At 70.1% G+C, this 53928-nt stretch carries 66 protein-coding genes (2 of these 66 cut by a window edge); 51 read left to right on the plus strand and 15 right to left on the minus strand.

Annotated elements, in window-relative coordinates; translation table 11 throughout:
• Both HW837_RS20995 and HW837_RS21000 read left to right on the plus strand, forming a co-directional pair.
• Positions 1–690: the 3' portion of an endo-1,4-beta-xylanase gene (locus tag HW837_RS20995; protein ID WP_193380534.1), read on the plus strand. Its footprint begins 396 nt before the window's first position; 690 of the gene's 1086 nt are visible here — the last part of the coding sequence; the start codon falls outside the window, past its left edge; the stop codon is at positions 688–690.
• Between the two features lie 74 nt (positions 691–764).
• The gene (locus tag HW837_RS21000) at positions 765–1592 is read left to right on the plus strand and encodes a hypothetical protein (protein WP_193380535.1); all 828 of its coding nucleotides are present in this window, start codon (positions 765–767) and stop codon (positions 1590–1592) included.
• Between the two features lie 12 nt (positions 1593–1604).
• Here HW837_RS21000 and HW837_RS21005 read toward each other — a convergent pair whose 3' ends face one another.
• The gene (locus tag HW837_RS21005) at positions 1605–4430 is read right to left on the minus strand and encodes a poly(A) polymerase (RefSeq protein WP_193380536.1); all 2826 of its coding nucleotides are present in this window, start codon (positions 4428–4430) and stop codon (positions 1605–1607) included.
• Positions 4431–4449: 19 nt separating this feature from the next.
• Positions 4450–6153 (minus strand): RNA ligase family protein, encoded by a 1704-nt coding sequence (locus tag HW837_RS21010; RefSeq protein WP_193380537.1) that lies wholly within the window; start codon positions 6151–6153, stop codon positions 4450–4452.
• A gap of 96 nt (positions 6154–6249) precedes the next feature.
• Here HW837_RS21010 and HW837_RS21015 point away from each other — a divergent pair, with 96 nt between their 5' ends.
• The 33 genes from HW837_RS21015 (at position 6250) to truA (ending at position 25188) form a co-directional block, all read left to right on the plus strand.
• On the plus strand, positions 6250–6966 hold the full coding sequence (locus tag HW837_RS21015) for a YoaK family protein (protein ID WP_193380538.1): 717 nt from the start codon (positions 6250–6252) through the stop codon (positions 6964–6966).
• 40 nt (positions 6967–7006) lie between these two features.
• The gene (locus HW837_RS21020) at positions 7007–7249 is read left to right on the plus strand and encodes a hypothetical protein (protein ID WP_193380539.1); all 243 of its coding nucleotides are present in this window, start codon (positions 7007–7009) and stop codon (positions 7247–7249) included.
• Between the two features lie 408 nt (positions 7250–7657).
• Complete coding sequence (gene rpsJ / locus HW837_RS21025) at positions 7658–7966, plus strand: 30S ribosomal protein S10 (RefSeq protein WP_003948644.1); 309 nt, start codon at positions 7658–7660, stop codon at positions 7964–7966.
• A 17-nt stretch (positions 7967–7983) separates the two neighbouring features.
• On the plus strand, positions 7984–8628 hold the full coding sequence (rplC, locus tag HW837_RS21030) for a 50S ribosomal protein L3 (protein WP_005481233.1): 645 nt from the start codon (positions 7984–7986) through the stop codon (positions 8626–8628).
• Between the two features lie 7 nt (positions 8629–8635).
• Positions 8636–9295: a 50S ribosomal protein L4 gene (gene rplD, locus HW837_RS21035; protein WP_045559453.1), complete on the plus strand. Its 660-nt coding sequence runs from the start codon at positions 8636–8638 to the stop codon at positions 9293–9295.
• The gene (gene rplW / locus HW837_RS21040; RefSeq protein ID WP_045559454.1) at positions 9295–9714 is read left to right on the plus strand and encodes a 50S ribosomal protein L23; all 420 of its coding nucleotides are present in this window, start codon (positions 9295–9297) and stop codon (positions 9712–9714) included. Before rplD ends, rplW begins: the two co-directional genes overlap by 1 nt.
• Positions 9715–9752: 38 nt before the next feature.
• Positions 9753–10589 carry a 50S ribosomal protein L2 gene (gene rplB / locus HW837_RS21045; protein WP_033528344.1) on the plus strand — a complete coding sequence of 279 codons (837 nt, stop codon included), beginning with the start codon at positions 9753–9755 and terminating at the stop codon, positions 10587–10589.
• Between the two features lie 12 nt (positions 10590–10601).
• On the plus strand, positions 10602–10883 hold the full coding sequence (gene rpsS, locus HW837_RS21050; protein ID WP_005481224.1) for a 30S ribosomal protein S19: 282 nt from the start codon (positions 10602–10604) through the stop codon (positions 10881–10883).
• A 43-nt stretch (positions 10884–10926) separates the two neighbouring features.
• Positions 10927–11274 (plus strand): 50S ribosomal protein L22, encoded by a 348-nt coding sequence (gene rplV / locus HW837_RS21055; protein ID WP_004571827.1) that lies wholly within the window; start codon positions 10927–10929, stop codon positions 11272–11274.
• Positions 11274–12101: a 30S ribosomal protein S3 gene (rpsC, locus tag HW837_RS21060; RefSeq protein WP_045559455.1), complete on the plus strand. Its 828-nt coding sequence runs from the start codon at positions 11274–11276 to the stop codon at positions 12099–12101. The genes rplV and rpsC overlap by 1 nt, the downstream gene beginning before the upstream one ends.
• 5 nt (positions 12102–12106) lie before the next feature.
• A complete protein-coding gene (rplP, locus tag HW837_RS21065; RefSeq protein WP_004927269.1) occupies positions 12107–12526 on the plus strand; it encodes a 50S ribosomal protein L16 in 420 nt (139 codons plus the stop codon).
• Positions 12526–12750, plus strand: a complete 225-nt coding sequence (gene rpmC, locus HW837_RS21070) for a 50S ribosomal protein L29 (RefSeq protein WP_030671810.1) — start codon at positions 12526–12528, stop codon at positions 12748–12750. Before rplP ends, rpmC begins: the two co-directional genes overlap by 1 nt.
• Entirely contained in the window at positions 12750–13037 is a 288-nt protein-coding gene (gene rpsQ, locus HW837_RS21075) for a 30S ribosomal protein S17 (RefSeq protein WP_037694127.1), read from the plus strand. Before rpmC ends, rpsQ begins: the two co-directional genes overlap by 1 nt.
• 103 nt (positions 13038–13140) lie before the next feature.
• Entirely contained in the window at positions 13141–13509 is a 369-nt protein-coding gene (gene rplN / locus HW837_RS21080; RefSeq protein WP_003992364.1) for a 50S ribosomal protein L14, read from the plus strand.
• Positions 13510–13511: 2 nt separating this feature from the next.
• On the plus strand, positions 13512–13835 hold the full coding sequence (rplX, locus tag HW837_RS21085) for a 50S ribosomal protein L24 (protein WP_045559456.1): 324 nt from the start codon (positions 13512–13514) through the stop codon (positions 13833–13835).
• Positions 13835–14392: a 50S ribosomal protein L5 gene (gene rplE / locus HW837_RS21090; RefSeq protein ID WP_005481216.1), complete on the plus strand. Its 558-nt coding sequence runs from the start codon at positions 13835–13837 to the stop codon at positions 14390–14392. Before rplX ends, rplE begins: the two co-directional genes overlap by 1 nt.
• Before the next feature lie 5 nt (positions 14393–14397).
• Positions 14398–14583: a type Z 30S ribosomal protein S14 gene (locus tag HW837_RS21095; protein ID WP_003948630.1), complete on the plus strand. Its 186-nt coding sequence runs from the start codon at positions 14398–14400 to the stop codon at positions 14581–14583.
• Positions 14584–14796: 213 nt separating this feature from the next.
• On the plus strand, positions 14797–15195 hold the full coding sequence (gene rpsH, locus HW837_RS21100) for a 30S ribosomal protein S8 (protein ID WP_013001411.1): 399 nt from the start codon (positions 14797–14799) through the stop codon (positions 15193–15195).
• Between the two features lie 25 nt (positions 15196–15220).
• Positions 15221–15760, plus strand: a complete 540-nt coding sequence (rplF, locus tag HW837_RS21105; RefSeq protein WP_045559457.1) for a 50S ribosomal protein L6 — start codon at positions 15221–15223, stop codon at positions 15758–15760.
• Positions 15761–15763: 3 nt separating this feature from the next.
• Positions 15764–16147, plus strand: a complete 384-nt coding sequence (gene rplR, locus HW837_RS21110) for a 50S ribosomal protein L18 (RefSeq protein ID WP_005481210.1) — start codon at positions 15764–15766, stop codon at positions 16145–16147.
• A 39-nt stretch (positions 16148–16186) separates the two neighbouring features.
• Positions 16187–16795, plus strand: coding sequence for a 30S ribosomal protein S5 (gene rpsE, locus HW837_RS21115; protein ID WP_013001409.1), 609 nt, complete (start codon positions 16187–16189; stop codon positions 16793–16795).
• Entirely contained in the window at positions 16795–16977 is a 183-nt protein-coding gene (rpmD, locus tag HW837_RS21120) for a 50S ribosomal protein L30 (protein WP_045559458.1), read from the plus strand. The genes rpsE and rpmD overlap by 1 nt, the downstream gene beginning before the upstream one ends.
• Positions 16978–16979: 2 nt before the next feature.
• Positions 16980–17435: a 50S ribosomal protein L15 gene (gene rplO / locus HW837_RS21125; RefSeq protein WP_005481206.1), complete on the plus strand. Its 456-nt coding sequence runs from the start codon at positions 16980–16982 to the stop codon at positions 17433–17435.
• A gap of 242 nt (positions 17436–17677) precedes the next feature.
• On the plus strand, positions 17678–18991 hold the full coding sequence (gene secY / locus HW837_RS21130) for a preprotein translocase subunit SecY (protein ID WP_193380540.1): 1314 nt from the start codon (positions 17678–17680) through the stop codon (positions 18989–18991).
• Complete coding sequence (locus tag HW837_RS21135; protein ID WP_045559460.1) at positions 18991–19653, plus strand: adenylate kinase; 663 nt, start codon at positions 18991–18993, stop codon at positions 19651–19653. The genes secY and HW837_RS21135 overlap by 1 nt, the downstream gene beginning before the upstream one ends.
• 129 nt (positions 19654–19782) lie before the next feature.
• Positions 19783–20619, plus strand: coding sequence for a type I methionyl aminopeptidase (map, locus tag HW837_RS21140; RefSeq protein ID WP_060883624.1), 837 nt, complete (start codon positions 19783–19785; stop codon positions 20617–20619).
• A 227-nt stretch (positions 20620–20846) separates the two neighbouring features.
• Positions 20847–21068, plus strand: a complete 222-nt coding sequence (gene infA / locus HW837_RS21145) for a translation initiation factor IF-1 (protein ID WP_003948620.1) — start codon at positions 20847–20849, stop codon at positions 21066–21068.
• Between the two features lie 29 nt (positions 21069–21097).
• Positions 21098–21211, plus strand: coding sequence for a 50S ribosomal protein L36 (gene rpmJ, locus HW837_RS21150; protein WP_003998809.1), 114 nt, complete (start codon positions 21098–21100; stop codon positions 21209–21211).
• Between the two features lie 220 nt (positions 21212–21431).
• Positions 21432–21812 (plus strand): 30S ribosomal protein S13, encoded by a 381-nt coding sequence (gene rpsM, locus HW837_RS21155; protein WP_005481202.1) that lies wholly within the window; start codon positions 21432–21434, stop codon positions 21810–21812.
• A gap of 70 nt (positions 21813–21882) precedes the next feature.
• The gene (gene rpsK / locus HW837_RS21160; protein WP_003956432.1) at positions 21883–22287 is read left to right on the plus strand and encodes a 30S ribosomal protein S11; all 405 of its coding nucleotides are present in this window, start codon (positions 21883–21885) and stop codon (positions 22285–22287) included.
• Positions 22288–22448: 161 nt separating this feature from the next.
• Positions 22449–23471, plus strand: coding sequence for a DNA-directed RNA polymerase subunit alpha (locus HW837_RS21165; protein WP_003966937.1), 1023 nt, complete (start codon positions 22449–22451; stop codon positions 23469–23471).
• A gap of 194 nt (positions 23472–23665) precedes the next feature.
• Positions 23666–24172: a 50S ribosomal protein L17 gene (rplQ, locus tag HW837_RS21170; RefSeq protein WP_045559462.1), complete on the plus strand. Its 507-nt coding sequence runs from the start codon at positions 23666–23668 to the stop codon at positions 24170–24172.
• Positions 24173–24324: 152 nt separating this feature from the next.
• Positions 24325–25188, plus strand: coding sequence for a tRNA pseudouridine(38-40) synthase TruA (truA, locus tag HW837_RS21175; protein WP_045559463.1), 864 nt, complete (start codon positions 24325–24327; stop codon positions 25186–25188).
• A 40-nt stretch (positions 25189–25228) separates the two neighbouring features.
• Here the strand turns inward: truA and HW837_RS21180 are convergent, their stop codons facing one another.
• Positions 25229–26113, minus strand: a complete 885-nt coding sequence (locus tag HW837_RS21180; protein WP_193380541.1) for a hypothetical protein — start codon at positions 26111–26113, stop codon at positions 25229–25231.
• Between the two features lie 82 nt (positions 26114–26195).
• Positions 26196–26570 carry a hypothetical protein gene (locus HW837_RS21185; RefSeq protein WP_045559464.1) on the minus strand — a complete coding sequence of 125 codons (375 nt, stop codon included), beginning with the start codon at positions 26568–26570 and terminating at the stop codon, positions 26196–26198.
• A 340-nt stretch (positions 26571–26910) separates the two neighbouring features.
• On the opposite strand from HW837_RS21185, the gene rplM reads away from it, so the two are divergent.
• The 3 genes from rplM to glmM all read left to right on the plus strand — a co-directional run bounded on the left by rplM (position 26911) and on the right by glmM (position 29534).
• Positions 26911–27354, plus strand: a complete 444-nt coding sequence (rplM, locus tag HW837_RS21190; protein ID WP_045559465.1) for a 50S ribosomal protein L13 — start codon at positions 26911–26913, stop codon at positions 27352–27354.
• Positions 27355–27393: 39 nt separating this feature from the next.
• Positions 27394–27921, plus strand: a complete 528-nt coding sequence (gene rpsI / locus HW837_RS21195) for a 30S ribosomal protein S9 (RefSeq protein WP_045559466.1) — start codon at positions 27394–27396, stop codon at positions 27919–27921.
• 254 nt (positions 27922–28175) lie between these two features.
• The gene (gene glmM, locus HW837_RS21200; RefSeq protein WP_093789463.1) at positions 28176–29534 is read left to right on the plus strand and encodes a phosphoglucosamine mutase; all 1359 of its coding nucleotides are present in this window, start codon (positions 28176–28178) and stop codon (positions 29532–29534) included.
• 93 nt (positions 29535–29627) lie between these two features.
• Here the strand turns inward: glmM and HW837_RS21205 are convergent, their stop codons facing one another.
• Together HW837_RS21205 and coaA are read right to left on the minus strand one after the other, a co-directional pair.
• A complete protein-coding gene (locus HW837_RS21205) occupies positions 29628–30548 on the minus strand; it encodes a DUF389 domain-containing protein (RefSeq protein ID WP_045559468.1) in 921 nt (306 codons plus the stop codon).
• A gap of 31 nt (positions 30549–30579) precedes the next feature.
• On the minus strand, positions 30580–31569 hold the full coding sequence (gene coaA, locus HW837_RS21210) for a type I pantothenate kinase (RefSeq protein ID WP_045559469.1): 990 nt from the start codon (positions 31567–31569) through the stop codon (positions 30580–30582).
• 286 nt (positions 31570–31855) lie between these two features.
• Here coaA and HW837_RS21215 point away from each other — a divergent pair, with 286 nt between their 5' ends.
• The gene (locus HW837_RS21215) at positions 31856–32017 is read left to right on the plus strand and encodes a hypothetical protein (protein ID WP_225615610.1); all 162 of its coding nucleotides are present in this window, start codon (positions 31856–31858) and stop codon (positions 32015–32017) included.
• Positions 32018–32073: 56 nt separating this feature from the next.
• On the opposite strand, the gene HW837_RS21220 is transcribed toward HW837_RS21215, so the two are convergent.
• The 3 genes from HW837_RS21220 to glmS all read right to left on the minus strand — a co-directional run bounded on the left by HW837_RS21220 (position 32074) and on the right by glmS (position 36190).
• Positions 32074–33513: an NAD(P)H-hydrate dehydratase gene (locus tag HW837_RS21220; RefSeq protein ID WP_193380542.1), complete on the minus strand. Its 1440-nt coding sequence runs from the start codon at positions 33511–33513 to the stop codon at positions 32074–32076.
• A gap of 231 nt (positions 33514–33744) precedes the next feature.
• Positions 33745–34116 carry a holo-ACP synthase gene (locus HW837_RS21225; protein WP_033528399.1) on the minus strand — a complete coding sequence of 124 codons (372 nt, stop codon included), beginning with the start codon at positions 34114–34116 and terminating at the stop codon, positions 33745–33747.
• 226 nt (positions 34117–34342) lie between these two features.
• Positions 34343–36190, minus strand: coding sequence for a glutamine--fructose-6-phosphate transaminase (isomerizing) (gene glmS / locus HW837_RS21230; protein ID WP_045559471.1), 1848 nt, complete (start codon positions 36188–36190; stop codon positions 34343–34345).
• A 223-nt stretch (positions 36191–36413) separates the two neighbouring features.
• On the opposite strand from glmS, the gene alr reads away from it, so the two are divergent.
• The 3 genes from alr (at position 36414) to tsaE (ending at position 39489) form a co-directional block, all read left to right on the plus strand.
• The gene (alr, locus tag HW837_RS21235) at positions 36414–37574 is read left to right on the plus strand and encodes an alanine racemase (protein WP_045559472.1); all 1161 of its coding nucleotides are present in this window, start codon (positions 36414–36416) and stop codon (positions 37572–37574) included.
• A 144-nt stretch (positions 37575–37718) separates the two neighbouring features.
• Positions 37719–38966, plus strand: a complete 1248-nt coding sequence (locus tag HW837_RS21240; RefSeq protein WP_193380543.1) for an alpha/beta fold hydrolase — start codon at positions 37719–37721, stop codon at positions 38964–38966.
• Entirely contained in the window at positions 38932–39489 is a 558-nt protein-coding gene (gene tsaE, locus HW837_RS21245) for a tRNA (adenosine(37)-N6)-threonylcarbamoyltransferase complex ATPase subunit type 1 TsaE (RefSeq protein ID WP_193380544.1), read from the plus strand. Before HW837_RS21240 ends, tsaE begins: the two co-directional genes overlap by 35 nt.
• Positions 39490–39925: 436 nt before the next feature.
• Here the strand turns inward: tsaE and HW837_RS21250 are convergent, their stop codons facing one another.
• Positions 39926–40486, minus strand: a complete 561-nt coding sequence (locus tag HW837_RS21250) for a hypothetical protein (protein ID WP_193382495.1) — start codon at positions 40484–40486, stop codon at positions 39926–39928.
• A gap of 124 nt (positions 40487–40610) precedes the next feature.
• On the opposite strand from HW837_RS21250, the gene tsaB reads away from it, so the two are divergent.
• From tsaB to HW837_RS21270, 4 genes are read left to right on the plus strand one after another with little or no spacing between them, the layout of a single operon-like run.
• Positions 40611–41276, plus strand: a complete 666-nt coding sequence (tsaB, locus tag HW837_RS21255; protein ID WP_045559475.1) for a tRNA (adenosine(37)-N6)-threonylcarbamoyltransferase complex dimerization subunit type 1 TsaB — start codon at positions 40611–40613, stop codon at positions 41274–41276.
• A gap of 20 nt (positions 41277–41296) precedes the next feature.
• The gene (gene rimI, locus HW837_RS21260) at positions 41297–41794 is read left to right on the plus strand and encodes a ribosomal protein S18-alanine N-acetyltransferase (protein ID WP_177261814.1); all 498 of its coding nucleotides are present in this window, start codon (positions 41297–41299) and stop codon (positions 41792–41794) included.
• Between the two features lie 14 nt (positions 41795–41808).
• Positions 41809–42930 carry a tRNA (adenosine(37)-N6)-threonylcarbamoyltransferase complex transferase subunit TsaD gene (gene tsaD, locus HW837_RS21265; protein WP_390623568.1) on the plus strand — a complete coding sequence of 374 codons (1122 nt, stop codon included), beginning with the start codon at positions 41809–41811 and terminating at the stop codon, positions 42928–42930.
• Positions 42927–43181 carry a hypothetical protein gene (locus HW837_RS21270; RefSeq protein WP_086804301.1) on the plus strand — a complete coding sequence of 85 codons (255 nt, stop codon included), beginning with the start codon at positions 42927–42929 and terminating at the stop codon, positions 43179–43181. The genes tsaD and HW837_RS21270 overlap by 4 nt, the downstream gene beginning before the upstream one ends.
• On the opposite strand, the gene HW837_RS21275 is transcribed toward HW837_RS21270, so the two are convergent.
• On the minus strand, positions 43135–43875 hold the full coding sequence (locus HW837_RS21275; RefSeq protein WP_193380546.1) for a PH domain-containing protein: 741 nt from the start codon (positions 43873–43875) through the stop codon (positions 43135–43137). The genes HW837_RS21270 and HW837_RS21275 overlap by 47 nt on opposite strands.
• 118 nt (positions 43876–43993) lie before the next feature.
• Between HW837_RS21275 and HW837_RS21280 the strand changes: the two genes are divergently transcribed.
• Complete coding sequence (locus tag HW837_RS21280; RefSeq protein ID WP_193380547.1) at positions 43994–44839, plus strand: helix-turn-helix domain-containing protein; 846 nt, start codon at positions 43994–43996, stop codon at positions 44837–44839.
• Positions 44836–45024 carry a DUF397 domain-containing protein gene (locus tag HW837_RS21285; RefSeq protein WP_193380548.1) on the plus strand — a complete coding sequence of 63 codons (189 nt, stop codon included), beginning with the start codon at positions 44836–44838 and terminating at the stop codon, positions 45022–45024. The genes HW837_RS21280 and HW837_RS21285 overlap by 4 nt, the downstream gene beginning before the upstream one ends.
• A gap of 12 nt (positions 45025–45036) precedes the next feature.
• On the opposite strand, the gene HW837_RS21290 is transcribed toward HW837_RS21285, so the two are convergent.
• The 4 genes from HW837_RS21290 to HW837_RS21305 are packed head-to-tail and all read right to left on the minus strand — an operon-like array spanning position 45037 to position 50620.
• On the minus strand, positions 45037–47346 hold the full coding sequence (locus HW837_RS21290; RefSeq protein WP_193380549.1) for a beta-xylosidase/alpha-l-arabinosidase: 2310 nt from the start codon (positions 47344–47346) through the stop codon (positions 45037–45039).
• 57 nt (positions 47347–47403) lie between these two features.
• The gene (locus HW837_RS21295) at positions 47404–48309 is read right to left on the minus strand and encodes a carbohydrate ABC transporter permease (RefSeq protein WP_045559483.1); all 906 of its coding nucleotides are present in this window, start codon (positions 48307–48309) and stop codon (positions 47404–47406) included.
• Between the two features lie 8 nt (positions 48310–48317).
• On the minus strand, positions 48318–49235 hold the full coding sequence (locus HW837_RS21300) for a carbohydrate ABC transporter permease (RefSeq protein WP_086802845.1): 918 nt from the start codon (positions 49233–49235) through the stop codon (positions 48318–48320).
• Complete coding sequence (locus HW837_RS21305; RefSeq protein ID WP_093789458.1) at positions 49232–50620, minus strand: ABC transporter substrate-binding protein; 1389 nt, start codon at positions 50618–50620, stop codon at positions 49232–49234. Before HW837_RS21305 ends, HW837_RS21300 begins: the two co-directional genes overlap by 4 nt.
• A 121-nt stretch (positions 50621–50741) precedes the next feature.
• On the opposite strand from HW837_RS21305, the gene HW837_RS21310 reads away from it, so the two are divergent.
• From HW837_RS21310 to HW837_RS21320, 3 genes are all read left to right on the plus strand, one after another.
• The gene (locus tag HW837_RS21310) at positions 50742–51809 is read left to right on the plus strand and encodes a LacI family DNA-binding transcriptional regulator (protein ID WP_045559486.1); all 1068 of its coding nucleotides are present in this window, start codon (positions 50742–50744) and stop codon (positions 51807–51809) included.
• 206 nt (positions 51810–52015) lie between these two features.
• The gene (locus HW837_RS21315) at positions 52016–53365 is read left to right on the plus strand and encodes a glycoside hydrolase family 10 protein (protein WP_193380550.1); all 1350 of its coding nucleotides are present in this window, start codon (positions 52016–52018) and stop codon (positions 53363–53365) included.
• A gap of 107 nt (positions 53366–53472) precedes the next feature.
• Positions 53473–53928, plus strand: partial view of an LCP family protein gene (locus HW837_RS21320; RefSeq protein WP_390623571.1) — the 5' end (the start) only. The gene runs 654 nt beyond the window's last position; the window shows 456 of its 1110 coding nt (coding positions 1–456); its start codon is at positions 53473–53475; its stop codon lies off the right edge, out of view.

The raw sequence follows: 53928 nt of genomic DNA on the forward strand, positions 1-53928 counted from the left end.
GTGGCCGACGGGTCGATCGGCGCGGCGGAACTGCGCGGGATCCTGCGCAAGCACATCACCACCGAGGTGAAGCGGTACAAGGGCAGGATCCAGCAGTGGGACGTGGTCAACGAGGTCTTCGAGGAGGACGGCAGCCTGCGGAACTCCATCTGGCTGCGTGAGCTGGGACCGTCGTACATCGCGGACGCGTTCCGCTGGGCCCACGCGGCCGATCCGAAGGCGAAGCTCTTCCTCAACGACTACAACGTGGAGGGCGTCAACGCGAAGTCCACGGCGTACTACGAACTGGCGAAGCGGTTGCGCGCGGAGGGCGTACCGGTGCAGGGCTTCGGCGCGCAGGGGCACCTCGCGATCCAGTACGGCTTCCCGGGACAGGTCGCGGAGAACCTGGCCCGCTTCGAGGCGCTGGGCATGCGGACGGCGTTCACGGAGGTGGACGTACGGATGATCCTGCCGGCCGATTCCGACAAGCTCGCGACCCAGGCGGAGTACTACCGGCGGCTGCTGGACGCCTGTCTGGGCGCCCGGAGTTGCGGGTCCTTCACCGTGTGGGGCTTCACGGACAAGTACTCCTGGGTGCCGGGCGTCTTCGCGGGCCAGGGCTCGGCGACTCCGATGGACGAGGGTTACGGGCGGAAGCCGGCGTACGGGGCGCTGCGGGAGGGGCTCGCGGCGGGGCGGGCGAGGTAGCCGGCTCGGAGGGCATGGGCACGTCATTGGTAATCTGCCGGCTCTTGTACAGGGATCCTCCTGAAGAGGTGTGAATGAAGACAGGCAGACGAACCGTCGCGGTGGCCACGCTCGTGGGGGCGCTCGGGCTCTCGGTGCTGAACGCGCCGGCGGCCAACGCGGCGGACACCGGCATCACCGTGTCGGACATCGTCATCAACAAGGGCAAGCCGATCGTGGTGGGTACGTCGAAGGAGGTGGAGCCGTCCCTCAGCTTCAACATCACGCTGCCGTCGGGGTACAGCACGTCCAACCCCTTCCGTTACGACGCGTACCCCTTCCTCTATCGCGGCACCATGAAGACGGCGGCCAGCTCCGGGGAGAACTTCATCGGGCCGGGCGGCTACACCTGCTACGAGATCGATTCCAAGCACGCCCGCTGCGAGGGCAACCTCTACATCGACCCGCACCCGACCCAGGAACACGTCGACTCCAACAGTGACGCCACGACGTGGAAAGTCGGCGTCGCGCTGCGGCTGTGGACAGCGGATCACGGTCTCAAGGCTGAGGAGTACGAGACGCGGTCCAAGACCGTCCAACTCAAGCGCGCGGCCAAGGCCACGACCAACGCCTCGCCGGAGCCCGTCACCAAGGGCAAGGCGATCACCGTCACGGGCAAGGTGACCCGGGCGAACTGGAGCACGAAGAGGTACGACGGCTACGGGGGCCGTACCGTCAGCCTCCAGTTCAAGGCCAAGGGCGCCGACACCTTCAAGACGGTCAAGAAGGCCACCACCAGCGGCTCGGGGGCGCTGAAGGCCACGGTCACGGCCTCCGCCGACGGCTCGTACCGCTGGGTGTACTACGGCAACTCGACGACCGGCGTCGCCACCAGTGCGTCGGACTACGTCGACGTGCGCTGACCGACCGGCCCCTCAAGTCAGGGTCGGCACCTCGCCGCCCTCCGCACGCGTGAGCGTGACCCCCGTCAGGCCGCGCAGTCGGCGTTCCGCCACGGCGGTCAGTTCGTCGGTGGTCGGCGGGGTCTGCCCCAGGCCGATGGCGTAGCGGGCGGGGGCCGTGGTGAAGGGGCGGGGCCAGGCGTGGCACTCGGGGGTCAGTGCGGCGAGGTCCGTGATCAGGGCCCGCATCCTGCCCCGGGCCCGGCCCTCGGCAGCGCCCTCGTCCCAACTCCCGCCCCCGCCCGAACGCACCGTCACGATCGCCCAGGCCGCATGGCGGCGGTGGAGCGGGGGAGGGGCGAGGAGGCCGGGGAACGAGCCGCCTTCCTCCAACGACTCCCAGGCCCGGAACAGCTCCTGTGAGACCAGGTCGCGCATGCCCTCCGTGACCTGGTCCGTGCAGGAACGGACCGGGGCGGACGGGGTCGCCACGACCAGGACCCCGGCGGAGTCTCCCGCGAGTTCACCCACCGGCTCGCGCCAGTCCCACGCCGCCCACGTCGCGAAGAAGTGCCGCAGCAGGTCGGCCGGTGGCAGATCACCCGCCTCCCTCGCGGTGCGGGCCGCCAGCACGGACCAGGCCAGGCCGGGCAGCCCGCCGAACGGGGCCGAGTCCAGGCCCCGGGCCCTCGCCCACGCCTTGACCTGCCGTGCCAGCCGGACGAACGCCGGTCCATGGGCGCCCGCCGAGGCGAGCACCGCCTCCGCGTCGCTCACCGCGCTGAGCGCGAGCGCCGCCGCCTCGCCCAGCTCGGCCCGCCGGGCCACCGCCTCGACGGGATCCATCGCGCCGGTCGCCACGACGACCAGGTCCACGTCCAGCCCGTCCAGCCGCAGCCGGAGGCCGGGCACACGGGCGCCGACCACCTCGCGCATGCCGGCCGCCTCGGGCAGCGTTTCGGCCAACTTCGCGCGTACGGCGGGGAGTGCGACGGATCCGGGCAGCGCCGCCACCAGGTCCAGATCCGCGCCGGGCAGCGCACAGCCCATCCGCCGGGAGCCGACGACGTGCACGACACCGTCGGGGAAGGCGTCCGCCACGAGACGCGTGACCCGGTCGGCTGCGGCGCGGTCGGCGCGGTCGTCCTCGCCGCCGCCACCGTCGTCGTGCGTCCCGTACGGCGGCGGCTCCTCCTGCCACCGCACCTCGCCCGTCCCCAGGCTCACCGTCCCCCGCACCCGCATCGGCTCGTCCCCGCGCCTCGACAGCAGCGCCAGCTCGCCGACCCTGGCCGACAGGGGCGTGAGCCGGGCCGCGCAGAGGGCGGCCAGCGCGTTCGGGTCGGTGGTGCGGCCCAGGCTCAGATGCGGGGTGTAGCCCTCCCGGCGGCCCCGGCAGCGCGGGAAACGGCGTACGAGGGTGCCGTGCAGCTCGGCCCAGGGGCCCTCCCCGGCCGCCGCCGGGTCGAGCCACACCGTCGCGTCGTCCCGGTGGCCGAACCAGTGCACGCCCTCCAGCCGCACGTCGAACGGCGATGTCGTGGCCGGCAGCGATGTCGCGAGCACCGAGGCCGCCTCCTCGAAGGCGTGTTCCGGTACGAAGCCGAAGAGGACGTTCACATGCGGGGGCCAGCGGTGGATCTGCGGGTCGTGCTCCCGGCGGATGTCCTGCACCGGCGGCCACAGCTCCTCGGGCGGCAGCCAGGCCAGCGCCGTACGGGCGGTCGGCCGCGCGTCGAGGCGCACGGGGGTGTCCGTGCCCGGCTCGTCCGGGGTCACCTCCGCCCGCACCCCGTAGTGGTCCGAGATGTGCAGCCCGTCCGGCGTCGGTGTGTCCCCGTACAGCTCGGCCCGTGCCACCCGCAGGCCCTCCCCGCGCAGCAGCACCCGGTCCAGGCGGGACGCTCGGCCCGTGAGGGAGGAGATCGCGGCCAGCGGGTTGGCGCCCGGGTCGAAGGTCGGGGTCGTGTCGGCGGCGCCGTGCGCCTCGCTCCACGCGTCCCGCAGGCCGAGCGTCGTCTGCGGGGTGTCACCGCCGTCGTTGAAGTCGCCCAGTACCAGCAGGTCGGCGTCCAGACCCGCCAACCCCTCGGCGAGACGGGCCAGTTCCGCGGCGCGGCGGCCGGCGCCGTCGGTGGAGTGGTCACTGCTCAGATGCGTGGCCGCGACGACGAGGGGACGCGCGCCCGTCTCCACGACCACGGCGGTCACCGCCTTGTGCGGGCCCAGCGCGTGGAACGCGGCCTCGCGCACCGGCAACCGGCTCAGCAGCAGCAGACCGCACTCGTCCACGTCACGGCCGCGCGGGTCCGCCCCCAGCGTCCAGCCCTCCCGCACCCAGGGTTCGCGCAGCAGCATGGCCAGCAGCTCCGCCTCGACCTCCTGCAACGCGATCACGTCCACCTCGGCGTCGCGCAGGGCGCGCAGCAGCAGGGGCCTGCGCCGGGCGCTGTCGACGCGGTCGGCGTCGTACCGGTCCCAGAGGGTGTTCCAGGTCAGCACCCGCACGGACGCCGAGGCGAGTCCGCGCGGCGAGCGCGTGGGGGCCCAGCGCTCCCCGTCCCACGCGCACGGCGTGCGCGCCGTGAAGAACGGCGCACGCAGCAGCCGGGCCTCCCGGACGCGCCCGGCCTCCGTCGCGTCGATCCGGTCCACTCCCGTCGTCCGGTCCCAGACCAGCTCGCCGTCCGCCTCGAAGAACAGCACCCGGTGCCACGGGATCTCCCCGCCGGGCACGAACGCGGGCAGCGGCACCCGCTTGGGTGCGGCGCCCCGCTGCAGGACGCCGAGCACGAAGCGGGCCGGGTCGAAGCGCGCGTCCCAGCGCACCCGGTGGTAGATCTCCTCGCTCGTCCGCACGGTTCCTCAGCCCTCTTCCTCAGACCTCGTCCTCGATGGTCCCGCTCGCCCCCACGTACCAGGTGCGGTGCGCGTCGCCCGGATACGGCGGGGCGAAGCGGCGCAGCTGGGCGGTGAGCACCTCGGGCGGTACGGGATGCGCGCGGCGGCCGTTGCGCCGGACCAGCTCGTCCTCGTCGACCAGGACCACGGCATGGGTGCGCAGGGCGTTGCGGCGGTCGGCGAGCCCATGCACCAGCGAGCGCTGCTGGTGCGTCAGCGAGGTGGCGTCCCACACCACCGTCCCGCCGGCGGCCAGCGCCCCGTCCAGCCGGTCGAGCCCCGCACGCAGGACGTCCGCGTTGGCCCGCTGGTCGGACCGCGCGCCGCGCGCCGCGCGCAGATCGTCCAGCGCGATGCACGTGTCCACGCCCGCGAGCCCCCGCGCGAAGGTGCTCTTGCCGCTGCCCGCCGGGCCCACCAGCTGGATCAGCCTCGGGAAGGCCCCGGAGCGCCACCGCCACGTCGCGGCGACGGCCTCCGCGGTCCCGCCGGAGCCGCCCCCGGCGAACCCGCTCCCCCCGATCCGCCCCCGCGCGTACGCCTCCCGCGCCTCCGCCCGGCACCGGACGGCCACCTCGGGCGGCAGCCCGGCGAACGCCTCCCGCAGCGCGGCCTCGTCCGGGCCGCCCACCTCCGCGGCGTACAGCGCCGACCACTCCACCTGCTCGCGCGCCTCGTCCGTCGCCGCGGTGGCCCGGGCGACCGCGTGCAACAGCCCGAGGTCGGCGGCGAGCGAGAGGCGCGCCAGGCCGGTGGGGCGGTCCTCGTCCGGGTACGGCCGGTGCAGCGCGGAGTGCAGCCCCACCAGGTCGGCCACGCGACGGGCCAGCGGCATCCCCACGGCCCCGGCGAGCCGTGCGGCGACCCGGGCCCGGCGGCCGCCCGGGGCGTGCCCGTGCAGCAGCGCGGCCAGGACACCGGCGAGCCGCTCGTCCCCGGACCTGCCCTCCGGGTCGAAGCGGGCCACGGTCTCCCGGTCGCCCTCGCCGGGCAGTCCGACGGCCTCCGCCAGTGCGTCGGCGTCGGCGGGCGCGCCGGAGCGCACGGCCCACAGCGGCGCACGCGCCCCCAGCCCGTTCTCCACGACGGCCGCGTGCATCCAGTGGGTGTCCGTCCGTACGTGCCCGGCCCGCACCCACTTGGCGACGCGCGCGCCGAACTCGTCCGCGGCGAAACCGTCCACGACCCGGACGACGTACCCCTCCTGCCGCGCGAGGTCCAGCCGCAGGGCGCGCAGGGCCTTCTCGTCGAAGACGCCCCGCCACAGCACACGCGGCACGGGGACGCCCAGTCCGCGCAGCAGGGCCACCGTGCGGTCCCAGCCCAGGCAGCGTCCGCCCGTGTCCCACACCGAGAAGCCGTAGAACCAGCTGTCCAGGTCGTCGTAGGCGAGGGAGTGGCGCGCGAACATGTTCTCGCCGCACACCCGCCAGCCCGGCGGGACGGCGTGGCCGATGCGGGCCTGGAGCGCCTTGACCCAGGTACGGGAGGGGTGGTGCGCGGAGTCGAGGGAGCGGGCGTGCACGCCGTCGCGGTACAGCGTGGTGTTCTCGCCGTCGAGTTTCTCGGTCACGACGACCTCGCGGCCGCGCAGGCCCGACAGGTCGGTGACCCGCAGATCGTCGGCGGTCGCGCCGGGGGACCAGGGCAGATGCCTGGTCCGCGGATAGTGCGTGCGCATGATGGACGTTCCCCCGTGCCGGCCGGCGTACCTGATCAGCGTAGGAGCGCGGCTCGCGGGTGGGCGAGCGGATTACGCGCGGTCTAGGGTCCGGGTATGAAGCCCAGAGCGGGGGTCGGGCTCACCTCGATCATGGTGGTGCTCACGGTGACGACCGGCATGATCGAGGCCGTGAGCTTCCTGGTGCTCGGTCCGGTGTTCACCGCCGTGCAGACCGGCAACCTCCTCTTCCTCTCCTTCGCGCTCACCGGGGCCGCCGGACTGTCCCCGGCGGCGGCGGGGATCTCGTTCGCCGGGTTCACGGTCGGCGCGGTGCTCGGTTCCCTGTTCGAGTCGAGCGTGGACGCCCATGGCCGGCGCTGGTTCCCGCCCGCGCTGATCGGAGAGGCGCTGCTGCTGGGGCTCGGCGGGGTGGTCGCCTGGCGCACCGGCCTCGACGCGCCGGGGGACCCGGCCGAGGGCCCGCACTTCGCCGTGGTCGCCCTGGTCGCCGGGGCCATGGGCGTGCGCAACGTCACCACCCTGCGGGCGCGGGTCCCGGACCTGCCCACCACGGTGTCCACCCGCGCCCTGACCGCGCTCCTCGGCGGACTGCCCCTGCTCTCCGACACCCGCATCGGATCGGGGGCCACGAACGAGGGCCGCCGCCTCGCCTCGGTCGGCGCGATGTTCACCGGCGGCCTGCTGGGCGCCTGGCTACTGCACGAGCACGTCCACCCGGCGGTGGTCCTGCTGCTCCCCGCCGCGCTGGTGCTGGCCCTGGGCGCGGTGTACTGGGTGATGCCGCGTCGGCGTACGTCGGCGCCCGACTGAATCAGGCCGCTCCCGTGAAACGGCTGTGGATCATGGACGCATGACTGTCTCAGCGAACCGTCTCATCGGTGCGGCCACCATGCTCGCCGGCATCTGCGTCTGTCTCTGGCTGGCCCTCGGCGTACCTCAGGAATGGACCGGCGGGATGAGATGGTTACGCACCGCGCTGGCGCTGGCGTCCTTGGGCGCGATCAGCCTCGGAGTCCGCTTCGTGTACCCCGACCGCGACACGGACACCCCGGGCGAGGCCCCGGACGGCGAGGGTGCCGGCACCCGGGTTTGACCTCCGTCACTCTCGGGGTAATCTCTCCGGCTCGATTGGCGGAGGCGCTGCGCCGTATGGCAGACTAGCGGGGTTGCTCGGTCGAGTGTTGATGCTGCGCGCCTCCCGCCGGGAGGACCGGAAGCGAGTCCCACAGTACTCGTCGCCCCAACTGCCCCATGGGCAGCGCTGGAGCGGACGTACGGGAATCTTTCGGGAAGCAAGGTGCGGCGCCGACCAGGCACCCGGTGGGCCTCCGCCCCCGGCCCGCGGTACCGGAAGGGCCGTGTTTCCCAGACTGGGGATGCTCGAACAAGGGGCATCTGTGTCAGCGGGAGCGCGACACGCCCGACCGCGTGGGTCGGAGGAGCGGGTGACGGAACACCGGGTTCCAGAGCGTTAAACGAGACAAAGGACTACTGAGTAGCCATGGCGGGACAGAAGATCCGCATCCGGCTCAAGGCCTACGACCACGAGGTCATCGACTCCTCGGCGAAGAAGATCGTCGAGACGGTGACCCGCACTGGTGCGTCGGTCGCGGGCCCGGTGCCGCTGCCCACTGAGAAGAACGTGTACTGCGTCATCAAGTCGCCGCACAAGTACAAGGACTCGCGCGAGCACTTCGAGATGCGCACGCACAAGCGCCTGATCGACATCCTCGACCCGACCCCCAAGACCGTTGACTCTCTGATGCGACTCGACCTCCCGGCCGGTGTCGACATCGAGATCAAGCTCTGAAGGCCGGTGATCTGAGAATGGCTAAGCAGATCAAGGGCATCCTGGGCGAGAAGCTCGGCATGACGCAGGTGTGGGACGAGAACAACCGCGTTGTTCCGGTCACCGTCGTCAAGGCCGGCCCCAACGTCGTCACCCAGGTCCGTACGAACGATGTCGACGGCTACGAGTCGGTCCAGATCGCCTTCGGCGAGATCGACCCGCGCAAGGTGAACAAGCCCCTCAAGGGCCACTTCGCCAAGGCCGACGTCACCCCCCGCCGCCACCTCGTCGAGATCCGCACCGCGGACGCCTCCGAGTACACGCTGGGCCAGGAGATCTCCGCCGAGGTCTTCGAGGCCGGCGTCAAGGTGGACGTGACCGGCAAGAGCAAGGGCAAGGGCTTCGCCGGTGTCATGAAGCGTCACAACTTCAAGGGCCTCGGCGCCGGACACGGCACCCAGCGCAAGCACCGCTCTCCCGGCTCCATCGGTGGCTGCGCCACCCCGGGCCGTGTGTTCAAGGGCCTCCGCATGGCGGGTCGCATGGGCAACGAGCGGGTCACCACCCAGAACCTGACCGTCCACGCCGTTGACGCGGAGAAGGGTCTGCTGCTCATCAAGGGCGCGGTTCCCGGTCCGAACGGCGGCCTCGTCCTGGTCCGCACCGCGGCCAAGGGGGCCTGAGGTACCGATGAGCACTGTTGACATCCTTTCGCCTGCCGGCGAGAAGACCGGAAGCGTCGAACTCCCCGCGGAGATCTTCGGCGTGGAGAAGGTCAGCATCCCGCTGATCCACCAGGTCGTCGTCGCGCAGAACGCGGCTGCCCGCCAGGGCACGCACAAGACCAAGACCCGCGGCGAAGTCCGTGGTGGCGGTAAGAAGCCGTACCGGCAGAAGGGCACCGGCCGCGCCCGTCAGGGCTCGACCCGCGCGCCCCAGTTCGCCGGTGGTGGCGTCGTGCACGGTCCCGTGCCGCGTGACTACTCGCAGCGGACCCCGAAGAAGATGAAGGCCGCGGCCCTGCGCCACGCCCTCACCGACCGGGCCCGCCACAACCGCATCCACGTCGTCTCCGGCGTGATCGAGGGCGAGAACCCCTCCACGAAGGCCGCCAAGTCGCTGTTCGGCAAGATCTCGGAGCGCAAGAACCTGCTCCTGGTCGTCGAGCGCGCCGACGAGGCCGCGTGGCTCTCCGCCCGCAACCTGCCCCAGGTCCACATCCTGGAGCCGGGCCAGCTGAACACGTACGACGTGATCGTCTCGGACGATGTGGTCTTCACCCAGGCCGCCCTTGAGTCCTTCGTGTCCGGCCCGAACAAGGCCAACGACACCGAAGGGAGCGAGGCCTGATGGCTACGCGTCACCCGAGCATTGCCTCCAAGGCTGCGAAGGCCGCCAAGGCCGCGCGCGTCGCCAAGGCGCGCCGCCACGCCGCCGAGGGCAAGAACACCGTCGTCACCGCGCCCAGCAAGGCGTTCACGGACCCCCGTGACGTGCTGCTGAAGCCGGTCGTGTCGGAGAAGAGCTACGCGCTGCTCGACGAGGGCAAGTACACCTTCATCGTCGCGCCCGGCGCCAACAAGACCCAGATCAAGCAGGCCGTCCAGGCGGTCTTCTCGGTCAAGGTCACCGGGGTCAACACGATCAACCGCATCGGCAAGCGCAAGCGCACCAAGACCGGTTTCGGTCAGCGTGCCGGCTCCAAGCGCGCCATCGTGACCCTTGCCGAGGGCGACCGTATCGACATCTTCGGCGGTCCGACCGCGTAAGCGGGTCGGATCGTCCGATATCGGACGAGGACTGAGAAATGGGAATCCGCAAGTACAAGCCGACTACGCCGGGCCGTCGCGGCTCCAGCGTCGCCGACTTCGTCGAGATCACGCGGTCCACGCCGGAGAAGTCGCTGGTCCGCCCCCTGCACAGCAAGGGCGGCCGTAACAACGCCGGTCGTGTGACCGTTCGCCACCAGGGTGGCGGACACAAGCGCGCCTACCGTGTCATCGACTTCCGTCGTCACGACAAGGACGGCGTGCCGGCGAAGGTCGCGCACATCGAGTACGACCCCAACCGCACCGCGCGCATCGCGCTGCTGCACTACGCGGACGGCGAGAAGCGCTACATCCTCGCCCCGCGCAACCTGCAGCAGGGTGACCGCGTGGAGAACGGTCCCGGGGCCGACATCAAGCCGGGCAACAACCTGGCGCTCCGCAACATCCCGGTCGGTACCACGATCCACGCGATCGAGCTCCGTCCCGGTGGCGGCGCCAAGTTCGCCCGCTCCGCCGGTGCCTCCGTGCAGCTGCTCGCGAAGGAGGGCGCCTACGCCCACCTCCGCATGCCGTCCGGTGAGATCCGCCTGGTCGACGTGCGCTGCCGCGCCACCGTCGGCGAGGTCGGCAACGCCGAGCAGAGCAACATCAACTGGGGCAAGGCCGGCCGCAAGCGCTGGCTGGGCGTCCGCCCGACCGTCCGCGGTGTGGCGATGAACCCGGTTGACCACCCCCACGGTGGTGGTGAGGGCAAGACCTCCGGTGGTCGCCACCCGGTCAGCCCCTGGGGTCAGAAGGAGGGTCGTACTCGCTCGCCGAAGAAGGCTTCGAGCAAGTACATCGTCCGCCGCCGCAAGACGAACAAGAAGCGCTAGGAGCGGGTTTAGATGCCGCGCAGTCTCAAGAAGGGGCCCTTCGTCGACGACCACCTGATCAAGAAGGTGGACGTACAGAACGAAGCAGGCACCAAGAACGTCATCAAGACCTGGTCCCGTCGCTCGATGATCATCCCGGCCATGCTCGGCCACACGATCGCGGTGCACAACGGCAAGACCCACATTCCGGTGTTCGTCACCGAGTCGATGGTCGGCCACAAGCTCGGCGAGTTCTCGCCGACGCGCACCTTCCGGGGTCACGTCAAGGACGACCGGAAGTCGAAGCGCCGCTAAACGCGGGGTGGAATCGACCATGACAGACACTGGAAGGACAACCATGGAAGCCAGGGCCCAGGCGCGGTACATCCGCGTCACGCCCATGAAGGCCCGCCGCGTGGTGGACCTCATCCGTGGCATGGACGCCACGGAGGCTCAGGCGGTCCTGCGTTTCGCCCCGCAGGCCGCGAGCGTGCCGGTCGGCAAGGTGCTGGACAGCGCCATTGCCAACGCCGCACACAACTACGACCACACGGACGCCTCTTCGCTGGTCATCAGCGAGGCGTACGTGGACGAGGGCCCGACCCTGAAGCGGTTCCGTCCGCGGGCCCAGGGCCGTGCCTACCGGATCCGCAAGCGGACCAGCCACATCACCGTGGTCGTCAGCAGCAAGGAAGGAACCCGGTAATGGGCCAGAAGGTAAACCCGCATGGGTTCCGGCTCGGTGTCACGACCGACTTCAAGTCGCGTTGGTACGCCGACAAGCTGTACAAGGACTACGTCAAGGAAGACGTCGCCATCCGTCGGATGATGACGTCCGGCATGGAGCGCGCCGGCATCTCGAAGGTGGAGATCGAGCGCACCCGTGACCGCGTCCGCGTGGACATCCACACCGCGCGTCCGGGCATCGTCATCGGCCGTCGTGGCGCCGAGGCCGACCGCATCCGCGGCGACCTCGAGAAGCTCACGGGCAAGCAGGTCCAGCTGAACATCCTCGAGGTCAAGAGCCCCGAGACCGATGCCCAGCTGGTCGCTCAGGCCGTCGCCGAGCAGCTCTCCTCCCGCGTCTCCTTCCGTCGCGCCATGCGTAAGAGCATGCAGGGCACGATGAAGGCCGGCGCCAAGGGCATCAAGATCCAGTGCGGTGGCCGCCTCGGTGGCGCCGAGATGTCCCGCTCGGAGTTCTACCGCGAGGGCCGTGTGCCCCTGCACACGCTCCGCGCGAACGTGGACTACGGCTTCTTCGAGGCCAAGACGACCTTCGGCCGCATCGGTGTGAAGGTCTGGATCTACAAGGGCGATGTCAAGAACATCGCCGAGGTCCGCGCCGAGAACGCTGCCGCCCGTGCGGGTAACCGCCCGGCTCGCGGTGGCGGTGCAGACCGCCCGGCCCGTGGTGGCCGCGGTGGCGAGCGGCGCGGTCGCAAGCCGCAGCAGGCTGCCGGCGCCGAGGCCCCCAAGGCCGAGGCTCCCGCCGCCGCCGCTCCGGCTGAGAGCACCGGAACGGAGGCCTGACCGACATGCTGATCCCCCGTAGGGTCAAGCACCGCAAGCAGCACCACCCGAAGCGCCGTGGTCAGGCCAAGGGCGGTACGACGGTCGCGTTCGGCGAGTACGGCATTCAGGCCCTCACGCCGGCGTACGTGACCAACCGCCAGATCGAGGCGGCCCGTATCGCGATGACCCGCCACATCAAGCGTGGCGGCAAGGTCTGGATCAACATCTACCCGGACCGCCCGCTCACGAAGAAGCCCGCCGAGACCCGCATGGGTTCCGGTAAGGGTTCGCCGGAGTGGTGGATCGCGAACGTGCACCCGGGACGGGTCATGTTCGAGCTGTCCTACCCCAACGAGAAGATCGCCCGTGAGGCCCTGACTCGCGCCGCCCACAAGCTGCCGATGAAGTGCCGGATCGTCAAGCGCGAGGCAGGTGAAGCGTGATGTCGGCCGGTACCAAGGCGTCCGAGCTGCGCGAGCTGGGTGACGAGGAGCTGCTGAACAAGCTCCGCGAAGCCAAGGAAGAACTGTTCAACCTCCGCTTCCAGGCGGCGACCGGACAGCTCGAGAACCATGGCCGTCTGAAGGCGGTCCGCAAGGACATCGCGCGGATCTACACCCTGATGCGCGAGCGTGAGCTGGGCATCGAAACGGTGGAGAACGCCTGATGAGCGAGAACAACGTGACTGAGACGAACACCGAGGCGCGCGGATTCCGCAAGACCCGTGAGGGCATCGTCGTCAGCGACAAGATGGACAAGACCGTCGTCGTCGCCGTCGAGGACCGCAAGAAGCACGCCCTGTACGGCAAGGTCATCCGCAGCACGAGCAAGCTCAAGGCCCACGACGAGCAGAACGCCGCCGGCATCGGCGACCGCGTCCTCCTGATGGAGACCCGGCCGCTGTCCGCCACGAAGCACTGGCGCGTCGTCGAGATCCTCGAGAAGGCCAAGTAATTTCCTGCGGCCAACCCCGCAGGTCAGTTCCGCCAGGCTCGGCAGGGGCTCCTCGTGAAGAGGCGGCCCCTGCCGGGAACCGGCAGACAAACAGGAGATAGACGTGATCCAGCAGGAGTCGCGACTGCGTGTCGCCGACAACACTGGTGCGAAGGAGATCCTTTGCATCCGTGTGCTCGGTGGCTCCGGTCGCCGCTACGCGGGCATCGGTGACGTCATCGTCGCCACCGTCAAGGACGCGATCCCCGGCGGCAACGTGAAGAAGGGTGACGTCATCAAGGCGGTCATCGTTCGCACCGTCAAGGAGCGCCGCCGTCCGGACGGCTCGTACATCCGCTTCGACGAGAACGCCGCCGTCATTCTCAAGAACGACGGCGACCCTCGTGGCACCCGTATCTTCGGCCCGGTCGGCCGGGAGCTGCGCGAGAAGAAGTTCATGAAGATCATCTCGCTCGCGCCGGAGGTGCTGTAAGCATGAAGATCAAGAAGGGCGACCTGGTCCAGGTCATCACCGGTAAGGACAAGGGCAAGCAGGGCAAGGTCATCGCGGCCTTCCCCCGCGAGGACCGTGTCCTGGTCGAGGGTGTCAACCGGGTCAAGAAGCACACCAAGGCCGGCCCGACCGCCAGCGGTTCGCAGGCCGGTGGCATCGTCACGACCGAGGCCCCGATCCACGTCTCCAACGTCCAGCTGGTCGTGGAGAAGGACGGCAAGAAGGTCGTCACGCGTGTCGGTTACCGCTTCGACGACGAGGGCAACAAGGTTCGCGTTGCCAAGCGGACGGGTGAGGACATCTGATGGCTACCACCACGACTCCGCGTCTCAAGACGAAGTACCGCGAGGAGATCGCGGGCAAGCTGCAGGAAGAGTTCTCCTACGAGAACGTCATGCAGACCCCGGGCCTCGTCAAGATCGTGGTCAACATGGGTGTGGGCGACGCCGCCCGCGACTCCAAGCTGATCGAGGGCGCCATCCGCGACCTCACCACGATCACCGGTCAGAAGCCGGCCGTCACCAAGGCCCGCAAGTCCATCGCGCAGTTCAAGCTGCGTGAGGGCCAGCCGATCGGTGCCCACGTCACGCTCCGTGGCGACCGCATGTGGGAGTTCCTGGACCGCACCCTGTCGCTCGCGCTCCCGCGCATCCGCGACTTCCGTGGTCTGTCCCCCAAGCAGTTCGACGGCCGTGGCAACTACACCTTCGGTCTCACCGAGCAGGTCATGTTCCACGAGATCGACCAGGACAAGATCGACCGTACCCGGGGTATGGACATCACCGTGGTGACCACGGCGACCAACGACGCTGAGGGCCGCGCCCTCCTTCGTCACCTCGGCTTCCCCTTCAAGGAGGCGTGAGCGAGATGGCGAAGAAGGCTCTGATCGCGAAGGCTGCTCGCAAGCCCAAGTTCGGCGTGCGTGGCTACACGCGCTGCCAGCGCTGCGGCCGTCCCCACTCCGTGTACCGCAAGTTCGGCCTGTGCCGCGTGTGCCTTCGTGAGATGGCTCACCGTGGCGAGCTGCCGGGCGTGACCAAGAGCTCCTGGTAATCCCGTCTTTTAGGGATTCCCGGAGCTCTCGGTAAGCAATGGGCGTGTCAGGCGCCAGCCCTTCCATGGCTTAGGCTTGGAGGGTTGGGCGCCTGACGGTCGCCCGTACGACTTACTACGCCGTAGGTCCACCGCACCGCACCCGCCTCGTCTCGGATCGAGGAGAGGGATGGGCACCTGGAAACCCCGGCGAGAGAGGCCGAAGGCCAATTCATGACCATGACTGATCCGATCGCAGACATGCTTACGCGTCTGCGGAACGCGAACTCGGCATACCACGACTCCGTGACGATGCCGGCATCGAAGATCAAGTCTCACATCGCGGAGATCCTCCAGCAGGAGGGCTTCATCACGGGCTGGAAGGTCGAGGACGCCGAGGTCGGCAAGAACCTCGTCCTCGAGCTGAAGTTCGGCCCGAACCGTGAGCGCTCCATCGCGGGCATCAAGCGGATCTCCAAGCCCGGTCTCCGGGTTTACGCGAAGTCCACCTCCCTGCCCAAGGTGCTGGGTGGCCTCGGCGTGGCGATCATCTCCACGTCCCACGGGCTCCTCACCGACAAGCAGGCCGGCAAGAAGGGCGTAGGCGGAGAAGTTCTCGCCTACGTCTGGTAGCGGAAAGGAATCGGAGGAAACAGCTATGTCGCGTATTGGCAAGCTCCCCATCACGGTTCCCGCCGGCGTGGACGTCACCATCGACGGCCAGACGGTCGCGGTCAAGGGCCCCAAGGGCTCGCTGACCCACACCGTCGCCGCGCCGATCGAGATCGCCAAGGGTGAGGACGGCGTTCTGAACGTCACCCGCCCCAACGACGAGCGTCAGAGCAAGGCCCTGCACGGCCTGTCCCGCACGCTGGTGGCGAACATGATCACCGGCGTGACCCAGGGTTACGTGAAGAAGCTCGAGATCAGCGGTGTCGGTTACCGCGTGCAGGCCAAGGGTTCGAACCTCGAGTTCGCGCTCGGCTACAGCCACCCGATCACCGTCGAGGCGCCCGAGGGCATCACCTTCAAGGTGGAGACCCCGACCCGCTTCCAGGTCGAGGGCATCGACAAGCAGAAGGTCGGCGAGGTTGCGGCCAACATCCGCAAGCTGCGCAAGCCCGACCCGTACAAGGCCAAGGGCGTCAAGTACGAGGGCGAAGTCATCCGCCGCAAGGTCGGAAAGGCGGGTAAGTAAGCCATGGCATACGGTACGAAGATCGCTAAGGGCGACGCTTACAAGCGTGCAGCCATCAAGCGGCGCCACATCCGGATCCGTAAGAAGGTCAACGGTACGGCTGAGCGTCCCCGCCTGGTCGTGACCCGCTCGAACCGCCACATCGTGGCCCAGGTGATCGACGACCTCAAGGGTCACACCCTTGCGTCGGCGTCCACCCTGGACTCGTCGATCCGCGGTGCGTCCGAGGACAAGTCGGCGCAGGCCGGCAAGGTCGGCGCCCTGGTCGCCGAGCGTGCCAAGGCCGCCGGTGTCGAGGCCGTTGTGTTCGACCGAGGTGGTAACCGGTACGCGGGTCGCATCGCGGCCCTGGCCGACGCCGCCCGCGAGGCCGGGCTCAAGTTCTGAGCTCGCTGCGTAGCTAGCGGAAAGAGAGAGGTAAATCCAATGGCTGGACCCCAGCGCCGCGGTGGCGGTGCCGGTGGCGGCGAGCGGCGGGACCGGAAGGGCCGTGACGGCGGCGCAGCTGCCGCCGAGAAGACCGCGTACGTTGAGCGCGTCGTCGCGATCAACCGCGTCGCCAAGGTTGTGAAGGGTGGTCGTCGCTTCAGCTTCACCGCGCTGGTCGTGGTGGGCGACGGTGACGGCACCGTGGGTGTCGGTTACGGCAAGGCCAAGGAGGTGCCGGCCGCCATCGCCAAGGGCGTTGAGGAGGCCAAGAAGCACTTCTTCAAGGTCCCCCGTATCCAGGGCACCATCCCGCACCCGATCACGGGCGAGAAGGCCGCGGGCGTCGTCCTGCTCAAGCCTGCTTCCCCCGGTACCGGCGTCATCGCCGGTGGCCCGGTGCGTGCCGTGCTCGAGTGCGCCGGTGTGCACGACATCCTGTCGAAGTCGCTCGGTTCGTCGAACGCGATCAACATCGTGCACGCGACCGTGGAGGCCCTGAAGGGTCTGCAGCGTCCCGAGGAGATCGCGGCCCGCCGTGGTCTGCCCCTCGAGGACGTCGCTCCCGCGGCTCTGCTGCGTGCGCGTGCCGGGGCTGGTGCTGCGTAATGGCACAGCTCAAGATCACGCAGACGAAGTCGTACATCGGCAGCAAGCAGAACCACCGTGACACCCTGCGTTCCCTTGGTCTCAAGGGCATCAACACGCAGGTCGTCAAGGAGGACCGCCCCGAGTTCCGCGGCATGGTGCACACCGTCCGCCACCTCGTGTCGGTCGAGGAGGTCGACTGATCATGGCGGAGAACAACCCGCTCAAGATCCACAACCTCCGTCCCGCCCCCGGCGCCAAGACCGCGAAGACCCGTGTCGGTCGTGGTGAGGCGTCGAAGGGTAAGACGGCCGGTCGTGGTACCAAGGGTACGAAGGCCCGCTACCAGGTTCCGGAGCGCTTCGAGGGTGGCCAGATGCCCCTCCACATGCGTCTCCCGAAGCTGAAGGGCTTCAAGAACCCCTTCAAGACGGAGTTCCAGGTCGTGAACCTGGACAAGCTCGCCGCCCTCTACCCCGAGGGTGGGGAGGTCACCGTTGCCGACCTGGTCGACAAGGGTGCCGTCCGCAAGAACAGCCTCGTCAAGGTCCTCGGCCAGGGCGAGATCTCCGTGGCGCTGCAGGTGACGGTCGACGCCGTCTCCGGCTCCGCCAAGGAGAAGATCACCGCCGCCGGCGGTACCGTCACCGAGCTCGTCTGAACACACCAGGTGTCTCGATGACTTGAGCGATCCCGACCGGGGATACCCCACAAATGGGGTATCCCCGGTTGGTCGTTCCTAGGGAAGCAGTCTCGCCGGTAAGGTGACCTGCGCTGCCCGTTTTCACAGGGTGCTCTCATCCGGGCACTCGCCGCGGCAGTTAAACGTTACGTAAGTCGTCCTCATCAGAATCTCAAAACCGTCACCCTTGACGCAGTAGCGCGGGGGTCGCAGGAGGCACCGTGCTCACCGCGTTCGCCCGGGCGTTCAAGACGCCCGACCTGCGCAAGAAGCTGCTCTTCACGCTCGGCATCATCGTGATCTACCGGATCGGCACACACATCCCGATCCCGGGCGTGAACTACACCGTCGTTCAGTACTGCATCGACCAGACCAAGAGCAACTCCGGTCTCTTCGGGCTGGTCAACATGTTCAGTGGTGGCGCGCTGCTGCAGATCACGATCTTCGCGCTCGGCATCATGCCGTACATCACGGCGAGCATCATTCTGCAACTGCTGACCGTGGTGATCCCGCGTCTGGAAGCCCTGAAGAAGGAGGGGCAGGCCGGTACGGCGAAGATCACGCAGTACACGCGCTACCTGACGGTCGCCCTCGCCGTCCTCCAGGGCACGGGCCTCGTCGCCACTGCCCGCAGCGGCTCGCTGTTCAGCAGTTGCCCGCAGGGCTCCGAGATCGTTCCCGACCAGTCGATCTTCGCCACCATGGTCATGGTCATCACCATGACCGCCGGTACGGCCGTCGTCATGTGGCTCGGTGAGCTGATCACCGACCGCGGCATCGGCAACGGCATGTCGATCCTGATGTTCATCTCGATCGCCGCCACCTTCCCGTCCGCGCTGTGGGCCATCAAGGAGCAGGGCGACCTGGCGGGCGGCTGGATCGAGTTCGGCATCGTCATCGCCGTCGGCCTGGTCATGGTCGCGCTCGTGGTCTTCGTCGAGCAGGCCCAGCGCCGTATTCCGGTCCAGTACGCGAAGCGCATGATCGGTCGCCGTTCCTATGGCGGCACGTCGACCTACATCCCGCTGAAGGTCAACCAGGCGGGCATCATTCCTGTGATTTTCGCCTCGTCGCTGCTCTACATTCCGGCCCTCATCGTGCAGTTCTCGAACTCCACGGCGGGCTGGGCGAGTTGGATCAACGGCAACCTGGTTCCGACCGACGCGCCGGCGCATATCACGATCTACTTCTTCCTCATCATCTTCTTCGCCTTCTTCTACGTGGCTATCTCGTTCAACCCCGAGGAAGTCGCGGACAACATGAAGAAGTATGGTGGCTTCATCCCGGGCATCCGGGCTGGCCGACCGACCGCTGAGTACCTGAGCTACGTACTCAACCGGATCACCTGGCCGGGTTCGCTGTACCTGGGTCTGATCGCTCTCGTGCCGACAATGGCGTTGGCACCGCTGGGGGCAAACCAGAACTTCCCGTTCGGCGGTACCAGCATCCTGATCATCGTGGGTGTGGGTCTGGAGACGGTGAAGCAGATCGAGAGCCAGCTCCAGCAGCGCAATTACGAAGGGTTCCTCCGCTGATGCGAATCGTCCTCGTCGGGCCGCCGGGTGCGGGTAAGGGAACGCAGGCCGCGTTCCTGGCACAGAACCTGTCGATCCCGCACATCTCCACGGGCGACCTGTTCCGGGCCAACATCAGCAAGCAGACGGAGCTCGGCAAACTCGCGAAGTCCTACATGGACAAGGGCGAGCTGGTGCCGGACGAGGTCACGATCGCGATGGCCAAGGACCGCATGGAGCAGCCGGACGCCGAGCACGGCTTCCTGCTCGACGGCTTCCCGCGCAACGTCTCGCAGGCCGAGGCGCTGGACGTGACGCTCCGGGGCGAGTCCATGAACCTGGACGCGGTGCTGGACCTGGAGGTCCCCGAGGAGGAGGTCGTCAAGCGGATCGCCGGCCGGCGCATCTGCCGCAACGACTCCGCCCACGTCTTCCACGTCACGTACAAGAAGCCGAAGCAGGAGGGTGTCTGCGACACCTGCGGCGGCGAGCTGTACCAGCGTGACGACGACTCCGAGGAGACCGTCCGCAAGCGCCTGGAGGTCTACCACACCCAGACCGAGCCGATCATCGACTACTACAAGGCCCAGGGCCTCGTCGTGACGATCTCGGCCCTCGGTCCGGTGGAGGAAGTCACCCAGCGCGCCATGGAGGCGCTCAAGCGCGAGGACGACGACCAGTAGGTCGTCGCTCGGTACGTCGGCCGCGGTGCCCGTGAGGGGCGCCGCGGCCGTACTGTTGTGTAGGCAAAAACGCGAGAACGAGATCTCGTGCCTCGTGGACACCAAGGAAGACGGAGAGCGCAGGCCCCCATGGTGCAGATCAAGAGTCCCGAGCAGATCGCCAAGATGCGTGAGGCGGGGCTGGTCGTCGCCGCCATCCACGCGGCCACCCGGGAGGCCGCCGTACCGGGCGCCTCCACGAAGGACCTCGACGAGGTCGCCCGCAAGGTGATCGCGGAGCACGGGGCCAAGTCGAACTTCCTCGGGTACGGCGGCTTCCCGGCGACGATCTGCACCTCGGTGAACGAGGTCGTGGTCCACGGGATCCCGAGCGACGAGGTCGTCCTGAAGGACGGCGACATCATCTCCATCGACTGCGGCGCGATCGTCGACGGCTGGCACGGGGACGCGGCCTACACCGCGTTCGTCGGCTCCGGTCACGCTCCGGAGCTGATCGAGCTGTCGCGGGTGACCGAGGAGTCCATGTGGGCCGGGATCGCCGCGATGAAGGTGGGCAACCGGCTCGTGGACATCTCCCGGGCCATCGAGACGTACATCCGCCGGCAGCCGAAGCCGGGCGGGGGGAAGTACGGGATCGTCGAGGACTACGGCGGTCACGGCATCGGGACCGAGATGCACATGGACCCGCATCTGCTGAACTACGTGGAGCGGCGTCGGGGCAAGGGGCCGAAGCTGGTGCCGGGGTTCTGCCTCGCCATCGAGCCGATGGTGTCCCTGGGCACCCCGAAGACGGAGGTCCTGGCGGACGACTGGACCGTGGTCTCGACGGACGGGACGTGGTCGTCGCACTGGGAGCACTCGGTGGCGCTGACCGAGGAGGGGCCGCTGGTGCTGACGGCTCCCGACGGCGGCAAGGCGAAGCTGGCGGAGTACGGGATCACTGCGGCGCCTGATCCGGTGGGCTGAGTTCGCGCTGCCGGGTGCGGGTGAGTGGGGGCTGGTCGCGCAGTTCCCCGCGCCCCTTTCAGGGGCGCTCCTGCGGGGCGGAGTAAGGATCTTCAGCCCTGGGCATGCATACCGAATTCGTGTTTCTGGAGGCCCTGGCGTAGACTGACTCGTCGGCTCTCGTGTTTCCGTGTGTCCTCATTCGGTTACGCGGGGTCGATCAAGGTAGTCGATTCGAAGGGCGAAGCGTGGCCAAGAAGCAAGGTGCCATCGAGATCGAGGGCACTGTCGTCGAGTCTCTGCCGAACGCCATGTTCAAGGTCGAGCTCCAGAACGGCCACCAGGTCCTGGCACACATCAGCGGCAAGATGCGTATGCACTACATCCGCATCCTCCCTGACGACCGGGTCGTGGTGGAGCTGTCTCCGTACGACCTGACGCGTGGCCGGATCGTCTACCGCTACAAGTAGATCCCTCTGACTCGGAGAACCTCGATCCCATGAAGGTCAAGCCGAGCGTCAAGAAGATCTGCGACAAGTGCAGGGTGATCCGCCGTCACGGTCGGGTCATGGTCATCTGCGAGAACCCGCGCCACAAGCAGCGCCAGGGCTGACGCACGTTCGACCACTCCCTCTGCATCTTCATCGCAGGGATTCGCGCGACGCGAGCTGAATTTGTTCATACGCAGGACCCAGACACGGCACTACGACGCGTCTGACACCCCCGGCTCGGAGGCCGGGGACCCAGTCCGTACCTAATCCCCGGGACAGGGGAGGCCGGCGGCTGGGGTCCGGTTCTGTGGAAGACCTCCGACAATCACCAGGAGCCATTGAATGGCACGCGTTTCCGGTGTTGACATCCCGCGCGACAAGCGTGTGGAGGTCGCCCTCACCTATGTGTTCGGCATCGGCCGGACCCTCTCCCAGGAGACGCTGGCTGCGACCGGCGTCAACCCCGACACCCGCGTCCGCGACCTCTCCGAGGAGCAGCTCGTCGCGATCCGCGAGTACGTGGACAACAACATCAAGACCGAGGGTGACCTCCGTCGCGAGGTCCAGGCCGACATCCGCCGCAAGGTCGAGATCGGCTGCTACCAGGGTCTCCGTCACCGTCGTGGTCTGCCCGTCCGCGGTCAGCGCACCAGCACCAACGCCCGCACCCGCAAGGGCCCGCGTCGCGCCATCGCCGGCAAGAAGAAGCCGGGCAAGAAGTAGTCCTCAGCGGACAACGCTTCATCAGCGGTCTTCGCTGTAGGACCGACCACCTCCCCGTAGGAGTTTGTAGATGCCCCCCAAGGGTCGTCAGGGCGCTGCCAAGAAGGTGCGCCGCAAGGAAAAGAAGAACGTCGCTCACGGCCACGCGCACATCAAGAGCACGTTCAACAACACGATCGTCTCCATCACGGACCCCTCGGGCAACGTGATCTCCTGGGCCTCCGCCGGCCACGTCGGCTTCAAGGGCTCCCGCAAGTCCACGCCGTTCGCCGCGCAGATGGCCGCCGAGTCGGCCGCCCGTCGCGCGCAGGAGCACGGCATGCGCAAGGTCGACGTCTTCGTCAAGGGCCCGGGCTCGGGTCGTGAGACGGCCATCCGTTCGCTCCAGGCGACCGGTCTCGAGGTCGGCTCCATCCAGGACGTCACGCCCACCCCGCACAACGGCTGCCGTCCCCCCAAGCGCCGCCGCGTCTGACCCTTCGGGTCGGATCAGCGACTGCTTGGTCTGAGGTTTTCGGGCGGTATGGCTCTTCGGGGCCATATCGCCCGTACCCTTGTAGCTGCACCACATATCGGGCTGCCGCCCGGTGGCAAGGGCATCAAATAGTGGGTGCCCCTGACTGAAGGATTCACTTCATGCTGATCGCTCAGCGTCCCTCGTTGACCGAAGAGGTCGTCGACGAATTCCGCTCCCGGTTCGTGATCGAGCCGCTGGAGCCGGGCTTCGGCTACACCCTCGGCAACTCCCTGCGCCGTACGCTCCTCTCCTCGATCCCGGGTGCGGCGGTCACGTCCATCCGTATCGACGGTGTCCTGCACGAGTTCACCACCGTGCCGGGCGTCAAGGAGGACGTCACCGACCTGATCCTCAACATCAAGCAGCTGGTCGTCTCCTCGGAGCACGACGAGCCGGTCGTGATGTACCTGCGCAAGCAGGGCCCGGGTCTGGTCACCGCCGCCGACATCGCGCCCCCGGCCGGTGTCGAGGTGCACAACCCCGACCTCGTCCTCGCCACGCTCAACGGCAAGGGCAAGCTGGAGATGGAGCTGACGGTCGAGCGCGGCCGCGGTTACGTCTCCGCCGTGCAGAACAAGCAGGTGGGTCAGGAGATCGGCCGTATCCCGGTCGACTCGATCTACTCGCCGGTTCTCAAGGTCACGTACAAGGTCGAGGCCACGCGTGTCGAGCAGCGCACCGACTTCGACAAGCTGATCGTCGACGTCGAGACCAAGCAGGCGATGCGTCCCCGTGACGCCATGGCCTCCGCCGGTAAGACGCTGGTCGAGCTGTTCGGTCTCGCCCGCGAGCTGAACATCGACGCCGAGGGCATCGACATGGGTCCGTCCCCGACGGACGCCGCGCTCGCCGCCGATCTGGCGCTGCCGATCGAGGAGCTGGAGCTCACCGTTCGGTCGTACAACTGCCTCAAGCGTGAGGGCATCCACTCCGTGGGTGAGCTGGTCGCGCGCTCCGAGGCGGACCTGCTCGACATCCGCAACTTCGGTGCGAAGTCGATCGACGAGGTCAAGGCGAAGCTGGCGGGCATGGGTCTGGCGCTCAAGGACTCGCCTCCCGGGTTCGACCCGACCGCTGCGGCCGACGCGTTCGGTGCGGACGACGACGCGGACGCCGGGTTCGTGGAGACCGAGCAGTACTAGTCGCTCCGCGGGACGGCCGGATTTCCGACTGCGGGTCCGTCGTGGCTGGTCGCGCAGTTCCCCGCGCCCCTTACGGGGCGCGGTCCTCCGAGGCGCTTCGAAAGAGGAACCCCGGATCTTCGACGGGCATCCGCCCGCTCGGATACTGACCCCGGTACCTGATACGGCCGGGGCAGACACCTAGGAGAAACACCATGCCGAAGCCCACCAAGGGTGCCCGTCTGGGCGGCAGTGCCGCGCACGAGAAGCTGCTTCTCGCGAACCTCGCGAAGTCGCTCTTCGAGCACGGCCGGATCACCACCACCGAGGCGAAGGCCCGCCGTCTGCGGCCGTACGCCGAGCGCCTGATCACCAAGGGCAAGAAGGGCGACCTTCACAACCGCCGCCAGGTGCTCCAGGTCATCACGGACAAGAGCGTCGTGCACACGCTCTTCACCGAGATCGGCCCGCGGTACGAGAACCGTCCGGGTGGCTACACCCGGATCACCAAGATCGGTAACCGTCGTGGCGACAACGCGCCCATGGCTGTCATCGAGCTGGTCGAGGCGCTGACCGTCGCGCAGGAGGCCACGGGTGAGGCCGAGGCCGCCACCAAGCGTGCCGCCAAGGACGCGGAGACGCCGGCCGCCGAGGCCAAGGTGGACACCACCAAGGCTGACGACGCCGCCGACGAGGCTGCCGAGGAGTCGAAGGACGCGTAAGCGTTCTGCGGGGGACTGTGCGTTGGCGGCCTCGGGTTCGTGGTGGTTGCTCGCGCAGTTCCCCGCGCCCCTGGAAGACGGGGCGCGTCTGAGTGGGTCCGTTCCTGTTACGGGAGCGGGCCCGCTTTTTTTGTACCTGAGAGGATCTTCCTGTGAGTGATGAAGCGGCGCCCGGTCATGTCCGCGTCCGGCTGGACCTGTCCTACGACGGTTCCGAGTTCTCCGGGTGGGCCAAGCAGGCCGGGGGGCGGCGGACCGTGCAGGGGGAGATCGAGGACGCTCTCAGGACCGTGACGCGGTCCCGGGAGACCTTCGAGCTGACCGTGGCCGGGCGGACCGACGCCGGGGTGCACGCGCGGGGGCAGGTGGCGCACGTGGACCTGCCGGAGGCGGTCTGGCGCGAGCACCACGAGAAGCTGCTCAAGCGGCTCGCGGGCCGGCTGCCGAGGGATGTCCGGGTGTGGGCGCTCAGACAGGCGCCCAGCGGCTTCAACGCGCGGTTCTCGGCGATCTGGCGGCGCTACGCGTACCGGGTCACCGACAACCCCGGCGGTGTCGACCCGTTGCTGCGCGGTCACGTCCTGTGGCACGACTGGCCGCTGGACGTGGACGCCATGAACGAGGCGGCGCTGCGGCTGCTGGGCGAGCACGACTTCGCCGCGTACTGCAAGCGGCGGGAGGGCGCGACCACCATCCGCACGCTCCAGGAGCTGAGCCTGGTGCGGGGGGAGGACGGGATCGTCACCGCCACCGTGCGGGCCGACGCCTTCTGCCACAACATGGTGCGCTCGCTGATCGGGGCGCTGCTGTTCGTGGGGGACGGCCACCGCGGCCCCGAGTGGCCCGGGAAGGTGCTGGCGGCCGGCGTACGGGACTCCGCCGTGCATGTCGTACGGCCGCACGGGCTGACCCTGGAGGAGGTCGGTTACCCGGCGGACGAGCTGCTGGCCGCGCGGAGCAGGGAGGCGCGGAACCGGCGGACGCTGCCGGGGGTGCCCGGGGGCGGCTGCTGCTGACCCCGGGCGGCGGGGCCCCCGGGGATCCGGGGACCCGGGTCTACTGGCCGTTGGCCGCGGCGGCCGCCTGGGTCTCGCCGCGGCGGCGGATCTGTTCGTACGTGGACTGGGCGAGGTCGTCGCCGGCGGTGAAGACGGCCGTGTCCTTCTCCGTGACGTCCTTGCCGTCGGTGAAGCCGGAAAGGGTGAAGTAGGCGTAGCGGCCCATGGAGTTGGCGGTCGTCCGGCACACCGTCGTACGGCAGAAGACGGGGACGCCCTCGCCGGAGAGGGAGACGATGGTGCTCACCTTGTCCCAGTCCTCCTTGACCTTCGTCGCCTGGGCCTCGGTGTCGAACAGGGCGACGCCGATGGTGGTCGCGACCTTGTCCCGGAAGTAGGTCACCCGCATGAAGCGGGTGCAGTCGTTGCCGGTGAGGAGCTTGTCGAGGGTGCCCTGGACGGCCGAGGCGCAGTCCTTCGTCGAGGCCGTGGCGCCCTTGCGGTAGACGACACCCTCGCGCTTGGTCAGCTGGGAACCCGGAAAGAGGATGTCCGGGCTGATCGGCGCCTTGTCCTTGCCCGAGCTGGAGATGAAGTCCTTCGGGTTCAGCGGGGGCGGGGCCGAGGTCGGCGCGAACGACGGGTCCGTCTTGGCGCTGGCGCTCGGGATGCCTTCCGTGACCGGCGGGTTGTTCGGGCCGTTCGCCGTGCTGCTGCCGTTGTCGGTGTTGACGACGGCCACCGCCACGGCGACGCCTATACCGACCGTGGCGAGGGCGCCGCCGACGATCAGCAGGAATCGGCGGCGCCTGTTACGTATTTCGGACTGCTCGGCGAGTGACGCCCAGTCCGGGGTCTGGCCACTGGAGGAACTCCACTGATTGTCCCACGGATCGTGGGAACCCCCGGGGCTCCACTGAGACCCCCCCTGCCCATAGCTCATGGGCCGCATTTTAGACGGGCGAGGGGAGGCCGTTGTCAGTTCCAGGTCACGCCCTGGTACCGGGTTACTTCTCGGTACCGGGTTACGCCTTGTCCTTCCAGCTGGCGACGAGCTTGCGCGTGCTGTGGTCGCTCAGCTTCGTGTACGAGAACACGTCGATCTGGAGCTTGTGCTTGTTGGTGAACTTCATGTCGCAGGTCTTGGTCTTGCCCTTGCCCTTGACGTTGCAGGTGTCCATCGTCGGGTTCTTCGCGGACAGGTCGTCCACGACGACGAGGATGCCGGTCTTGCCCGCCTTGGTGTCCCAGACCTTGAGGACCTCGCCGGCGGACTTGAACTGCACCTTGCCGCCGGGCACCGAGTAGTAGCTCGACGCGGACGCGGTCCCGGCGCTGCCCAGCGTCAGCGCGACACCGGCCGCCACGATCGCGGCGGCAACATTCTTGCGAAACTTCATAGGTGAACCCCGTTGTTTGCAGCTTGCACGGCTGAATCACGCGCCTCGCGGCACGTGGGGCCGGATCGTATCGAACTCGCGGGCGAAGTTGATCAACGGGTGTCGGGGGCGTCGCTCCCGGGGCCGTTTTGACCCGTCAGGGGCAGCCCGAGTATCCTTGCGGATCGTTATGCGTATGGGCTTGGTCGCTCTCAGGCGAGAGGTCCATGCGTAGGTTCCCTGGAGCAGTTACCAGTGGGCGGCATACGGGCAGCGTTCCCGGCACTGTCGTCCCCAGCTGCACGATCGCTTCAGTGATGCCATGTGTCAGCACCCATCCACTGAAGAAGAAGGCTGCGAAGTGCGTACGTACAGCCCCAAGCCCGGCGATGTGACTCGCCAGTGGCACGTCATCGACGCACAGGACATCGTCCTGGGCCGTCTGGCTACCACTGCCGCGAACCTCCTCCGCGGCAAGCACAAGCCGACCTATGCCCCTCACATGGACATGGGCGACTTCGTCATCATCATCAACGCCGACAAGGTTCACCTGTCCGGCAACAAGAAGACCCAGAAGCTGGCGTACCGCCACTCCGGGTACCCGGGTGGTCTGCGCTCCGTCCGTTACGACGAGCTGCTGGCGAAGAACCCCGAGAAGGCCGTCGAGAAGGCCATCAAGGGCATGATCCCCAAGAACACCCTGGGCCGTCAGATGCTCTCGAAGCTGAAGGTCTACTCGGGCGACCAGCACCCCCACGCTGCGCAGCAGCCGGTGCCGTTCGAGATCACCCAGGTCGCGCAGTAGTTCCGGCCACCCCCAAAAAGAAAAGATCTGAGGAGCATCGTGGCCGAGACCACCGCTGAGCAGCCGGTCGAAGAGACCGAGACCGAGCTTGTCGACATCGACAGCTACACCACCGAGTCCGAGGTCCCCGTCGAGGGCGACTACACCTCGGAGTCCCTCGCCGGCCGCTTCGGCGACCCGCAGCCGGCCGCCGGCCTGGGCCGTCGCAAGAACGCCATCGCCCGCGTCCGGATCGTCCCGGGCACCGGCAAGTGGAAGATCAACGGTCGCACCCTTGAGGACTACTTCCCCAACAAGGTGCACCAGCAGGAAGTCAACGAGCCCTTCAAGGTGCTGGAGCTCGAGGGCCGCTACGACGTCATCGCCCGCATCGCCGGTGGCGGTGTCTCCGGTCAGGCCGGTGCGCTCCGTCTCGGTGTCGCCCGCGCGCTGAACGAGGCCGACGTCGACAACAACCGTGGCGCCCTCAAGAAGGCCGGTTTCCTCCGCCGCGACGACCGTGCGGTCGAGCGCAAGAAGGCCGGTCTGAAGAAGGCCCGCAAGGCTCCGCAGTACAGCAAGCGCTAGATCGCGCTCGCGCCGCTGGGCGCGATCCGCGTGTGTCGCGCATTGCGCGTACCGCCCCGGTGGCACGTATCCGTGCCGCCGGGGCGGTTTGCTTAGCAGGGCTGGTCATTCATCGCAGGCATATGCACAGACTGTCGGTACAACCCCGAACGGGGGAGGACAGTCTCAGGGGATGTACTTGGTCAGGGGAATGCCGGGACACTCGTGACCATCTGTACGAGCCGCACATTCTGAGCAATTCGGAGGACACCACAGTGGGACGACTCTTCGGCACGGACGGCGTGCGCGGTGTCGCCAACGCGGATCTGACGGCCGAGCTGGCGCTCGGACTGTCCGTCGCGGCGGCGCACGTACTCGCCGAGGCGGGCACGTTCGAGGGCCACAAGCCGGTGGCGGTGGTCGGGCGGGATCCGCGAGCGTCCGGGGAGTTCCTGGAGGCGGCCGTCGTGGCCGGCCTCGCCAGCGCGGGCGTCGACGTGCTGCGCGTCGGTGTGCTGCCCACCCCCGCGGTGGCGTTCCTCACCGGCGAGCTGGGCGCCGACCTCGGCGTGATGCTCTCCGCCAGCCACAACGCCATGCCGGACAACGGCGTCAAGTTCTTCGCCCGCGGCGGGCACAAGCTCGCCGACGAGCTGGAGGACCGAATCGAGGGCGTCTACGAGGAGCACCGCACCGGCGCTCCCTGGGAGCGGCCCACGGGCGCGGGCGTCGGACGCGTCCGGTCCTACGACGACGGCTTCGAGCAGTACGTCGAGCATCTGCTCGCCGCCCTCCCCAACCGGCTCGACGGGCTCAAGGTCGTCCTCGACGAGGCGCACGGTGCCGCCGCCGGGGTCTCGCCGGAGGTGTTCACCCGCGCCGGCGCCGAGATCGTCACGATCGGGGCCGAGCCGGACGGGCTCAACATCAACGACGGGTGCGGCTCGACCCACCTCGGGCCGCTGAAGGCCGCCGTCCTGGAGCACGGGGCGCACCTCGGGATCGCGCACGACGGGGACGCGGACCGGTGCCTCGCGGTGGACCACGAGGGCAACGAGGTCGACGGGGACCAGATCCTCGCGGTGCTCGCGCTGGCGATGCGGGAGCGCTCCGCGCTGCGGGCCGACACGGTCGTGGCGACGGTCATGTCCAACCTCGGCTTCAAGCTGGCGCTGGAGCGGGAGGGGCTGCGGCTGGTGCAGACCGCCGTCGGTGACCGGTATGTGCTGGAGGAGATGAAGGAGCACGGGTACGCGCTCGGGGGCGAGCAGTCCGGGCATGTGATCATCTCCGACCACGCGACGACCGGCGACGGCACGCTGACCGGGCTGCTGCTGGCGGCCCGGGTCGCGCAGACCGGACGTACGCTCCAGGAGCTGGCCGGAGTGATGGAGCGGTTGCCGCAGGTGCTGATCAATGTGCCGGACGTGGACCGGTCGCGGGTGTCCACGTCTGCGGAGCTGGCGGCGGCGGTGGGGGAGGCCGAGGCCGAACTGGGGTCCACGGGGCGGGTGTTGTTGCGGCCGTCCGGGACCGAGCCGTTGGTGCGGGTGATGGTGGAGGCGGCGGACATCGAGCAGGCGCGGGCGGTTGCGGGGCGGCTGGCGGATGCGGTGAAGTCGGCGCTCGGCTGAATCGCCGGGTAGGGGTGTGGGGTTCTGTGCGGTGCGGGCTGCGGGTTCGTCGTGGCTTGTCGCGCAGTTCCCCGCGCCCCTGACGGGGCGCGGTCAACGGGTCTTGGACCACAGCCACTTCTGTAGGAGCAGGGTGAGGGTGCCTGCCAGGATGATGCCCAGGAGGTTCAGGAGCAGTTGCTCCGTGGAGCCCACCGTCTGCTTCGTGTCGCCGTAGGCCAGGGCGACCGCGGCGTTCGCGGCGGCCGGGACCGTGGTGACCGAGATGGCCACCCCGACCAGGGCACCGGACTTGGCCGAGGTCAGGGAGAGGGTGCCGGCGATGCCCGCCAGGACGGCCACGATGAAGGAGAAGGCGTCGGGGGCGTAGACGAAGGCGGTGTTGGGGCGGTCGGCCTCCAGCTTGGCCTCGGTGAAGTACCCGAGCGCGTCCATGAAGAGGCTGAAGGCGACCGTCGCCGCCATGGCCGCCGCGAAGCCCACGAGCAGGGCGATCAGCGAGCGCAGGGCGAGGCGCGGGTGGCGTTGGACGATGGACGTGCTGATGCCCGCCAGGGGGCCGAACTCGGGGCCGACCGCCATCGCGCCGACGATCAGGACCGCGTTGTCGAGGACCACGCCGCAGGCCGCGATCATCGTGGCGAGGGTGATGAAGGCCACGTAGGTGACGGAGAGCGTCGACTCCTCGTGGGTCGCGTCCGTCAGGTGCTCCCAGATGACCGCGTCGGCGCCCTCACCCGGGGCGTCCTTCTCGGCCTTGTCGGCGCGTTCGGAGAGCGACAGGTCGATGTTCTCGACGGCGATGGATCCGGTGCGGTCCAGGTCCAACGCCCTTAGTGCGCCGATCAGTTCGTCGCCCGCCTCGCGTGCCACGTCGCACATGACGACGTCTCCGGCGGGGTTGCGGGCGGCACCCGGTACGACGACGAGGTGGGTGCACCCGACCGTGCCCTCGATCAGGCGCACCACGTCGTCGGTCCGGTCGGCCGGGGTGATCAGGCGCAGATGCAGCATGCCCGCAGGGTAGTCGGCCCGGGTGACGGGGCTACAGCTTGCGCAGGCTCAGGCGGCGCACCTTGTGGTCGGCGCCCTTGCGGATGATGAGGGTGGCGCGGCCGCGGGTGGGGGCGATGTTCTCGACCAGGTTGGGCTTGTTGATGGTGCGCCAGAGGGTGCGGGCGTAGTCGAGGGCGTCGTCCTCGGAGACCTGGGTGTACTTGCGGAAGTACGAGTCGGGGTTCTGGAACGCGGTCTGGCGGAGCTTCTTGAAGCGGTTGAGGTACCAGCGCTCGATGTCGTCGGCGCCGGCGTCGACGTACACGCTGAAGTCGAAGTAGTCGGCGAGACCGACGCGGGTGCGGCCGTCCTGGCCGGGGAGGGCGGGCTGGAGGACGTTCAGTCCCTCGACGATGAGGATGTCGGGGCGGCGGACCGTGAGCCGCTGGTCGGGGACGATGTCGTAGACGAGGTGGGAGTAGACGGGGGCCGTCACCTCGCCCTTGCCGGCCTTGATGTCCGCGACGAAGCGGGTCAGGGCCCGGCGGTCGTACGACTCGGGGAAGCCCTTGCGGGAGACCAGGCCGCGTTCCTGGAGGTCCTTCATGGGGAGCAGGAAACCGTCGGTGGTGACCAGTTCGACGCGCGGGTGTTCGGGCCAGCGGGCCAGGAGGGCCTGGAGGAGGCGGGCGACGGTCGACTTGCCGACGGCCACGGAGCCGGCGACGCCTATGACGAACGGGGTGCCGGACTGGGAGCCCTGCTCGCCCAGGAAGGTGTTCAGCGCGCCGCGCAGGCCGTCCGTGGCGCCCACGTAGAGATTGAGGAGCCGGGACAGCGGCAGATAGATGTCCCGTACCTCGTCGAGGTCGATGACATCGCCCAGACCGCGCAGCTTCTCGACCTCCTCGGCGTTCAGCGGGAGCGGCGTCTTTTCGCGCAGCGCGCTCCACTCGGCACGGGTGAGGTCGACGTAGGGAGTCGCCTCCGGCCTGGGCCGGTGGGCGCTCCGCGGCAACGAGGAGACCGGTGAGATCACAGTCCATTGTTAACGGAGTTCGAACGGGGTGGCGGGGTGGGGGCCGGTGGGCTCCGTCACGCCGGGCGGGGCGCGGTAGGGGGTTCTCCCTTCGCTGTGCGTGAACTGTGGCGAAGGTATGGACCTCGGGTGGGGGGAGGACTAGCGTCCGGGCGGTCGGGAGGGAGCCGCCTCCCGGTCGACCAGGGGGAAATGGGGGATGGGGATGGTTTTCGGCGTGCGTCTGCGGTTACGCGGCGCCGTTCGACAGGGTTCTACGCGCGATGACGCGGAGCTCGCCGGACGGGTGTGCAGCGAGCTTTCGGCCGACCTGCCGGAGGAGGATCTGGGCGAGTGCCTGGACGACGCGATGGACATGTACCGGCTGGGCAGCAAGCCGCGGTGCGAGGAGGTCGAGTATCTGGGGATGGTGCGGGAGGCCATCGAACGGATAGAGGAGGGTGCTTGACCGCGGGTGCGGTGCGTGCCGTGGGGGCCGTGCGGGCGGGGTGGGCGGGGTGGGCCTCAGGAGGTGACATCCCGCCAGGCCGCCGGGATCGAGTCCGCCACGTCGTGGGCGCTCGTCGGGGCGCCTTCGGCGGCGTAGCGGCCTGCCAGGCCGTGGAGGTAGGCCGCCGTGCTCGCCGCGTCCAGGGGGGAGAGGCCGGCGGCCAGGAGGGAGCCCGCCAGGCCGGAGAGGACGTCGCCGCTGCCGGCCGTCGCCAGCCAGGGGGTGCCGGTGGCGTTGGCGCGGACCGGGGTGGTGGGGTCCGGGGTGGCGATCAGGGTGGTGGAGCCCTTGAGGAGGACCGTGGCGTCGTAGGCGCGGGCCAGGTCGCGTACGGCGGTGAGGCGGGCGGCCTCGACCTCCTCCCGGGCGATGCCCAGGAGAGCGGCCGCCTCTCCCGCGTGCGGGGTCATCAGGGTCGGGGCCTCGCGGGTGCGGACCGTGTCGCGGTCGGCGAGGCGCAGGCCGTCCGCGTCCAGGAGGACCGGGACGTCGGAGGCGAGGGCCTCGGCGACGGGGGCCGGGTCGTCGCCCGCGCCCGGGCCCGCGACCCAGGCCTGCACTCGGCCCGCGTTCTTCGGGCCGGTGTTCGAGACGAGGGTCTCCGGGTAGCGGGCGAGGACCGCGTCGGCGGCGGCGCCCACGTAGCGGACGGCGCCCGCGCCGCCGCGCAGGGCGCCCGCGACCGCGAGGACGGCCGCGCCCGGGTAGCGGGCGGAGCCCGCCGCGATGCCCACGACTCCTCGGCGGTACTTGTCGCTCTCGCCGGTGGGGCGGGGGAGGAGGGCGGCCACGTCGGCGTGTTGGAGGGACTCCAGGGCGGGGGTGGGCGGGAGGGTCTCCGCCAGGCCGATGTCGATCAGACGGACCGTGCCGGCGTACGCGCGGGCCGGGTCGATCAGCAGGCCCGGCTTGTGCGTGCCGAAGGTGACGGTGAGGTCGGCGCGGACGGCTGCGCCGTGCACCTCGCCCGTGTCCGGCTCGATGCCGCTCGGGAGGTCCACGGCGACGACCAGCGCCCGTGACGTGGCGGCGAGTTCGGCGAGCGGGGCGGCGTCGGGGCGGAGGCCGCCCTTGCCGCCGATGCCGACGATGCCGTCCAGGACGAGGTCGGCTCGGTGGACGGCGCGGGACGCCTCGTGGGGTGGGAGCACGGTGCCGCCCGCTCGGCGCAGGGCGGTCAGGGCGGCGGGGTGGGTGCGGTCGGGGGCGAGCAGTACGGCGGTGACGCCCGCGCCTCGCCTTGCCAGGCGGGCGGCCGCGTACAGGGCGTCGCCGCCGTTGTCGCCGCTGCCGGTGAGGACGACGACGCGGCTGCCGTACACCCGGCCGAGGAGGTCGGCGCAGGCCGTGGCCAGGCCGGCGGCGGCGCGTTGCATCAGGGCGCCCTCGGGGAGGCGGGCCATGAGGGTGCGTTCGGCTGTGCGGACGGTTTCTACGCGGTGGGCTGAGCGCATGGGACGAGTCTGCCTTGTCCTTGGGGGCGGTTGGGGGCGGTTGGGGGTGGGGCGGGGGTTCCTGGGCACCCTCCGCTGTGCTTGGGCGGGGGTGGGGTTCCGCTGCTCGGCGGTGACGAGGCGCCGCCTGCGCCCACCCGTGCCGCCCCAGCGGCACGATTGCCCGCAGGGGGGTGGGGTGGGGCAGGGCAGGGGCAGGGGCAGGGCAGGGGCGGGGGCGAAGCCCCCGCTTCACCCCTCCGCGATCACCACCGCCGAGGCCACCCCCGCGTCGTGGCTCAGGGAGATGTGCCAGGACTGGACGCCCAGTTCGGAGGCGCGGGACGCGACCGTGCCGGTGACGCGGAGGCGGGGCTGGCCCGAGGGTTCGACGTAGACCTCCGCGTCGGTCCAGCGCAGGCCGCTGGGCGCGCCGAGGGCCTTGGCGAGGGCCTCCTTCGCGGCGAAGCGGGCCGCGAGGGAGGCGATGCCCCGGCGTTCGCCGCTGGGGAGGAGGAGCTCGCTCGGGAGGAAGAGGCGGTCGGCCATGCTGGGCGTGCGCTCCAGCGAGGCACGGAAACGGTCGATCTCGGCGACGTCGATGCCGACTCCGATGATGGGCATGATCCGCACCCTAGGGCCTGTCGTTCGGATCACGCCTGGGCCGCGGGGCGTGGCACGCACATCTGCCGCCTGTCGTCGGTCCCCAACGCTCCGCGTTGGCTGCCTCCTCCGCCTCGCAGCTGCACGCGCCACGCCCCGCTCACCGGCAGCCAACAGGCGCCGTCACCCGAAGCCGGCATGATCCGAACGACAGGCCCCTAACCCCAGCGGTGCGGGCCCCGGCCGCTCACTCCACCGTCACCGACTTCGCCAGGTTCCGCGGCTGGTCCACCTCGTTGCCGCGGGCCGTGGCCAGTTCGCAGGCGAAGACCTGGAGGGGGACCGTGGCGACCAGGGGCTGGAGGAGGGTGGGGGTGGCGGGGACGCGGATGAGGTGGTCGGCGTAGGGGACCACCGTCTCGTCACCCTCCTCCGCGATGACGATCGTGCGGGCGCCCCGCGCGCGGATCTCCTGGATGTTGGAGACGATCTTGTCGTGGAGGAGGGAGCGGCCCGCCGGGGACGGGACCACGACGACCACCGGGAGGTCCTCCTCGATCAGGGCGATCGGGCCGTGCTTCAGCTCGCCCGCCGCGAAGCCCTCCGCGTGCATGTAGGCCAACTCCTTGAGCTTCAGGGCGCCTTCGAGAGCGACGGGATAGCCCACGTGGCGGCCCAGGAACAGCACCGTGTTCTTGTCGGCCAGGGTTCGGGCCAACTCCCGTACCGGCTCCATCGTTTCGAGCACCCGCTCCACCTCGTGGGAGATACGGGACAGGTCGCGGATCACGGCCCGGATCTCGTCGCCCCACTTGGTGCCCCGTACCTGGCCGAGGTAGAGGGCGACGAGGTAGCACGCCACCAGCTGGGTCAGGAACGCCTTCGTCGAGGCGACGGCCACCTCGGGGCCCGCGTGGGTGTAGAGGACCGCGTCGGACTCGCGCGGGATCGTCGAGCCGTTGGTGTTGCAGATGGCGAGGACCCGGGCGCCCTGCTCGCGGGCGTGGCGCAGCGCCATCAGCGTGTCCATGGTCTCGCCGGACTGCGAGATGGCGACGACCAGGGTGTGCGGGCCGAGGATCGGGTCCCGGTAGCGGAACTCGCTGGCCAGCTCCACCTCGCAGGGGATACGGGTCCAGTGCTCGATGGCGTATTTGGCGATGAGGCCCGCGTGGAACGCCGTACCGCACGCCACGATGACCACCTTGTCCAGCTCGCGCAGTTCCCGGTCGGGGATGCGGACCTCGTCCAGGGAGAGCGAGCCCGCCGCGTCGATCCGGCCGAGGAGGGTGTCGGCGACCGCCTTGGGCTGCTCGGCGATCTCCTTGAGCATGAAGTAGTCGTAGCCGCCCTTCTCCGCCGCCGACGCGTCCCAGTCGACGTGGTACGAGCGGACGTCGGCGGGGCGGCCGTCGAACGTGGTCACCGTGACCCCGTCGCGGCGCAGTTCGACGACCTGGTCCTGGCCCAGCTCGATCGCCGAGCGGGTGTGGGCGATGAACGCGGCGACGTCGGACGCGAGGAAGGCCTCGCCCTCGCCGACTCCGACCACCAGGGGCGAGTTGCGGCGGGCGCCCACGACCACGTCCGGCGCGTCGGCGTGCACCGCGACCAGCGTGAACGCGCCCTCCAGACGGCGGCACACCAGCCGCATCGCCTCCGCGAGGTCGTCGCAGGAGGAGAACTCCTCGGCGAGCAGGTGGGCGACGACCTCGGTGTCGGTCTCGGAGGTGAGGGTGTGGCCCCGCTCGGCCAGTTCGGCGCGCAGCGTGGCGAAGTTCTCGATGATGCCGTTGTGGACGACGGCGACCCGGCCCGCGTTGTCGAGGTGCGGGTGGGCGTTGGTGTCGGTGGGGCCGCCGTGGGTGGCCCAGCGGGTGTGGCCGATGCCGGTCGAGCCGGTCGGCAGCGGGCGGCCGACCAGCTCCTTCTCCAGGTTGACCAGTTTCCCGGCCTTCTTCGCGGCGGCGAGGCCCCCGTCGGCCGCGACCACCACGCCGGCGGAGTCGTACCCGCGGTACTCCAGCCGCTTCAGTCCGGCGAGGACCACGTCGAGGGCGGACTGCGAGCCGACGTATCCCACGATTCCGCACATGTTTACCCCTGTGTCGTGTCGTTCGCGACCTGTCGTGTGACGTATGTGACTGTACGTGACAGGTTGGTGCGGGGTGGTGCATCGGGTTCGGGGTGGGGGTTCCGAGCGTCGCGGGGTGTCGGGTGCGTCGTGGCTTGTCGCGCCCACGCGGCGGAGCCGCAAAGTGACACAGCCTCGCGCCCCTGGCGGGGGCTTCGGTGCCCTCTGCGACACTGGGGCTGACATGAGTGAGACAGCACCTGTGCCGCACGCGCCGCTTCGGGCCCGTGCGGAGATCGATCTGGACGCCCTGCGGGCCAATGTGCGGACGCTGCGCGCGGCGGCGCCGGGCGCCGAGCTGATGGCCGTCGTCAAGTCGGACGCCTACGGCCACGGGGCGGTGCGGTGTGCGCGGGCCGCGGTCGAGGCGGGCGCCACCTGGCTGGGGACGGCCACGCCCGAGGAGGCGCTGGCGCTGCGCGCGGCGGGTCTGACGGGTCGGCTGATGTGCTGGCTGTGGGCGCCGGGCGGACCCTGGCGCGAGGCGGTCGAGGCGGATCTCGATGTCGCGGTCAGCGGGTTGTGGGCGCTGCGGGAGGTCACCGAGGCCGCCCGGCTGGCGGGTCTGCGGGCCCGGGTGCAGCTGAAGGCGGACACCGGGCTCGGCCGCAACGGCTGCCAGCCCGAGGACTGGCCGGAGTTGGTCGCCGAGGCGCTGCGGGCCGAGGCCGAGGGGCTCGTGAAGATCACCGGGCTCTGGTCGCACCTCGCGTGCGCCGACGAGCCGGGGCACCCCTCCATCGACGCCCAGCTCACCCGCTTCCGCGACATGGTGGCGTTCGCCGAGGGCCGGGGCGTCCGCCCGGAGGTGCGGCACATCGCCAACTCGCCCGCCACGCTCACCCGGCCGGACGCGCACTTCGACCTCGTCCGGACGGGCATCGCGGTCTACGGCATCTCGCCCAGCCCGGAGCTGGGCAGTTCGGCCGACCTCGGACTGCGGCCGGTGATGCGGCTCAGCGCCTCGCTCGCGCTGGTCAAGCACGTCTCCGCGGGCCACGGCGTCAGCTACGGCCACCACTACGTCACGCCCGGTGCCACCACTCTCGGACTGGTCCCCGTCGGGTACGCGGACGGTATCCCCCGGCACGCCTCCGGCAGCGGGCCCGTCCTGGTCGGCGGCAAGTGGCGGACGGTCGCGGGCCGGGTCGCCATGGACCAGTTCGTCGTCGACCTCGGCGGGGACGAACCCGCCGCCGGTGACGAGGTCGTGCTGTTCGGGGCCGGTGACGGCGGTGAACCGACCGCCGAGGACTGGGCGAAGGCGGCCGGGACCATCGCGTACGAGATCGTGACGCGCATCGGAACCCGCGTGCCGCGCGTCTACGTCGACACGGGTGAGTGAGCGGGCGCGGACGACCGGGGCCCGTGAGGATGTGAGTCCCGGGCACCTGTGCACACGTAGGTGAAAGAGGAACGAGACGGGTAACTCCGTACAGGCGTGCGGAGCGACAGTGGTACCGGACAGGTCGGCGAAGAGGAGCGGGACGTGAGCGAGAGCAGCGCCGAGGCCGTGGAGGCCGTCGCGAGCGCGGCCGCCGCCACGGCCGCGTCCGGCGACGGGATCTGGCGCAGAGCCGGGGTCGCGGGGGCGGCGATAGGCGTCGTCGCGGCGGGCGCGGCGGCCGGCGTCGCCATAGAGCGGCTCACCGTCGGGCGCGGCATGCGCAGGAAGGCGCGTTTGGCGCTCGACTCCACCGGCCCGTACGGGGCGCTGCGCGGCGTCCCCGCCAAGGCGGTCGCCGACGACGGCACCGAGCTGTACTACGAGGTCGACGACGTCGAGCCCGAGGCGAGCCTCACGCCCCGCAGGCGCCGCCTCTTCGGCCGCAAGGCCCCGGCGCCCGTCACCGTCGTCTTCAGTCACGGCTACTGCCTCAACCAGGACTCCTGGCACTTCCAGCGGGCCGCGCTGCGCGGTGTCGTCAGGACCGTGCACTGGGACCAGCGCAGCCACGGCCGTTCCGGGCGCGGGGTGTCCGGTGCGCGCGACGGGCTGCCGGTCACCATCGACCAGCTGGGCCGTGACCTCAAGGCCGTCATCGACGCGGCGGTGCCGGAGGGGCCCATCGTGCTCGTCGGCCACTCCATGGGCGGCATGACCGTGATGGCGCTGGCCGCGCACTACCCGGAGCTGATCCGGGAGCGGGTCGTCGCCGTCGCCCTGGTCGGTACGTCGTCGGGGCGGCTCGGCGAGGTCAACTTCGGGCTGCCCGTGGCGGGCGTCAACGTGGTGCGGCGGGTGCTGCCGGGGGTGCTGCGGGCGCTCGGTCAGCAGGCCGCGCTGGTGGAGCGGGGGCGGCGGGCGACCGCCGATCTGTTCGCCGGGATCATCAAGCGGTACTCGTTCGCGTCGCGGGACGTCGATCCGGCGGTCGCGCGGTTCGCCGAACGGATGATCGAGAGCACGCCGATCGACGTCGTCGCCGAGTTCTATCCGGCCTTCACCGAGCACGACAAGACCGAGGCGCTCGCGGCGTTCACCGAGCTGCCGGTGCTGGTGCTGGCCGGCGTCAAGGACCTGGTCACGCCGAGCGAGCACAGCGAGGCCATCGCCGATCTGCTGCCGGACGCGGAGTTGGTGCTCGTGCCGGACGCGGGGCATCTGGTGATGCTGGAGCACCCCGAGGTGGTGACCGACCGGCTGGCCGACCTGCTCACCCGCGCGGGGGCCGTGCCGGCGGGGGCTACCGTAAGTGGTTATGGAAGCGCCAGCAGCACCGCACGTCCCGGGTGAGTCCGGGGCCTCCCCCGACGGCAGCGGAACCTCCCCGCTGACCATCGTCCGGATCACCGTCAACGCACCCGACCAGATGCTGGAGCTGGGCCGTCGCCTGGCCAAGCTGCTGCGTGCGGGTGATCTCGTGATGCTCAACGGGGAGTTGGGCGCCGGGAAGACGACGCTCACCCGAGGGCTGGGGGAGGGGCTGGGGGTGCGCGGGGCCGTCACCTCGCCGACCTTCGTCATCGCCCGGGTGCATCCGTCGCTGGTGCAGGGGCCGCCGCTCGTGCACGTCGACGCGTATCGCCTGGGCGGCGGGCTGGACGAGATGGAGGACCTCGACCTCGATGTCTCGCTGCCGGATTCGGTGATCGTCGTGGAGTGGGGCGAGGGCAAGGTCGAGGAGCTGACCGACGACCGGCTGAACGTGGTCATCCACCGGGCGGTGGGCGACACGACGGACGAGGTGCGGCACGTGACGGTCACCGGTCTGGGTGAACGGTGGGCCTCCGTCGAACTGGGTGTGCTGTCGGCGTGACGCTGCGCCGATCGTTCCGACGAGCTGTCGGCAAGATGTTGCGTCGGCCGTCCCCGGCGTGGTCACATGGTAACCAGTCCTTGGTTAGGTGTACCTAACCTGGTTCGCCGTGGCACCCAGGAGGCGTCCATGTCGACAGCAGAGCGGGTTCCCTCCGGGGCGGGCGGAGTGTCGATGCGGGACCTTTTGGCGGCTTGTGCGGCGGCGAAGGTCGTCTCCACGCCGCCTGCGGCTCCGCCTGTGGCTCCGCCCGTGAAGCGGGGGGCGCGGCGGGCTGAGTCTGAACGGTGCCGCAAGGTCGCGTAGCCGTGGGGCGCGTTCGGAGGGGTGGATGCGGTCGGGGCGCGGCTGGCGGTTCGGTGGGGGTTCTCGCGCAGTTCCCCGCGCCCCTGAAACGGACCGGCGGCCAGCCAGCCGGCGATTAAGAGGGATCCCCCTAGTCGACCACGACCACCTTCGTGCCGATGCCCGCGAATTCCCACATGGCCTTGCCGTCCTTGCGGGACTCCCGGATGCCGCCCGTCTTGGTGGTGGGGTCGGGGCGGGGGGTGGAGCCGTCGACGGCCGCGCTGAAGCCCACCGAGACACCGTCCACCGAGGCGAAGCGGACGACGTGCTCGATCGGGGTGCCGTCGGAGCCGGTGACGGCGGCGGAGCGGGACGAGACCGTGTATGTGGCGGGGTTCGGGTCGACCGTGCTCGGGGTGACCTCGAACGTGCGGGTGACCTTCTCGTTGGCGCCGACCAGCCAGACACGGTCCTCGTCGAGGGAGTACACGACCCGCTCCCCGGCGCCCGAGTCGTCGGGCAGGACGTCGTCGGTTTCCTTCTTCCCCTTGCCGGGGGTCGGGGACTGCTTGGCCTTCGGAGATTCCGATGCGGACGGTTTCCGCAGGTCGTCCGGCGCGTTCGCCGACGCCTGGTAGGCGAGGAAACCGACTGCGGCGATGGCCGCCGCGGTGAGCCCGGCCACGAATCCCGAGCTGCTACTGGCCACCTTCTGCGCCCACCTCTCGTACCCACGTACGCCCTTGAAGTACGTCTGTGCTGTGACGGTAGCAGCAGGGGGAGCGTGCACCGGGTCGGCCGTGGCCCGGGCAGAAGCGCCGTAGGCTGTTTGCGTGCTCTTGCTCGCTCTGGATACCGCCACCCCCGCCGTCACCGTCGCGCTGCACGACGGGACGGACGTCGTCGCCGCGTCGAGTCAGGTGGACGCACGACGCCACGGGGAACTGCTGCTGCCCGCCGTCGACCGGGTCCTCGCCGAGGCGGGCACCCGCCTCGACGCCGTCACCGGCATCGTCGTCGGCATCGGTCCCGGCCCGTACACCGGGCTGCGCGTCGGCCTCATGACCGCCGACACCTTCGGCCTCGCGCTCGGGGTCCCCGTCCACGGCCTGTGCACCCTCGACGGGCTCGCGTACGCGGCCGGCGTCGAGGGGACGGTCGAGGGACCGTTCGTGGTCGCCACCGACGCCCGGCGCAAGGAGGTGTACTGGGCGCGGTACGAGGACGCGCGGACGAGAGCGACCGAGCCGGCCGTCGACCGGCCCGCCGAGATCGCCGAGTCGGTGGCCGGGCTTCCCGCCGTCGGGGCCGGCGCGCTGCTGTATCCCGACACCTTCCCGGACGCCCGCGCGCCCGAGCACGTCTCCGCCGCCTCGCTCGCGGCGCTGGCGGCGGAGCGGCTGGCCGAGGGCGAGGAGCTGGAGGCGCCCCGGCCGCTGTACCTGCGCCGGCCCGACGCCCAGGTCCCCAAGAACTACAAGGTGGTCACCCCGAAGTGACGACCTCGGTGCTGCGCGAGATGCGCTGGTGGGACATCGAGCCCGTCCTGGAGCTGGAGAAGGACCTCTTCCCCGAGGACGCCTGGTCCCGGGGCATGTTCTGGTCGGACCTCGCCCACGCGCGGGGCCCGCACGCCACCCGGCGGTACGTGGTGGCGGTGACCCCGGACACGGGCACGGGTGTCGGCGGCGGGCGGATCGTCGGCTACGGGGGCCTCGCCTCCGCCGGGGACACCGCCGACGTCCAGACCATCGCCGTCGCCCGGGAGCACTGGGGCACCGGCCTCGGCGCGACGATCCTCACCGAGCTGCTGCGGGCGGCCACCGCCTTCGAGTGCGCCCAGGTGATGCTCGAATGCCGGGTCGACAACGTCCGCGCCCAGAAGCTCTACGAACGCTTCGGCTTCGAGGCGATCGGCTTCCGCCGCGGCTACTACCAGCCGGGGAACGTGGACGCGCTGGTCATGCGCCTCAACGACCCTTCCACATCCGTACAAGGAACCGAGATCAATGGCTAGGGATGGCAAGGTCAATGGCTGACGAACCGCTGGTCCTGGGGATCGAGACCTCCTGCGACGAGACCGGTGTCGGCGTCGTGCGCGGGACGACCCTGCTGGCCGACGCGATCGCGTCGAGCGTCGACGAGCACGCCCGGTTCGGCGGCGTGGTGCCCGAGGTCGCCTCCCGAGCCCACCTGGAGGCGATGGTCCCGACCATCGAGCGGGCGCTGAAGGAAGCGGGGGTGAGCGCGAAGGACCTCGACGGCATCGCCGTCACCGCCGGTCCCGGCCTCGCCGGCGCGTTGCTGGTGGGCGTCTCGGCGGCCAAGGCGTACGCGTACGCGCTGGGCAAGCCGCTCTACGGGGTGAACCACCTCGCCTCCCACATCTGCGTCGACCAGCTGGAGCACGGGGCGCTGCCCGAGCCGACGATGGCGCTGCTGGTGTCGGGCGGCCACTCCTCGCTGCTGCTGTCGACCGACATCACCTCGGACGTACGGCCGATGGGCGCCACCATCGACGACGCGGCGGGCGAGGCCTTCGACAAGATCGCCCGTGTGCTGAACCTCGGGTTCCCGGGCGGGCCGGTCATCGACCGGTACGCCAAGGAGGGGGACCCTGCGGCCATCGCCTTCCCGCGCGGCCTCACCGGGCCCCGCGACCCCGCCTACGACTTCTCCTTCTCCGGCCTGAAGACCGCCGTGGCCCGCTGGATCGAGGCCAAGCGGGCGGCCGGGGAGGACGTCCCGGTGCGGGACGTCGCCGCGTCCTTCCAGGAGGCGGTGGTGGACGTGCTGACCAGGAAGGCCGTACGGGCCTGCCGGGACGAGGGCGTCGACCACCTGATGATCGGCGGCGGTGTCGCCGCCAACTCCCGGCTGCGGGTGCTCGCCCAGGAGCGCTGCGAGGCGGCCGGCATCCGGCTCCGGGTGCCCCGGCCCAAGTTGTGCACGGACAACGGGGCGATGGTGGCCGCGCTGGGCGCGGAGATGGTCGCGCGGGGGCGCTCCGCTTCGGACTGGGATCTGTCGGCGGACTCTTCGTTGCCGGTGACGGATCCGCATGTGCCGGGGACCACCACCGCTGCGGCTGAGGGCCACGACCACGGGCACGATCACGTGCACGAGGTCAGCAAGGAGAACCTGTACTCGTGAGCGTCGCGCTGATGTGGGAGGCGCGGGCGGTGGCCGGGCGGGGAGAGGCACTTCTCGCCTGGGCGCGGGCCCAGGAGCTTCCTCTGCGCCCGTTACGGCGCGAGACGTTCCGGGCGCCGCAGGACCGGGTGCTGGTCATCACGTGGTGGGACGCGGAGTACGACGCGGAGCTGCCCGAACTGCCGGAGCCTGGCGAGGAGTTGGTCAGTCGGGCGGTGCACCGGTGGCGGTTCGAGTCGCTGGGGGCGTGAGACCGCGTCGGTGACGGCGTTCGCCGAAGCCGTCCAGGACGAGGAAGAGGAAGGGCGCGCAGACCAGCGGGACGCCCAGGAGCAGCAGGTACGTGTGCGTCGGCCGGTCGGTGAAGAGCAGCCAGCCGTCGACGACGAACGCACCGGCCAGGACCACCCCGCTCGCGACGGCCGTCCGCTGCCCCGCCCTGCGCCGCCGCGCCCTGCGCGCGATGCGTTCCTCCACGTCGGGCCGGGTGTCCAGCGTGGTGAGCCCGAGTCGTAGGGCGGCGGCGCACAGGTCGGCGATCTCGGCGCCCGGGTCGGTCAGTTGGTACTCGTCGACGTGGGGCAGGCGGGCCCGGCTCCCGTCGGTGGCGTACAGATAGCCCGGCCAGCGCGGGTTGCCCCACCTGATGTTCTCGACCCGGATGCCGTAGATCTCCGACCAGGTCCAACTGCGGGTGCGGAGCGCTCCGCGTACGGTGACGCCGTCCGCCGTGACGGACGTACGGGCCCTGAACTGCTCCAGCAGCACCCGGCCCGCCACGGTCAGCCAGGCCGCCACGGTCAGTGTTTCCCCGGTCGACGGGCCGAACGTCGTCATCATGTTCACCGTGATGGCGATGATCAGCGTCGCCGCGGCGAGCGTGCCGAGGAGCGCGGGGTGGATTGCGCGCCGTCTTCGGTACTCCCGCTCGATTCCGTTGCTCATTGGGTCGTTATAGACCCCCTCAGTGAACGCCGGGTAAGAGGGGGTGCCGCGTGTACTGAGGGGGGAGTACGCGGCCGTTCGATGGACAGTACCGTGAGCGGGCCGTCACTCTGGGTTGATGGTGCACGTGGAGTGGGCTGCGCAGGGGCCGGGTGGTGAGCCCGAGTCGTCGGACAGCATGCGGGCGTTCGGGGCGGTCGTCCAAGCGCTGCGGGAGCATGCGGGGTTGAGCCGGGAGGAGTTCGGGGCGCGGGTTCATTTGTCCAAACACTCGGTGGCATCTATTGAGTTGGGGCGACGGCTGGCGGATCAGCGGTTCGTCGACCTGGCGGAGGAGGCGACGGGCAACACGGGGGCGGTGCGGGGGGCGTTTCGGCATATGGCTCGGCAGCCGGGGGTTGCGGCGTGGTTCCGGATGTGGGCCCGTTTGGAGCGCGAGGCGGCCGTGCTGGATACGTACGAGTGCAGGCTTGTGCCGGGCCTGCTGCAGCCGGAGTCGTATGTCCGGGCGGTCTTCGAGAACGCGGTTCCGCCGGTCACCGACGGTGAGTTGGACATGCAGGTGGCCGTCAGGATGGAGCGACAGCAGTTGTTGCGGGAGCGCCCCAACACCTCGTTCAGTTTCATCATCGAGGAAAGCGTGCTCCGCAGGGAGCTGGGCGGCCAGGAGGTGACGCGCTGCCTGTTGGACTACTTGCTGGAGTGCGCGGAGTTGCGCAACGCGAGCCTTCAGATCATGCCGCTGAAGCGCACGCAGCACGCCAGCCTGTCGGGTCCCCTCCAGCTCGCGGAGACACCGGACGGGCGGCGGCTCGCCTACGCCGAAGGGCACATGAACGGTCGGCTCATCGCTGACGCGAAGGAGGTGGCTCTCCTGAACCAGCGCTATGCGAAACTGCGGTCGCAGGCTCTCACCCCGGAGGACTCCGTGAGCTTGTTGGAGCGACTGCGAGGAAACCTATGACTACCGATGAACTCGCTTGGTTCAAGTCCAGCTACAGCACGGACCAGGGCGACAGCTGCATCGAGGTCGCCCCCACCCCCGCCACCATCCACATCCGCGACTCCAAAGACACCACCCGCCCCCACCTCGGCCTCGGCCCCGCCGCGTGGGCCGCGTTCGTCGCGTACGCGGCCCACGCGGGCTGAACCGGGTGGGGCTCAGCTCTCCACGGCCCTGACCTCCGTCTCGCAGTGCAGGCGGCGGTCAGGGCCCACCTCCCGGACGGGGCCCGGCAGCGTCAGCGTCACCGCGTGGCGGATGTCCGCGCTCGACGCGCCCAACCGCAGTTCCAGGGCGCCCGGTTCGACCACGCGGCGCCCCGCGCGGTCCGTGAAGGCCGAGACGTCGGGGTGGAAGCGGAACCGCACGCGGGAGGCGCCCCCGGGCGCCAACTCCAGCCGCTGGTAGGCGATCAGGCGGGTGTCGGGGCGGGTCACCGAGGCCACCGGGTCGTGCAGGTACAGCTGGACGACCTCCGCGCCCGCCCGGTCACCCGTGTTGCGGACCGTCACCGACACGTCGTGCCCCTCGTCCCCCGCGCCCTCGTCCGCGAAGTCCGTCCAGGCGAACGTCGTGTACGCGCGGCCGTGCCCGAAGGGATACAGCGGCGTCGGGTCGAGGTTGCTCGCCCCGCCGACCAGGCCGAGCGGCGGCTGGAGGTACGTCCACGGCTGGCCCCCGGGGCGGTTCGGGACGCTCACCGGGAGGCGGCCGGAGGGGGAGACGCGGCCCGACAGCACTCCCGCGACCGCCGGCCCGCCCTCCTCCCCGGGGAAGAACGCCTGGACCACGCCCGCCAGCCGCCCGTGCCAGCGCCCCAGCGCGTACGGGCGCCCGGTGAGCAGCAGCGCCACCACCGGCGTACCCGTGGCGATCAGCGCGTCCAGCAACTCCGCCTGGACCCCCGGCAGCCGGAGGTCCTCCGCGTCGCAGCCCTCACCGGAGGTGCCCCGGCCGAAGAGGCCCGCCCGGTCGCCGAGCACCGCCACGCAGACGTCCGCCTCGGAGGCCCGCGCGACCGCCTCGGGGAAGCCGCCGGTGTCGTCGCCGTCGACGTCGCTGCCCGCCGCGTACGTGATCTTCGCGTCGGGGAGTTCCGTGCGCAGGGACTCCAGGACCGTGGGGATCTCGATGCCCAGGGGGGTGCCCGGGTGGGCGGGGAGGACGTGGGAGGGGAAGGAGTAGCAGCCGAGCATGGCCAGGGGGTCGTCGGCGCGGGGGCCCACGAGCGCGATCCGGATGTCCGGCGCCAGCGGCAGGACGCCGTCCGGGTTGTCGAGGAGGACCACCGACTCCTCGGCCAGCCGGCGGGCCAGGGCGCGGTTCGCCGTGGAGTCGAGGTCGATCCGTTCGGGGTCGGCGGCGGGCGCCTCCGGGGACCAGTCCTCGTCCAGCAGGCCCAGCTCGCACTTCTGGAGCAGGACCCGGCGGGCGGCGCGGTCCACCAGCGACTCGGGGATCTCGCCCGCGCGGACCGCCTCCACGAGCGGCTCGCCGTAGCAGCGCAGGGTGGGCAGCTCGACGTCGATGCCGGCGGCCAGCGCCGCGTGCCCCGCCTCCGCGCGGTTTCCGGCCACCCGGTGGTTGGTCTCCAGGAAGCCGACGCCGAAGTAGTCGGAGACGACCGTGCCGGTGAAACCCCAGGCGTCGCGCAGGAGTTCGGTCAGCAGCCCCGGGTCGGCCGAGACCGGGACGCCGTCCGTCTCCGTGTACGCCGCCATCACCGAGCGGGCGCCGCCCTCGCGGAGGGCCATCTCGAACGGCGGCAGGGTCACGTCGGCGAACTCCCGCACCCCGGCCCGGACGGGCGCGTGGTTGCGGGCGCCGACGGACGCCGCGTACCCGGCGAAGTGCTTCAGCGTGGCCACGATCCCTGCCGACTCCAGGCCGCGTACGTACGCCGTGCCGACCGTGGCCACCAGGTACGGGTCCTCGCCGATCGTCTCCTCGACCCGCCCCCAGCGCGGGTCGCGGACCACGTCGAGGACGGGGGACAGGCCCTGGTGGACGCCGACGGAGGCCAGGTCGCGGCCGATGTGCCGGGCCATCTCCTCCACCAGCGGCGGGTCGAAGGTCGCGCCCCAGGCCAGCGGGACCGGGTAGGCGGTGGCGCGCCAGGCGGTGAAGCCGGCCAGGCACTCCTCGTGCGCGACGGCCGGGATGCCGAAGCGGCCCGCGGCCATGATGCGGCGCTGGGCGCGGGCGAGGGCCCGCGCGCCGGCCGCCGGGTCGACGGGCGCCGTGCCGAAGGCGCGGGTGAGCTGGCCGAGGCCCCGGGTGATCAGCTCGTCGTAGTCGAACGTCTCCGACATGTGCTGCTCGTCGGGGGCGATGTCCTCGCCGTTCGCATCGCTCTTCACCCACACGCCGTACAACTGCGCGGCCTTCTCCTCCAGAGTCATCCGGGAGAGCAGGTCCGCGACCCGGGCCGCTGCGGGGAGGGCCGGGTCACGCCAAGGGGTGGTCATGGAACTCCTTCGGGGGTCGGCGAGTTGCGGAAGGTCGCGGGTGCCGGAGCCGGTGGGTCACTTGCCGCCGACGCCCATCAACCCGCCCACCAGCGCCCGTCGCGCCACCAGGTACACGGCGAAGATCGGGATGCCGGACAGGACGACCGAGGCGAGCAGGGCGGGGATGTTGACGCCGAACTGACTGACGTAGTTGAACAGTCCGAGCGTGAGGACCCGGGGGCCGTCGGACTGGGTGAAGATCAGCGGGAAGAGGAAACCGTTCCAGGCCTGGAGCGCCGAGAAGATGACGACCGTGCTGATGCCGCCCTTGGCGAGCGGGATCGTCAGCTGGAAGAGCATCCGCAGTGGGGACGCCCCGTCCAGGGCCATCGCCTCGTACAGGTCCTCGGAGACGTCCCGGAGGGTGCCCACCAGGACCAGGACCGAGACCGGCATCGCGAAGGCCGCCGTCGGGAGGATGACGGCCAGGAGGGTGTCGTAGAGATCGAGCTTGGCGATGAGCAGATACAACGGCACGACCACCGCCTGCGCCGGGATCGCCACGCCCAGCAGGAAGAGGCGGAACGCCGCGTTCGACCAGCGGTCGCGGGTGCGGACGGCCACGTACGCGAGCGGGATGGACAGCGCCAGGACGATGCCCACCACCGACACCGCGACGATCGCCGTGTTGCTCAGGAGATGCCAGAAACCGCTGTTCAGGACGGTGTTGTAGTTGTCGAGGGTGGGGTCGGCCGGGGGCTTGAGCGGGTTGCCCGTCAACGCCTTGTCCGCGCCGGTGAGGGACGCCGACAGCATCGCGTAGATCGGGATCAGGACGATGACCAGCCAGACGAAGGCGCCCAGGCCCGCCACCGGGTTGGCCCGCCGCGTCCAGTGCCTGCGGCGGCGGGGGGAGTGCGGCACCGGGCTTCCGTCCGGCTGCGGGGTCCTCGTGGGGCGCGCCAGTGTGTCGTGTGACATCCGTGCCGTCACATCCCTTCGCGGGTGCTGCGCATGGCGCCGAAGCCGGTCAGCCGGACCAGCACCAGGGAGAGGCCCGTCGCGGCGATGACCAGGAAGGACGCGATGGCGCTGGCGTAGCCGAAGTCGTACGTCTTGAAGCCCGCCTCGTACATCAGGTACGGCAGGATCGCGGTGTCCGTGCCGGGGCCGCCCTTGGTGAGGATCAGGACCGTCTCGAAGTACGTCAGCGAGCCGACGACCATCAGGACCGTGGACGTGGTGATCGTGTGCCGCAGCTGCGGGAGCGTGATCGAGAAGAACTGGCGGTAGCGGCCGGCGCCGTCGATGGCCGCCGCCTGGTAGAGGACCTCGGGGATCTGGCGGGCCCCGCCCTGGTAGATCAGGGTGTGGAAGGGGATGAACTGCCAGCCGCCGACGAAGACGATCGCGAGGAAAGCGCCGCTCTGCGAGCCCAGGGTGTCCTGCTGGATGATGCCGAAGTTCGGGTCGAGCAGGGCGTAGAACAGGATCGCGATGGCGGTGGAGGAGAGCAGGAACGGGACGAAGAAGACCGCGGAGAGGATCGCGCGGTTGCGCTGCCGGCCCGCCGCCCAGACGCCGAGGAGCAGGGCGACGACCGTCTGGAAGGCCCAGCTGGCGACGGTCAGGACGACGGTCAGCCACAGGGACTGGGTCATCCGGGGGTCGTCGAGGAGCTTCTTCCAGTTGTCGAGGCCCACGGGCCGGGGGTCGCCGAGGCCGTCCCAGCTGGTGAAGGAGAGATAGAGGGCCAGCGCCATCGGGACGACCGCGAAGAAGGTGAAGAAGAGAACGCCGGGCAGGGCCCAGACGGCGTGCGGGCGGCCGGTGCGGGCCGCCCGGTGGCCCGCGCGGTGCTCCCGCCCCTCGCCCGCCGGCGGGGCCTTCTCGACCGTGACGGTCACTTCAGCCCCTTGCACGCCGTCACGAAGTCGTCCGGCGAGGACTGGCCCGCGAACAGCTTGCCTATCTCCGTGTGCATCTTGGTGCCGAGGCCGTCGCCGAGCGCCTGGTCCCAGGAGAGCGTGAAGGCCGGGGCCTGCTGCACCATGTCGTACTGGAACTTCGCGTACTCGGGGTTGGGCGAGGAGGCGAGCAGCTCGGCCGCGTTCGAGGTGGTCGGCACGTCACCGTTGTCGATCAGCGCCTGCGCGTACGCCTTCGACGCGCAGTCCTTGAGGAAGCCGACCGCGAGGTCCTTGTTCTTCGTACGGGCGTTGATCGACCAGTAGTTGGTGGGGTTGCCGACGACGTTGCGGACGTCGCCGGTGCCGCCCTCGACGGTCGGGAAGGCGGCCCAGCCCAGATTGCTCCTGGCGAAGTCCGGGAACTTGCCGAGCTGCGTGGAGTACTCCCAGGAGCCCATCAAGTGCATGGCCGCCTTGCCGCGCGCGAAGACCGCGGGGGCGCCGCCGTTGACGTACGACACCGAGGTGAACTTGGAGCCGAAGGCACCGTCGTCGATCAGCTCCTTGACCAGTTCGGCGGCCTTGAGGACGGCCGGGTCGCCCCAGCCCTCGGCGTCGCCGTCCTGGATGCGCTTGAAGACCTCGGGGCCGCCGATCCGGTCGACCAGGTACTCCAGCCACATCAGCTCGGGCCAGACGTCGGAGCCGCCGAGCGCGAAGGGGGTGATCTTCGCCTTCTTCAGCTTGGCGTTGATGTCGAGGAGCTGGTCCCAGGTGGTGGGCGGCTGGAGCTTGTGCTCGGTGAAGACGGACTTGTTGTAGAACAGGATCACCGGCTGCATGCCGCGCATCGGGATGCCGTAGTGGCGGCCCCCCAGATCGCCGGCCGCGAGGACCGAGGGCAGGAAGCCGCCCTTGAGGACCGGGTCGCCCTCGATGATGTCGGTGAGGTCGACGAGCTTGTCCGCCTCCTCGTACGGCTTGATCGAGCCGCCGCCCCAGTTGAAGAAGATGTCCGGGGCGCTCGGGGAGCCCATGGCCGTGCGGAGCTTGGGGGAGTAGTCGGAGCCGGGCACCTTCTGGAGCTTGATCGTGCCGCCGGCCTTCTTCGCCGCCGCCGACTTGTTGAACCGGTCGACGCCCGCCTGCTGGACCTTCACCGCGTCGTCGCCGTACACGAACGCGGTGAGCGTCTTGCCGTCCCCGCCGCCCGAGCCGCCGCCGGAGCCACAGGCGGTGAGACCGGCGCCGAGGCCGGCGGTGAGCAGCGAGGCGGACCCCGCGCCGAGGAACCAGCGCCTGCTGTACGGCCGCCCGCCCGCGCCGCTGCCGGTGGACCGGCCCGCGGTCGTCCCGGTGGACTGGCCTCTGCTCGACTCCATGAGAGCACCCTTCGCGAATGTCCGGACGTACGAATGTTTCGGATGACACTTCGAATGTTCCGGGAACGTATGGCCGTCGAAAGGGTTCGTCAAGGGGTCGCGCAGAGATACGATCCGTCACATGAAGCCCGCGAAGCCCGAGGAAATCCAGACAAGAGCGCGTGCGTCGCACCCCACGCAGACCGCGACGCTCGCCGAGATCGCCCGCCAGGCCGGCGTGTCGGCTCCGACTGTTTCGAAGGTGCTCAACGGCCGCGCGGACGTCGCGCCCGCCACACGCACCCGCGTCGAGGAACTGCTGCGCGAGTACGGATACCGCCGCCGCCGCGCCGAGGCGACCCGCTCCCCCCTCGTCGACCTGGTCTTCCACGAACTGGAGAGCGCCTGGGCCATGGAGGTCATCCGGGGCGTGGAGAACGTCGCCCGGCAGGAGGGACTGAGCGTCGTCCTCTCCGAGAGCGCGGGGCGGCTCACCCCCGGCCGCACCTGGGCCGACCAGGTCGCCGCGCGCCGCCCGCACGGCGTCGTCCTGGTCCTGTCCGGGCTCGACGAGTCCCAGCGCGCGCTGCTGCACAGCCGCTCCATCCCGTTCGTCGTGATGGACCCGGCGGGCGACCCCGGCGACGACGTGCCCTCGATCGGCGCGACCAACTGGCAGGGCGGCCTCGCCGCGACCCGCCACCTCATCGAACTCGGCCACCGGCGCATCGGCGCCATCAGCGGGCCCTCGCGGATGATGTGCAGCCGCGCCCGGGTCGACGGCTACCGGGCCGCGCTGGAGACCGCCGGGCTGCCGGTCGCCCCCGACCTGATCAAGGCCGGGGACTTCCACCACGAGACCGGCTACCGGCTGGGGCTGGAGCTGCTGCGCCGGCCGGACCGCCCGACCGCCGTCTTCGCCGGCAACGACCTCCAGGCCCTCGGCCTCTACGAGGCGGCCCGCGAACTGGGCCTGCGCGTCCCGGAGGACCTCAGCGTCGTCGGCTTCGACGACCTGCCGGTGGCCCGCTGGGTGGGCCCGCCGCTGACGACCGTGCGCCAGCCCCTGATGGAGATGGCCGAGGCGGCGGCCCGACTGGTCCTCGACCTCGGCCGCCAGGAGCACTCGTCGGTGGCGACCCGGGTCGAACTGGCGACGAGCCTGGTGGTCCGCAGCAGCACGGGGGCCCCGCCGGCGGCGCCCCTCTAGGGGCGCGGGGAACTGCGCGACGAGCCCCCACGGCGCGTGGTCGGCTACGGAACCGGATCCGGCGGCACGCGTACCGACGGCGTGACCCCATCTCTCGCTAGTGACGGCCTGGCCGGAAGTTGATGTATTGACGAGTGAGGCATCCCCCTCCACACTCCTCCGCAGTCAATCGGTTGCACCACCGAAACTTTCGGAGGCACCCGCACATGAGACCCTCCCTGCGCGGCCTGCTCACCGGCGTGGCCACCGTCGCCGCCCTGCTGCTCGCGACCCCCGCCGCCCACGCCGCCGACCCACCCCTGCGCGACCTCGCCACCGCCAAGGGCAAGGCCCTCGGCACAGCGGTGACCGGCTCGAAACTCACCGGCACCTACGGCGACATCGCGGGCCGCGAGTTCAACTGGCTCACCCCCGGCAACGCCATGAAATGGGGCTCCGTCGAGCCCACCCGGGGCACCTTCAACTGGGCCGAGGCCGACCAGATCGTCGACTTCGCCGAGGCCCACGACCAGGACGTACGCGGCCACACCCTGGTCTGGCACAGCCAGAACCCGAGCTGGCTGACCAACGGCACCTGGACACCCGCGCAGCTCAGCACCCTCATGAACGACCACATCGCGCTCGAAGTCGGCCGATACAAGGGCCGGCTGGCCGCCTGGGACGTGGTGAACGAACCGTTCAACGAGGACGGCACCTACCGCCAGACCCTCTGGTACAACGGCCTCGGCGCCGACTACATCGCCCAGGCCCTGACCGCCGCCCGCGCCGCCGACCCGGCCGCCAAGCTCTACATCAACGACTACAACGTCGAGGGCGTCAACGCGAAGAGCACCGCCCTGTACAACCTGGTCAGGGACCTGAAGGCGCGCGGCGTCCCGATCGACGGGGTGGGGTTGCAGGCCCACCTGATCCTCGGTCAGGTCCCGTCCACGCTCCAGCAGAACATCCAGCGCTTCGCCGACCTGGGTCTGGACGTCGCCATCACCGAACTCGACATCCGTATGCAACTGCCCTCCACGGCGGCCAAGTTGGCGCAGCAGCGCACCGAGTACGACGCCGTCGTGAAGGCCTGCGTCGCCGTGACCCGCTGCACCGGCGTGACGGTCTGGGGCTTCACCGACTCCGACTCCTGGATCCCGGACACGTTCCCCGGCCAGGGCGCGGCGACGCCGTACGACGAGAACTACGCGCCGAAACCCGCGTACTACGGCATCGCCACCGGCCTCGGCGGGACGGGCACGACACCCCCGCCGACGACGGACGGCTGCGCGGCCTCGTACAGCGTGGCGAACCAGTGGAACACCGGCTTCACCGGCAACGTGACCATCAGCTGCGCCCCCGGCTCCTCGCTCTCCTCCTGGCGGGTCGCCTGGACCTTCGGGGCGGGGCAGCAGGTCGGCCAGGCCTGGAACGCGAGCTGTGCACAGACCGGCACGGCCGTCAGCTGCTCCAACGCCTCCTGGAACGGGAGCGTGCCGAGCGGCGGTTCGGTGACCTTCGGCTTCAACGGGACCTGGAGCGGAAGCAACCCGGTGCCCACGGTGACGCTGAGCTGAGAGTGACCGCGGAAGACGGTCGAAGACTGCAGAGGGCTGAGAAGTCTGAGAATTTCCGAAGGAAAGGCCGCATGAGGTTCTGCCCGTAACAATTCGGACGTAAGTTCCTGTGCGTGAAGGGTGAAGAAAGCGCGTTCGGGGACGGCATCGGGGACCTGGGCGGGCGGCGCCGCCGGCTGAGGATCGCCGGGTGTCTGCTCGCCGGGGTCCTCGTGGTCGGTGCGGGCGGGGCGGGTTGGGCGTTCTGGCGGCTGAACCACAACATCGAGAGCGTCGACATCGACGCCGCCCTCGGCGACAACCGCCCCGCGAAGATCCGTTCCTCCCCGGATTCGTCCGCGTCGGATTCCGCTTCGGATCAGTCCACGTCGGATCCGTCCGCGTCGGACACCGCCGAGGCCCTGCCGAGCGGCGCCCTGAACATCCTGGTCCTCGGCTCCGACTCCCGCAGCGGCAGGGAGAACGCGAAGCTCGGCGGCGGCGACGAGGGCGCGGGGGCCCGCTCGGACACGGCGATGGTCGTCCACATCGACGAGGGCCGCACCGGGGCGACGGTCGTCAGC

It is taken from the genome of Streptomyces caniscabiei (genome assembly GCF_014930365.1).
GTDB classification, from domain to species: Bacteria; Actinomycetota; Actinomycetes; order Streptomycetales; family Streptomycetaceae; genus Streptomyces; species Streptomyces caniscabiei.

What these genes read in the sequence shown, in the direction of transcription:
- HW837_RS21000 (WP_193380535.1), top strand. Translation starts at nt 765, where the DNA reads ATGAAGACAGGCAGACGAACCGTCGCGGTGGCCACGCTCGTGGGGGCG.
- HW837_RS21010 (WP_193380537.1), bottom strand. Translation starts at nt 6,153, where the DNA reads ATGCGCACGCACTATCCGCGGACCAGGCATCTGCCCTGGTCCCCCGGC.
- HW837_RS21015 (WP_193380538.1), top strand. Translation starts at nt 6,250, where the DNA reads ATGAAGCCCAGAGCGGGGGTCGGGCTCACCTCGATCATGGTGGTGCTC.
- HW837_RS21020 (WP_193380539.1), top strand. Translation starts at nt 7,007, where the DNA reads ATGACTGTCTCAGCGAACCGTCTCATCGGTGCGGCCACCATGCTCGCC.
- rpsJ (WP_003948644.1), top strand. Translation starts at nt 7,658, where the DNA reads ATGGCGGGACAGAAGATCCGCATCCGGCTCAAGGCCTACGACCACGAG.
- rplC (WP_005481233.1), top strand. Translation starts at nt 7,984, where the DNA reads ATGGCTAAGCAGATCAAGGGCATCCTGGGCGAGAAGCTCGGCATGACG.
- rplD (WP_045559453.1), top strand. Translation starts at nt 8,636, where the DNA reads ATGAGCACTGTTGACATCCTTTCGCCTGCCGGCGAGAAGACCGGAAGC.
- rplW (WP_045559454.1), top strand. Translation starts at nt 9,295, where the DNA reads ATGGCTACGCGTCACCCGAGCATTGCCTCCAAGGCTGCGAAGGCCGCC.
- rplB (WP_033528344.1), top strand. Translation starts at nt 9,753, where the DNA reads ATGGGAATCCGCAAGTACAAGCCGACTACGCCGGGCCGTCGCGGCTCC.
- rpsS (WP_005481224.1), top strand. Translation starts at nt 10,602, where the DNA reads ATGCCGCGCAGTCTCAAGAAGGGGCCCTTCGTCGACGACCACCTGATC.
- rplV (WP_004571827.1), top strand. Translation starts at nt 10,927, where the DNA reads ATGGAAGCCAGGGCCCAGGCGCGGTACATCCGCGTCACGCCCATGAAG.
- rpsC (WP_045559455.1), top strand. Translation starts at nt 11,274, where the DNA reads ATGGGCCAGAAGGTAAACCCGCATGGGTTCCGGCTCGGTGTCACGACC.
- rplP (WP_004927269.1), top strand. Translation starts at nt 12,107, where the DNA reads ATGCTGATCCCCCGTAGGGTCAAGCACCGCAAGCAGCACCACCCGAAG.
- rpmC (WP_030671810.1), top strand. Translation starts at nt 12,526, where the DNA reads ATGTCGGCCGGTACCAAGGCGTCCGAGCTGCGCGAGCTGGGTGACGAG.
- rpsQ (WP_037694127.1), top strand. Translation starts at nt 12,750, where the DNA reads ATGAGCGAGAACAACGTGACTGAGACGAACACCGAGGCGCGCGGATTC.
- rplX (WP_045559456.1), top strand. Translation starts at nt 13,512, where the DNA reads ATGAAGATCAAGAAGGGCGACCTGGTCCAGGTCATCACCGGTAAGGAC.
- rplE (WP_005481216.1), top strand. Translation starts at nt 13,835, where the DNA reads ATGGCTACCACCACGACTCCGCGTCTCAAGACGAAGTACCGCGAGGAG.
- HW837_RS21095 (WP_003948630.1), top strand. Translation starts at nt 14,398, where the DNA reads ATGGCGAAGAAGGCTCTGATCGCGAAGGCTGCTCGCAAGCCCAAGTTC.
- rpsH (WP_013001411.1), top strand. Translation starts at nt 14,797, where the DNA reads ATGACCATGACTGATCCGATCGCAGACATGCTTACGCGTCTGCGGAAC.
- rplF (WP_045559457.1), top strand. Translation starts at nt 15,221, where the DNA reads ATGTCGCGTATTGGCAAGCTCCCCATCACGGTTCCCGCCGGCGTGGAC.
- rplR (WP_005481210.1), top strand. Translation starts at nt 15,764, where the DNA reads ATGGCATACGGTACGAAGATCGCTAAGGGCGACGCTTACAAGCGTGCA.
- rpsE (WP_013001409.1), top strand. Translation starts at nt 16,187, where the DNA reads ATGGCTGGACCCCAGCGCCGCGGTGGCGGTGCCGGTGGCGGCGAGCGG.
- rpmD (WP_045559458.1), top strand. Translation starts at nt 16,795, where the DNA reads ATGGCACAGCTCAAGATCACGCAGACGAAGTCGTACATCGGCAGCAAG.
- rplO (WP_005481206.1), top strand. Translation starts at nt 16,980, where the DNA reads ATGGCGGAGAACAACCCGCTCAAGATCCACAACCTCCGTCCCGCCCCC.
- HW837_RS21135 (WP_045559460.1), top strand. Translation starts at nt 18,991, where the DNA reads ATGCGAATCGTCCTCGTCGGGCCGCCGGGTGCGGGTAAGGGAACGCAG.
- map (WP_060883624.1), top strand. Translation starts at nt 19,783, where the DNA reads ATGGTGCAGATCAAGAGTCCCGAGCAGATCGCCAAGATGCGTGAGGCG.
- rpmJ (WP_003998809.1), top strand. Translation starts at nt 21,098, where the DNA reads ATGAAGGTCAAGCCGAGCGTCAAGAAGATCTGCGACAAGTGCAGGGTG.
- rpsM (WP_005481202.1), top strand. Translation starts at nt 21,432, where the DNA reads ATGGCACGCGTTTCCGGTGTTGACATCCCGCGCGACAAGCGTGTGGAG.
- rpsK (WP_003956432.1), top strand. Translation starts at nt 21,883, where the DNA reads ATGCCCCCCAAGGGTCGTCAGGGCGCTGCCAAGAAGGTGCGCCGCAAG.
- HW837_RS21165 (WP_003966937.1), top strand. Translation starts at nt 22,449, where the DNA reads ATGCTGATCGCTCAGCGTCCCTCGTTGACCGAAGAGGTCGTCGACGAA.
- rplQ (WP_045559462.1), top strand. Translation starts at nt 23,666, where the DNA reads ATGCCGAAGCCCACCAAGGGTGCCCGTCTGGGCGGCAGTGCCGCGCAC.
- HW837_RS21180 (WP_193380541.1), bottom strand. Translation starts at nt 26,113, where the DNA reads ATGAGCTATGGGCAGGGGGGGTCTCAGTGGAGCCCCGGGGGTTCCCAC.
- HW837_RS21185 (WP_045559464.1), bottom strand. Translation starts at nt 26,570, where the DNA reads ATGAAGTTTCGCAAGAATGTTGCCGCCGCGATCGTGGCGGCCGGTGTC.
- HW837_RS21205 (WP_045559468.1), bottom strand. Translation starts at nt 30,548, where the DNA reads ATGCTGCATCTGCGCCTGATCACCCCGGCCGACCGGACCGACGACGTG.
- HW837_RS21220 (WP_193380542.1), bottom strand. Translation starts at nt 33,513, where the DNA reads ATGCGCTCAGCCCACCGCGTAGAAACCGTCCGCACAGCCGAACGCACC.
- HW837_RS21225 (WP_033528399.1), bottom strand. Translation starts at nt 34,116, where the DNA reads ATGCCCATCATCGGAGTCGGCATCGACGTCGCCGAGATCGACCGTTTC.
- glmS (WP_045559471.1), bottom strand. Translation starts at nt 36,190, where the DNA reads ATGTGCGGAATCGTGGGATACGTCGGCTCGCAGTCCGCCCTCGACGTG.
- alr (WP_045559472.1), top strand. Translation starts at nt 36,414, where the DNA reads ATGAGTGAGACAGCACCTGTGCCGCACGCGCCGCTTCGGGCCCGTGCG.
- tsaE (WP_193380544.1), top strand. Translation starts at nt 38,932, where the DNA reads ATGGAAGCGCCAGCAGCACCGCACGTCCCGGGTGAGTCCGGGGCCTCC.
- rimI (WP_177261814.1), top strand. Translation starts at nt 41,297, where the DNA reads ATGCGCTGGTGGGACATCGAGCCCGTCCTGGAGCTGGAGAAGGACCTC.
- tsaD (WP_390623568.1), top strand. Translation starts at nt 41,809, where the DNA reads ATGGCTGACGAACCGCTGGTCCTGGGGATCGAGACCTCCTGCGACGAG.
- HW837_RS21275 (WP_193380546.1), bottom strand. Translation starts at nt 43,875, where the DNA reads ATGAGCAACGGAATCGAGCGGGAGTACCGAAGACGGCGCGCAATCCAC.
- HW837_RS21280 (WP_193380547.1), top strand. Translation starts at nt 43,994, where the DNA reads ATGGTGCACGTGGAGTGGGCTGCGCAGGGGCCGGGTGGTGAGCCCGAG.
- HW837_RS21285 (WP_193380548.1), top strand. Translation starts at nt 44,836, where the DNA reads ATGACTACCGATGAACTCGCTTGGTTCAAGTCCAGCTACAGCACGGAC.
- HW837_RS21290 (WP_193380549.1), bottom strand. Translation starts at nt 47,346, where the DNA reads ATGACCACCCCTTGGCGTGACCCGGCCCTCCCCGCAGCGGCCCGGGTC.
- HW837_RS21295 (WP_045559483.1), bottom strand. Translation starts at nt 48,309, where the DNA reads ATGTCACACGACACACTGGCGCGCCCCACGAGGACCCCGCAGCCGGAC.
- HW837_RS21305 (WP_093789458.1), bottom strand. Translation starts at nt 50,620, where the DNA reads ATGGAGTCGAGCAGAGGCCAGTCCACCGGGACGACCGCGGGCCGGTCC.
- HW837_RS21310 (WP_045559486.1), top strand. Translation starts at nt 50,742, where the DNA reads ATGAAGCCCGCGAAGCCCGAGGAAATCCAGACAAGAGCGCGTGCGTCG.
- HW837_RS21315 (WP_193380550.1), top strand. Translation starts at nt 52,016, where the DNA reads ATGAGACCCTCCCTGCGCGGCCTGCTCACCGGCGTGGCCACCGTCGCC.